General features: G+C 39.1%; 53 protein-coding genes and 1 pseudogene (2 of these 54 cut by a window edge). 16 read left to right on the forward strand and 38 right to left on the reverse strand.

The window, feature by feature from the left end; all coding sequences use genetic code 11:
• From B0183_RS12205 to metG, 3 genes and pseudogenes are all read right to left on the reverse strand, one after another.
• Window positions 1–210 (reverse strand): annotated as a pseudogene (locus tag B0183_RS12205) (transposase); its annotated part reaches 51 nt to the left of the window's first position; the annotation flags it as partial.
• A gap of 163 nt (window positions 211–373) precedes the next feature.
• Window positions 374–790, reverse strand: a complete 417-nt coding sequence (gene ndk / locus B0183_RS00730) for a nucleoside-diphosphate kinase (RefSeq protein WP_021112222.1) — start codon at window positions 788–790, stop codon at window positions 374–376.
• Window positions 791–845: 55 nt separating this feature from the next.
• Window positions 846–2,900 (reverse strand): methionine--tRNA ligase, encoded by a 2,055-nt coding sequence (gene metG, locus B0183_RS00735; protein ID WP_044009063.1) that lies wholly within the window; start codon window positions 2,898–2,900, stop codon window positions 846–848.
• 338 nt (window positions 2,901–3,238) lie between these two features.
• Here metG and B0183_RS12080 point away from each other — a divergent pair, with 338 nt between their 5' ends.
• Both B0183_RS12080 and B0183_RS00740 read left to right on the forward strand, forming a co-directional pair.
• The gene (locus B0183_RS12080; protein ID WP_131826754.1) at window positions 3,239–3,460 is read left to right on the forward strand and encodes a hypothetical protein; all 222 of its coding nucleotides are present in this window, start codon (window positions 3,239–3,241) and stop codon (window positions 3,458–3,460) included.
• Window positions 3,414–7,172, forward strand: coding sequence for an autotransporter domain-containing protein (locus B0183_RS00740; RefSeq protein ID WP_078208181.1), 3,759 nt, complete (start codon window positions 3,414–3,416; stop codon window positions 7,170–7,172). Before B0183_RS12080 ends, B0183_RS00740 begins: the two co-directional genes overlap by 47 nt.
• Window positions 7,173–7,463: 291 nt before the next feature.
• Here B0183_RS00740 and B0183_RS00745 read toward each other — a convergent pair whose 3' ends face one another.
• From B0183_RS00745 to ilvG, 4 genes are all read right to left on the reverse strand, one after another.
• Window positions 7,464–7,784 carry a hypothetical protein gene (locus B0183_RS00745; protein ID WP_035494288.1) on the reverse strand — a complete coding sequence of 107 codons (321 nt, stop codon included), beginning with the start codon at window positions 7,782–7,784 and terminating at the stop codon, window positions 7,464–7,466.
• A gap of 83 nt (window positions 7,785–7,867) precedes the next feature.
• Complete coding sequence (locus B0183_RS12210; protein ID WP_157686066.1) at window positions 7,868–8,032, reverse strand: hypothetical protein; 165 nt, start codon at window positions 8,030–8,032, stop codon at window positions 7,868–7,870.
• Between the two features lie 19 nt (window positions 8,033–8,051).
• Window positions 8,052–8,270 (reverse strand): acetolactate synthase 2 small subunit, encoded by a 219-nt coding sequence (gene ilvM / locus B0183_RS00750; protein WP_035494289.1) that lies wholly within the window; start codon window positions 8,268–8,270, stop codon window positions 8,052–8,054.
• An 11-nt stretch (window positions 8,271–8,281) separates the two neighbouring features.
• Window positions 8,282–9,940, reverse strand: coding sequence for an acetolactate synthase 2 catalytic subunit (gene ilvG / locus B0183_RS00755; RefSeq protein WP_035494291.1), 1,659 nt, complete (start codon window positions 9,938–9,940; stop codon window positions 8,282–8,284).
• A gap of 389 nt (window positions 9,941–10,329) precedes the next feature.
• Between ilvG and B0183_RS00760 the strand changes: the two genes are divergently transcribed.
• The 4 genes from B0183_RS00760 to B0183_RS00775 all read left to right on the forward strand — a co-directional run bounded on the left by B0183_RS00760 (window position 10,330) and on the right by B0183_RS00775 (window position 14,521).
• Window positions 10,330–10,797, forward strand: a complete 468-nt coding sequence (locus tag B0183_RS00760) for an FxsA family protein (RefSeq protein WP_021115755.1) — start codon at window positions 10,330–10,332, stop codon at window positions 10,795–10,797.
• A gap of 142 nt (window positions 10,798–10,939) precedes the next feature.
• Entirely contained in the window at window positions 10,940–11,929 is a 990-nt protein-coding gene (locus B0183_RS00765; RefSeq protein WP_078208182.1) for an oxidoreductase, read from the forward strand.
• A 72-nt stretch (window positions 11,930–12,001) separates the two neighbouring features.
• Window positions 12,002–13,042, forward strand: a complete 1,041-nt coding sequence (locus B0183_RS00770) for an AI-2E family transporter (RefSeq protein WP_078208183.1) — start codon at window positions 12,002–12,004, stop codon at window positions 13,040–13,042.
• 165 nt (window positions 13,043–13,207) lie between these two features.
• Window positions 13,208–14,521 carry an NCS2 family permease gene (locus B0183_RS00775; RefSeq protein WP_021114265.1) on the forward strand — a complete coding sequence of 438 codons (1,314 nt, stop codon included), beginning with the start codon at window positions 13,208–13,210 and terminating at the stop codon, window positions 14,519–14,521.
• 193 nt (window positions 14,522–14,714) lie between these two features.
• On the opposite strand, the gene ycaO is transcribed toward B0183_RS00775, so the two are convergent.
• A complete protein-coding gene (gene ycaO / locus B0183_RS00780; protein WP_016528167.1) occupies window positions 14,715–16,460 on the reverse strand; it encodes a 30S ribosomal protein S12 methylthiotransferase accessory factor YcaO in 1,746 nt (581 codons plus the stop codon).
• Window positions 16,461–16,603: 143 nt separating this feature from the next.
• Window positions 16,604–17,161, reverse strand: a complete 558-nt coding sequence (frr, locus tag B0183_RS00785) for a ribosome recycling factor (RefSeq protein WP_005711232.1) — start codon at window positions 17,159–17,161, stop codon at window positions 16,604–16,606.
• 129 nt (window positions 17,162–17,290) lie between these two features.
• Here frr and lpcA point away from each other — a divergent pair, with 129 nt between their 5' ends.
• The gene (gene lpcA / locus B0183_RS00790; RefSeq protein ID WP_005711228.1) at window positions 17,291–17,869 is read left to right on the forward strand and encodes a D-sedoheptulose 7-phosphate isomerase; all 579 of its coding nucleotides are present in this window, start codon (window positions 17,291–17,293) and stop codon (window positions 17,867–17,869) included.
• A 61-nt stretch (window positions 17,870–17,930) separates the two neighbouring features.
• Here the strand turns inward: lpcA and pyrH are convergent, their stop codons facing one another.
• A complete protein-coding gene (gene pyrH, locus B0183_RS00795) occupies window positions 17,931–18,644 on the reverse strand; it encodes a UMP kinase (protein ID WP_021111573.1) in 714 nt (237 codons plus the stop codon).
• Window positions 18,645–18,784: 140 nt separating this feature from the next.
• Here pyrH and B0183_RS00800 point away from each other — a divergent pair, with 140 nt between their 5' ends.
• Complete coding sequence (locus B0183_RS00800) at window positions 18,785–20,329, forward strand: phosphoethanolamine transferase (protein WP_078208184.1); 1,545 nt, start codon at window positions 18,785–18,787, stop codon at window positions 20,327–20,329.
• A 186-nt stretch (window positions 20,330–20,515) separates the two neighbouring features.
• Window positions 20,516–21,589 carry a homoserine O-acetyltransferase MetX gene (gene metX, locus B0183_RS00805; protein ID WP_078208185.1) on the forward strand — a complete coding sequence of 358 codons (1,074 nt, stop codon included), beginning with the start codon at window positions 20,516–20,518 and terminating at the stop codon, window positions 21,587–21,589.
• A gap of 20 nt (window positions 21,590–21,609) precedes the next feature.
• Here metX and recO read toward each other — a convergent pair whose 3' ends face one another.
• From recO to mraZ, 22 genes are all read right to left on the reverse strand, one after another.
• Window positions 21,610–22,329, reverse strand: a complete 720-nt coding sequence (gene recO, locus B0183_RS00810; protein WP_021112235.1) for a DNA repair protein RecO — start codon at window positions 22,327–22,329, stop codon at window positions 21,610–21,612.
• Window positions 22,329–23,231: a GTPase Era gene (gene era, locus B0183_RS00815; protein WP_021112194.1), complete on the reverse strand. Its 903-nt coding sequence runs from the start codon at window positions 23,229–23,231 to the stop codon at window positions 22,329–22,331. The genes recO and era overlap by 1 nt, the downstream gene beginning before the upstream one ends.
• A gap of 59 nt (window positions 23,232–23,290) precedes the next feature.
• Window positions 23,291–23,962 (reverse strand): ribonuclease III, encoded by a 672-nt coding sequence (gene rnc, locus B0183_RS00820; protein WP_021112171.1) that lies wholly within the window; start codon window positions 23,960–23,962, stop codon window positions 23,291–23,293.
• Window positions 23,963–24,092: 130 nt separating this feature from the next.
• Entirely contained in the window at window positions 24,093–25,055 is a 963-nt protein-coding gene (gene lepB / locus B0183_RS00825; protein ID WP_021112182.1) for a signal peptidase I, read from the reverse strand.
• Window positions 25,056–25,126: 71 nt separating this feature from the next.
• Window positions 25,127–26,920 (reverse strand): translation elongation factor 4, encoded by a 1,794-nt coding sequence (gene lepA, locus B0183_RS00830; RefSeq protein WP_021114257.1) that lies wholly within the window; start codon window positions 26,918–26,920, stop codon window positions 25,127–25,129.
• A 278-nt stretch (window positions 26,921–27,198) separates the two neighbouring features.
• The gene (gene sstT, locus B0183_RS00840; RefSeq protein WP_021111565.1) at window positions 27,199–28,413 is read right to left on the reverse strand and encodes a serine/threonine transporter SstT; all 1,215 of its coding nucleotides are present in this window, start codon (window positions 28,411–28,413) and stop codon (window positions 27,199–27,201) included.
• A 190-nt stretch (window positions 28,414–28,603) separates the two neighbouring features.
• Window positions 28,604–29,524: a UDP-3-O-acyl-N-acetylglucosamine deacetylase gene (lpxC, locus tag B0183_RS00845; protein WP_021114255.1), complete on the reverse strand. Its 921-nt coding sequence runs from the start codon at window positions 29,522–29,524 to the stop codon at window positions 28,604–28,606.
• A gap of 25 nt (window positions 29,525–29,549) precedes the next feature.
• The gene (gene ftsZ, locus B0183_RS00850) at window positions 29,550–30,746 is read right to left on the reverse strand and encodes a cell division protein FtsZ (protein WP_021114254.1); all 1,197 of its coding nucleotides are present in this window, start codon (window positions 30,744–30,746) and stop codon (window positions 29,550–29,552) included.
• Between the two features lie 42 nt (window positions 30,747–30,788).
• Window positions 30,789–32,066, reverse strand: a complete 1,278-nt coding sequence (gene ftsA / locus B0183_RS00855; RefSeq protein ID WP_021114253.1) for a cell division protein FtsA — start codon at window positions 32,064–32,066, stop codon at window positions 30,789–30,791.
• A 22-nt stretch (window positions 32,067–32,088) separates the two neighbouring features.
• Window positions 32,089–32,868: a cell division protein FtsQ/DivIB gene (locus tag B0183_RS00860; RefSeq protein WP_021111561.1), complete on the reverse strand. Its 780-nt coding sequence runs from the start codon at window positions 32,866–32,868 to the stop codon at window positions 32,089–32,091.
• Window positions 32,868–33,779, reverse strand: coding sequence for a D-alanine--D-alanine ligase (locus B0183_RS00865; protein WP_021114252.1), 912 nt, complete (start codon window positions 33,777–33,779; stop codon window positions 32,868–32,870). Before B0183_RS00865 ends, B0183_RS00860 begins: the two co-directional genes overlap by 1 nt.
• 320 nt (window positions 33,780–34,099) lie before the next feature.
• Window positions 34,100–35,527 (reverse strand): UDP-N-acetylmuramate--L-alanine ligase, encoded by a 1,428-nt coding sequence (gene murC, locus B0183_RS00870; protein ID WP_021114251.1) that lies wholly within the window; start codon window positions 35,525–35,527, stop codon window positions 34,100–34,102.
• A 102-nt stretch (window positions 35,528–35,629) separates the two neighbouring features.
• Complete coding sequence (murG, locus tag B0183_RS00875; protein ID WP_043896604.1) at window positions 35,630–36,685, reverse strand: undecaprenyldiphospho-muramoylpentapeptide beta-N-acetylglucosaminyltransferase; 1,056 nt, start codon at window positions 36,683–36,685, stop codon at window positions 35,630–35,632.
• 14 nt (window positions 36,686–36,699) lie between these two features.
• Window positions 36,700–37,878 (reverse strand): putative lipid II flippase FtsW, encoded by a 1,179-nt coding sequence (gene ftsW / locus B0183_RS00880; RefSeq protein WP_021111556.1) that lies wholly within the window; start codon window positions 37,876–37,878, stop codon window positions 36,700–36,702.
• Window positions 37,878–39,179 (reverse strand): UDP-N-acetylmuramoyl-L-alanine--D-glutamate ligase, encoded by a 1,302-nt coding sequence (gene murD / locus B0183_RS00885; protein ID WP_071610122.1) that lies wholly within the window; start codon window positions 39,177–39,179, stop codon window positions 37,878–37,880. The genes ftsW and murD overlap by 1 nt, the downstream gene beginning before the upstream one ends.
• 122 nt (window positions 39,180–39,301) lie before the next feature.
• Window positions 39,302–40,384 (reverse strand): phospho-N-acetylmuramoyl-pentapeptide-transferase, encoded by a 1,083-nt coding sequence (gene mraY / locus B0183_RS00890; protein ID WP_021114248.1) that lies wholly within the window; start codon window positions 40,382–40,384, stop codon window positions 39,302–39,304.
• Window positions 40,385–40,394: 10 nt separating this feature from the next.
• Complete coding sequence (gene murF / locus B0183_RS00895) at window positions 40,395–41,789, reverse strand: UDP-N-acetylmuramoyl-tripeptide--D-alanyl-D-alanine ligase (RefSeq protein WP_021114247.1); 1,395 nt, start codon at window positions 41,787–41,789, stop codon at window positions 40,395–40,397.
• A gap of 94 nt (window positions 41,790–41,883) precedes the next feature.
• Window positions 41,884–43,374 (reverse strand): UDP-N-acetylmuramoyl-L-alanyl-D-glutamate--2,6-diaminopimelate ligase, encoded by a 1,491-nt coding sequence (murE, locus tag B0183_RS00900; protein WP_078208186.1) that lies wholly within the window; start codon window positions 43,372–43,374, stop codon window positions 41,884–41,886.
• A 9-nt stretch (window positions 43,375–43,383) separates the two neighbouring features.
• Window positions 43,384–45,435: a penicillin-binding transpeptidase domain-containing protein gene (locus B0183_RS00905; RefSeq protein WP_078208187.1), complete on the reverse strand. Its 2,052-nt coding sequence runs from the start codon at window positions 45,433–45,435 to the stop codon at window positions 43,384–43,386.
• 2 nt (window positions 45,436–45,437) lie between these two features.
• Window positions 45,438–45,752, reverse strand: coding sequence for a cell division protein FtsL (gene ftsL / locus B0183_RS00910; RefSeq protein WP_078208188.1), 315 nt, complete (start codon window positions 45,750–45,752; stop codon window positions 45,438–45,440).
• On the reverse strand, window positions 45,749–46,687 hold the full coding sequence (gene rsmH / locus B0183_RS00915) for a 16S rRNA (cytosine(1402)-N(4))-methyltransferase RsmH (RefSeq protein ID WP_021114244.1): 939 nt from the start codon (window positions 46,685–46,687) through the stop codon (window positions 45,749–45,751). Before rsmH ends, ftsL begins: the two co-directional genes overlap by 4 nt.
• A gap of 18 nt (window positions 46,688–46,705) precedes the next feature.
• Window positions 46,706–47,164, reverse strand: a complete 459-nt coding sequence (gene mraZ, locus B0183_RS00920) for a division/cell wall cluster transcriptional repressor MraZ (protein WP_005711321.1) — start codon at window positions 47,162–47,164, stop codon at window positions 46,706–46,708.
• A 321-nt stretch (window positions 47,165–47,485) separates the two neighbouring features.
• Here mraZ and B0183_RS12565 point away from each other — a divergent pair, with 321 nt between their 5' ends.
• The 3 genes from B0183_RS12565 (at window position 47,486) to dxs (ending at window position 50,629) form a co-directional block, all read left to right on the forward strand.
• The gene (locus B0183_RS12565) at window positions 47,486–47,599 is read left to right on the forward strand and encodes a surface lipoprotein assembly modifier (protein WP_223300066.1); all 114 of its coding nucleotides are present in this window, start codon (window positions 47,486–47,488) and stop codon (window positions 47,597–47,599) included.
• Between the two features lie 317 nt (window positions 47,600–47,916).
• Window positions 47,917–48,729 (forward strand): inositol-1-monophosphatase, encoded by an 813-nt coding sequence (gene suhB / locus B0183_RS00925; protein ID WP_005711323.1) that lies wholly within the window; start codon window positions 47,917–47,919, stop codon window positions 48,727–48,729.
• A gap of 52 nt (window positions 48,730–48,781) precedes the next feature.
• Window positions 48,782–50,629, forward strand: coding sequence for a 1-deoxy-D-xylulose-5-phosphate synthase (dxs, locus tag B0183_RS00930; protein ID WP_078208189.1), 1,848 nt, complete (start codon window positions 48,782–48,784; stop codon window positions 50,627–50,629).
• Between the two features lie 195 nt (window positions 50,630–50,824).
• Here the strand turns inward: dxs and mnmA are convergent, their stop codons facing one another.
• The 6 genes from mnmA to fadR form a co-directional block, all read right to left on the reverse strand.
• Window positions 50,825–51,976 (reverse strand): tRNA 2-thiouridine(34) synthase MnmA, encoded by a 1,152-nt coding sequence (mnmA, locus tag B0183_RS00935; RefSeq protein WP_021111547.1) that lies wholly within the window; start codon window positions 51,974–51,976, stop codon window positions 50,825–50,827.
• Window positions 51,976–52,296 (reverse strand): nucleotidyltransferase domain-containing protein, encoded by a 321-nt coding sequence (locus B0183_RS00940; protein ID WP_021114240.1) that lies wholly within the window; start codon window positions 52,294–52,296, stop codon window positions 51,976–51,978. Before B0183_RS00940 ends, mnmA begins: the two co-directional genes overlap by 1 nt.
• Complete coding sequence (locus B0183_RS00945) at window positions 52,275–52,697, reverse strand: nucleotidyltransferase substrate binding protein (RefSeq protein WP_005711331.1); 423 nt, start codon at window positions 52,695–52,697, stop codon at window positions 52,275–52,277. The genes B0183_RS00940 and B0183_RS00945 overlap by 22 nt, the downstream gene beginning before the upstream one ends.
• Before the next feature lie 24 nt (window positions 52,698–52,721).
• Window positions 52,722–52,976 carry a (Na+)-NQR maturation NqrM gene (nqrM, locus tag B0183_RS00950; protein ID WP_010785861.1) on the reverse strand — a complete coding sequence of 85 codons (255 nt, stop codon included), beginning with the start codon at window positions 52,974–52,976 and terminating at the stop codon, window positions 52,722–52,724.
• Window positions 52,977–52,987: 11 nt separating this feature from the next.
• A complete protein-coding gene (locus B0183_RS00955; RefSeq protein ID WP_010785862.1) occupies window positions 52,988–54,040 on the reverse strand; it encodes an FAD:protein FMN transferase in 1,053 nt (350 codons plus the stop codon).
• Between the two features lie 198 nt (window positions 54,041–54,238).
• Window positions 54,239–54,961, reverse strand: coding sequence for a fatty acid metabolism transcriptional regulator FadR (gene fadR, locus B0183_RS00960; protein ID WP_078208190.1), 723 nt, complete (start codon window positions 54,959–54,961; stop codon window positions 54,239–54,241).
• Window positions 54,962–55,123: 162 nt separating this feature from the next.
• Here fadR and nhaB point away from each other — a divergent pair, with 162 nt between their 5' ends.
• The 4 genes from nhaB to glgP all read left to right on the forward strand — a co-directional run.
• The gene (gene nhaB, locus B0183_RS00965) at window positions 55,124–56,668 is read left to right on the forward strand and encodes a sodium/proton antiporter NhaB (protein WP_021111543.1); all 1,545 of its coding nucleotides are present in this window, start codon (window positions 55,124–55,126) and stop codon (window positions 56,666–56,668) included.
• Window positions 56,669–56,684: 16 nt separating this feature from the next.
• Window positions 56,685–57,224: a disulfide bond formation protein DsbB gene (gene dsbB, locus B0183_RS00970; RefSeq protein WP_078208191.1), complete on the forward strand. Its 540-nt coding sequence runs from the start codon at window positions 56,685–56,687 to the stop codon at window positions 57,222–57,224.
• Window positions 57,225–57,231: 7 nt separating this feature from the next.
• Window positions 57,232–57,396, forward strand: coding sequence for a DUF5363 domain-containing protein (locus tag B0183_RS12215; RefSeq protein ID WP_016528190.1), 165 nt, complete (start codon window positions 57,232–57,234; stop codon window positions 57,394–57,396).
• A 159-nt stretch (window positions 57,397–57,555) separates the two neighbouring features.
• A protein-coding gene (glgP, locus tag B0183_RS00975) for a glycogen/starch/alpha-glucan family phosphorylase (protein WP_071610110.1) crosses the window boundary here: on the forward strand, window positions 57,556–57,671 show its start. The gene runs 2,284 nt beyond the window's last position; the window shows 116 of its 2,400 coding nt (coding positions 1–116); the start codon lies at window positions 57,556–57,558; the stop codon falls past the right edge of the window.

A 57,671-nucleotide genomic window follows, 5' to 3' on the forward strand; every position in this document is an offset into this window, starting at 1 on the left:
TGCTAACTTATCGTACCGAGTCTCAATGGCTCGATATTGTTTTAAAAAGGCAAATGCATTTTCAACTAAATGGCGATGACGATATAAATGTCACCCCATATCATCATTACCCACCGTTGAATTTCGTTTACGAGATATAACTAGAACAGCTTTTGCGGTCATCAGAATAAAACCAATAGGATCGCCACAATGATCCACAGCTAAATAAAGGAATAGTAGACAAAAGTGTTGATTTTAATTATTGGAGCTGTATTAGATTAGCTAGTATACCAACCAACATCAGCCCCTATAAATAAGGTTGTAAGAGCAAATTACATTTGCCCTAAATAATTGCAGAAGGATCAGGGCGAAGTCATTCGCGCCTACATTTTATTTACACAATCTCACTCGGCGTAAAGAAATACGCAATTTCACGTTTTGCTGATGTTTCAGAGTCTGAGCCGTGAACTGAGTTTTCACAGTAGCCTAAACCAAACATTTTACGAATAGTGCCTAGTTTGCGTTCTTCAGGTTTGGTTGCTCCCATCAACAAGCGGTAGTTTTCTACGGCATTTTCGCCTTCTAACACCGCAACAACGATAGGCTCAGAAATCATAAATGCTACGAGCGGATCAAAAAAATCTTTGCCTTGATGTTCTGCATAAAAACCTTCCGCTTGTTCTTTGGTTAAGTGAAGCATTTTTAACGCTTTGATCGCTAAGCCATTTTTTTCCATATAACTTAAAATTTCACCGATAAGATGACGTTTAGTCGCATCGGGTTTAATAATGGCGAGAGTTTGTTGGATCATTTGTTGTCCTTATTATTGAGTTAAGACAAGGTGAGAAATCCCACCCTGAGTAAATTTATTTCACCTGCATACCAGCTGTCACACCGCTATCGGCAGAGAGCAAGTAGAGATCTGCACCGCCTGTGCCAGCAGATAAAATCATTCCTTCCGACATACCAAACGACATTTTGCGTGGGGCAAGGTTGGCAATCATAATCACAAATCTGCCTTCAAGCTCTTCAGGTTGATTGTACGCGGCTTTGATACCAGAGAAGACTTGGCGAGTATGATCGCCTAAATCGAGTTCAAAACGTAATAATTTATCTGATTTCGGCACAGCTTCACATTTCAATACTTTTGCCACACGCAGATCGAGTTTAGCGAAGTCGTCAATGGTGATTTCTGAGGCAATTGGTTCAACTTTGGTTTCACAAGCGGTCATTTCTTTTCCTTTTTTTGCAGTTTCTGCTTTTACGCTTTCGGCGAAAAGTGCTTTGGTTTCTTCAATCACAGCGTCAATCTGTTTTTTCTCTAAGCGAGAGAATAGCGATTTAAACGGTGCAATGCTATGGGCAAATAGTGGTGAACCGATGTTGTCCCAACGCAGTTCCGTTTGTAAAAAGGCTTCGGCACGTTCTGCGAGTTTTGGTAATACTGGTTTGAGATAGCTCATTAATACACGGAATAGCTCTAAGCCCATTGAACAGACCGCTTGTAATTCGGCATCTTTGCCTTCTTCTTTGGCAATTACCCAAGGGGCTTTGTCGTCAATGTATTTATTGGCTTTATCCGTTAATGCCATAATTTCACGGATCGCTTTGTTGTATTCACGCGTTTCAAAATAAGTGGCGATATGCTCCGATTGTGCAACAAATTCATCAAAAAGCGCTTGATTTTCTAGTGTTGAAGCCAGTTTACCTTCAAAGCGTTTTGTGATGAAACCTGCGGTACGAGAAGCTAAATTAACTAACTTATTGACGATGTCGCTGTTTACTCGTTGTACAAAATCTTCTAAATTGAAATCAAGATCTTCAATGCGATCATTCAATTTCGCCGCATAGTAATAACGCAAACATTCAGGATCGATATGTTTTAAATAAGTGCTGGCTTGAATGAAAGTACCACGGGATTTTGACATTTTTTGTCCGTCCACCGTCACATAACCGTGAGCAAAAACGTTCGTTGGTTTGCGGTATTCGCTTCCTTCTAACATCGCAGGCCAGAATAGACTGTGGAAGTAAACAATGTCTTTACCGATAAAATGATATAACTCAGCATCACTCTCTTTTTTCCAGAAATCATCAAAGTTCAAGCCCGTGCGGTCGCAAAGATTTTTAAACGAAGCCATATAGCCGATAGGGGCATCAAGCCAAACATAGAAGAATTTGTTTTCGCTATCTGGAATTTCAAAGCCAAAGTAAGGTGCATCACGGCTGATGTCCCATTGCTGTAAACCGCTCTCAAACCACTCTTGCATTTTATTGGCAATTTCAGGTTGAAGCGAGCCAGAACGTGTCCACGCTTTCAGCATTTCTTCAAAGCTTGGTAGGTCAAAGAAAAAGTGTTCCGACTGTTTTACCACAGGGGTAGAGCCTGACACTACCGAACGTGGATTGATTAAATCCATCGGGCTATAAGTAGAAGCACAGACTTCACAGTTATCGCCGTACTGATCTTCCGCTTTACATTTCGGGCAAGTGCCTTTCACAAAGCGATCAGGCAAGAACATATTTTTTTCAGGATCGAACAACTGCGAGATCACCTTGCTTTTGATAAAACCATTCGCTTTTAATTTTTTATAGATGGCAGAAGTGTATTCACGGTTTTCTTCGCTGTGGGTGGAATGATAGTTATCGAAACTGATATTAAAGCCAGCAAAATCAGCAATGTGATCAGCTTTGGCTTTTTCGATTAACTGTTCAGGGGTAATGCCGAGTTTATCCGCATTCAACATAATCGGCGTGCCGTGAGCGTCATCAGCACAGACAAAGTGAATTTCGTTGCCACGCATACGCTGAAAACGCACCCAAATATCCGCTTGAATATGTTCAAGCATATGTCCTAAATGGATCGCTCCGTTAGCATAAGGCAAAGCACAAGTGACCAGTATTTTTCTTTTTGGATTTGACATTCTAAATCTCTCTAAAATATAGCAAAAAATCATTGGGATTGTAGCGGAAAAGGGGGGAATTGTGTAGTTAAGATTTGGGGAGATAGGGATTTTTCAACGCTATTTCTGGTGTTTCTCTTATTTCTAAAAGTTATAAATAACTAATAACACATTATCTTTTGAAAAATGAATTTTTCAGATAAAATAGTTCTGATAAGGACTGGTGCAAAGTAATCTTCACTATCCGTTAATGCTCACCTACATAAAAATTAATTACGATCTTCATAAAGAGTATTAAAGCGAGAAATTACTCCACCCAAGTTTCATAAAATAAATTTTTTAAATAAGGGATACAAATTATGAACATCAAAAAATCAATATTATCTACTATGCTTTTATCTTCTGCTGTGTTGCTCTCTTCTTGTAAGAAAGATGGCGCTGGCGGAAATTCTCCCCAACATAATAAAGAACAAAATCCAGTTAATTCGTCGATAGGTAGCCATTTTAGTGCTGAAAGTAGTGGAACTACAAATAATGGATTTAATAAACTCCCTGACAGACAGACAGACAGACAATCATAATGCACTTACGTCTCATTCTTCCAATACTAATCATCATTTAAATACATCTAACGATTCTGTTTTATCAAATACTTCGATAACTCCAAATCTGCCAGCTGCTCCAGATAATTCAATGCCTACAGATAGTTCAAATTCAGCGACTTCTGATAGTCAAAAACCATCTGATGAGCCTAAGGCCGACAGCCCAAGTTCTGCTGAGAGTTCAACAACTTCAAATGAACCAATCATTTCAGACAATCAAACAACTTCGAACGATCCAACAACTTCGGACAGTCCAAATTCTACAGATAAACCTAGTACGGAAAATACTAACAATGAACAAGCTACAGCAGAGACGACAGATAAGCAAGAAGTAGCAAAAGAGGATAGAAAAGAAGAAGTCGTAGAAGAGCCAAAAGTAGAACATCAAGAACAACCACAAACAGAAACTGAAAAACAACCGCCTAGAGAAGAGGAAAATCCACAAACAGAGGAAAATTCACAAGCAGAAGAAGATCCTCAAGCTGATGAATTGCCGAAAGTTGAAGAACAGCCTGAAGCCGAAGAAAAGGCTGAAGAGGAAAAAGAATCTCAAAGCTCTGAAATTCAAACTGCTCCAGAAACCCAAACTAACAGTAATGAAATACCAATAAATAATGAACCGACTAATAATGAAATATCGAGTAATAATGATCCAACAAATAATATTACTCATAATGATAATTCTTCTGGAGAAAATATAAATCAAGAAAATAATGAAACCGGCAAAGAAAACAGTTCAGAGGATTCGCCTTCTTTCAATCAAGATTTAACTACAATAATTCCAGAAAATAATAATTTATCTGCTGGAAATAGTGATGATAATAAAAATACTGATACGGAAAATAATGTATCTGGAAATAATTCGCTAGAAAATAATGATGTTACTTTAAATTTAAATAATAATTCAGAATCTACAACTCCAGAAAATAATCCTTCTACGCAATCTAATTCATCAATAAATCCTGTGGATAATCAGCCTTGGGTTAATCCTGAAGTTGAGAGATTAGATAAAAATAATTACCAGCAAACCGCCCAAGAAACAAAATTTACTAATAGAATTGGGATTGTTGATATGGATTTTAATACACGTGATGATCTTGGCAAAGCCTTTAAATTTGAGAATGGGCTAAGTCGTATAGTTTTAAATGCGGGTTTATATACGTCAGCAAACGGACATAAAAGCTCTCATGGTACGATGGTTGCTGGTGTTATCGATCAGAAAAATAAAAATGCTACGCTTTATGCTTATACTGCAAAATCCGCTTATATGGAAGCTGTAAGTGCATCTAATCAGCATTACAATGAAGCATACGATCATAAGGTTAGAATATTTAATAACTCTTACGGTAATAATCCACATAGAGATAGTGTAAAAGAAAAAGGATGGGAAAAGTTAGCAGGCTTAGACCTATATAAGCAATTGGCTGCAATGGCAGAAAAAGACAGTATTTTTGTATGGGCATCTGGCAATGATGGCAAAAAAAGAAATACAGGACAGAATGAATATGCAACCATAGAAGGACACGTTCCTTTAATTAGAGATGGAGCAAGAAAAGGCTGGATTGTTGTAACCTCGGTAAATCCACAAAATAATGGGCTTATGGATTATGCGAGCCAAATAGGAGATAAAGCAAAAAACTGGGGGATTGCTGCACATGGTGAATGGTATTTATTTGATAAACAAGTACGAACAGAAGGAACTTCTTTTGCTACACCTGTTGTTACTGCTGCCGCGGCTAATGTTTGGGAAAAATTTGATTGGATGGATCATCATTTAGTTACTCAAACCATATTATCTACCGCTAATAAATTAAATTCGTCAGATGTGACCGAAGAACCGAATGAACGTGTAGGTTGGGGCGTGTTAAATCAAGAAAGGGCATTAAACGGGCCAGCTAGATTTGATACAAAACTTTTAACCAATGATAATAAAACCTATGTTGTAGCAAAATTAGATTATAAACATCATACCAACCGCACTAAATACACTTGGTCCAATAATATTCAAGGTGATGCTGGCTTTAAAAAACAAGGTACTGGAACACTTTATTTTACTGGTTCAAATTCTTATAGTGGAAATACAGTTATCGAAAACGGAACTTTGGTAATTGGAAATGAATTAAAACAATCCACAGTAGAAATCCAGTCACAGGGAACATTATTAACGAAAAATTTAAATAACTCTCAAACAGAAGTTAAAATAGTAAAAAATGTAGATAATAAAGGTTCCTTGGAGGTTTATGGAAAGGGGTTAATTATTGAGGGTAATTATACTACTTCAAATAATGCCAGAACGGTTATTGATATAGATAAATCTAAATTAAAAGTAAATGGAACAGTTAATTTACAAGGTTCCTATATTGTAGCCGATGTTGAAAATATTAATGAAGTGGTTTCAAGAGATCCTCAAACAAAAACCATTATTGAGTCTCAAAATCCTATTCAAAATTATAATGGAGATTACAAAATATCGGATCGTGCTAACCCTTATATTGATTTAAAAGAAATTAAATTAAAAGAAGGGAATAATAAAGAAATTATTGCAACCTATAAACGAAATGATACAGAATTTGTATTAAAATCTGCCAATGAAAGTTCATTAAAGAATGTTTATACTGCGAGAAGTTTAGATCTTATTTTAGATAGTGCGAGTGATTCAGGAAACACAAATGGAAACCTCAGAAGTACGGCATTATCCTTTATTAATGCTAAACCACAAGCGGTAGCTTCTGCAGTAGATTCTTTAAGTGGTGAAATATATCCAGCGGTACATCAAGTAGCACTGAATAGTATTAAAACCTTGAATAGACAAATTGCTAAACAGCAATTCTCAAATATTCAAGATATTAAGCCTTATCATATTTATACTCAATTAGCTACACAAAGTTTAAAACTTTATCAGGATGATAATTTTGGATTTGCAGATTTAAAAAATAGTGCAGACTCACAATTAGTTGGTATAGATAAGCAATTTAATGCCTTTACATTTGGTATGGGATTGCAACGAGTTCATCAAAAATTATCTCCTTTATCTAGTAAAGATCAACAAGTTGGAAAAGTAGATTTAAAACAACACAGTTTCGCCTTATACGGAAAATATGATTGGAATAAATGGTATTATCTCAGCCAAATCAGTTTTACTGATATTAAAGGGAAATTAGATAGAACATTGTTATTGCCTAATGGCACACAGACAATTAAAGCTGATTTAAAATTACAAAATTATTCTTTTTATAATGAAACCGGATTAAATCTACAATATGAAAAATTAAGATTTAATCCATATGTTGCGTTACATATTAACCGTTTAAAACAGGATTCCATTAATGAAAAAGAAGATTTAGCATTAAGTATTGATAAATATCATAAAACCCATTATGGATATGAATTGGGCTTAAGATTAAATCAATCATTATCTGAAAAACTTAATATAAATCTAGACATCTCTTATCTTTATAATAAGAACAGTATGGATAATATAGTAAATGGAAAATATATTATTTCTGACACTGAAACTAAATTATATGGAATGAGATTACCAAGATATGAATTTAAAACTAGTTTAGGTATGGGCTATTATCTTACTGAAAACCTCAATATTTACGCTAACATAGCTTATTATAGATTGTGGAATAACCCAATGAAATCCTATTACAAAGAAGGAAATATTGGCGCGAAGTACTATTTCTAATAGTAATATGATAAACAATCACTTGAAAGCACATTCGTAACCCTGTGGAAATCCCACGGGGACTTTTTGCTTAATCATTGCTATATTCTTTATTTTCAGACTTTGGCAAAATGGGCAGTTTTTTGTTCATATTTCAAAAAGAGGGCTTAAAGCCTTGTACTATAAGGCTTTAAGCCACTTTTTAGCAACAAATTTGTCTATTACACATTTTTTGCCGAATCAAACCGCTTGTTGTAAGGGTTATTTATCGAATTTCCTCCTTTCCATCACGTTAATCCGTTATTTTATTTATCAATACAAGCGGTGAGTAATGTAAAGAGGAATGAAAACCACGCTTCCTATACCCCAAACAAGAACCATTCCAGTAGCTTCACTATCTAAAGTTATTTTTTCTGAATATGCTATAAATTGTGTTTGTAGTGGCTGTTCTAATTTGGCTTTGTTCAGAACTGCATCTTGATTTTCAATTTTGACCAACTTCCCATAAATGTCATAAAACTGTTCTGATGATTTCTTATTATGTAAAGAAGTGAGTTTTACCCTAGACTCAATATTAGGTGTTTTCATTTGATTTCTGATATAAATAATCTCTGCTTTAGTAACAGATTTCATTTTTTCTGATTGAATAAAACGAGAATAAATTCGGTGGTTTTCCGCTCTTGATAATCAGCATTCTCCTTGTTACTGCTTTCAAATTAATAACTATGCAAATCTCCGACAACATATAATTTATTATCAGCAATAAAAAATGCTCGGATTGTTTCTGTTTTGGTATTTTCATCTTGATACTCTGTTTTAGTACAAGCGGTCATAAAACATAAAATCAAACAGTAACAAAAAAAGCGTTTTAAGATTTGCATAGTTTTCTCCTCAGAATAACTATGAAATAGCCACCACATCTGGCAATTTCACTAACTGATTAAGTAGTAATTCCATCGCTCTTTCACTCTGAACGGTGACATTTAACGTAATTCCCGAACCATTATTTTCTGCATTGAGTGATAGCACTTCAAACCCACGGTGGCGGATCACTCTGAGTAAACGCTCAAGGGTTTCAGGGCGTTTATTAGCTTTGATAACGAATTGATATTGTTGCATTTTTCTTCTCCTTAAACCCCAATGTCTTCATCTAACATATCTGTATTGCACGCATTTGGTGGAACGAGTGGCCACACATTTTCTTCATCTGGGATACAAACGTGCAATAAATACGCTCCTTTGCTGTTGAGTAAGCGGTCTAATGCGGTTGAAACTTCCCCTGCTTTTTCAATGCGTTCTGCTGGAATGTCAAAGGCGTTAGCTAGCATCACAAAGTCTGGGTTGTCATCTAAAATGGTTTGACTGTGGCGACCATGGAAAAAGAGCGATTGCCATTGACGCACCATTCCTAAACGTTGGTTGTCGAGTAACAGAATTTTGACAGGTAAATTGCCACGTTTGATTGAGCCGAGTTCTTGAATATTCATCATAAAAGAGCCATCTCCCGTAATCACAATGGTTGGATCCGTTGGGCGAGCTTTGACCGCACCCGCCGCTGCTGGCAGACCAAATCCCATTGTGCCGAACCCAGCAGAAGTGATGTAGTTTTCAGGGGAATAATGCTGCATATGCTGTGCTGACCACATTTGGTGCTGGCCAACGTCAGTAGTAATAATCGCATTTTGCGGTTTGCGTTGTGAAAGGGTGTGTAACAACGCCCAAGGGTCGATTTCGCCTTCGCCTACATTTTCTTGATAGCTGAAGTCAAAATCCGCTTTCAGCTTACGCACATCAGCTCGCCAGCTTTCAATCTCTAACGGTTGGGTAAGTGCGGTCACTGCCTCGATTAAATCTCCTTGCAATGCTACATCTGCTTTGCGTAGCTTGTTGATTTCAGCTACATCAATATCAATATGAATCACTTTGGCGTGCGGTGCAAAGGTGTCAAGTTTACCTGTCACACGGTCGTCAAATCTAGCCCCACAAGCGATGAGTAAATCACTTTCTTGTACTGCATAGTTAGCCGCTTTCGTGCCGTGCATACCGATCATTCCCATATAGAGTGGGTGTTGTGGCGGAATGGTTCCTAAGCCTTTCAAGGTAGAAACAGACGGAATATTTGCAACATCTAGGAAAGATCTAACCGCTTGCACGCCATCTGCCATACCAACACCACCGCCAACATAAAGAATAGGGCGTTTTGCTTGAGCTAACAAGACTTTGGCTTGTACAAGTGCGGATGGATTTTGTGTTTTAGCCGCCACTTTTTTATAGACGACGGGGGAAAGTGATGTTGGAGCGAATTGCACATCTTTAGGAATATCGACAAGCACAGGACCAGGGCGACCACTTTGTGCAATTTGGAACGCTTTGGCGATAATTTCAGGTAGTTCATCAATGTTTTGCACGATGAAACTGTGTTTGGTACAAGCAAGGGATAAGCCTAATACATCTGCCTCTTGAAAAGCATCTGTACCGATAAAGGCTGAAGCCACTTGCCCTGTAATTGCTACGATAGGAATAGAATCCATTAAGGCATCGCCTAAGCCTGTAACTAGGTTGGTTGCCCCTGGGCCTGAAGTCGCAATACAAACGCCTGTCTTGCCTGTTGCCCGAGCATAACCGATAGCAGCCATTGCAGCACCTTGCTCGTTACGACAAAGTAGATGATCTAAACCTGAATCGTAAATCGCATCATAGACAGGCATAATTGCCCCGCCTGGATAGCCAAAAAGAGATGTCACACCGTGAGCTTTCAAACACTCAACGACTAAATTTGCTCCGTTCATAAATTACCTTTTTAATGTTGTGTCGCTACTTTAGTTAAGGCTTTTATGTAATAAAAAACCCTCACTAAAACTAGCGAGGGTTTGTGGATCTCATTATACAATTCTAATTGCGAGCCAACTTAACCCTCGCGGCGATAATAATCACAACGAGATTAATAATAAGGCTAACAAGAGAACGTAATGTCATTTTCATTTATCAATAAAAGCTTGAGTGGCCATATAAATAGCATATTTTTTGTATAAAACAAATAAATTTTTTATCTCTTTATGAAAAAAAGCAAACGATTAGCTTTAAATAGACTAAATTTACTTGCGTAGTGGGGGGCTAGGGTTGAAAATGCCCAAATTATCACTATTTAATCAGCCACTAACTTCTATAAGGAATTTCTATGCCATTACTTCTCTTTTTAGCTGGGCTATTTTTATACATCTACATTGAAATCTCTCTGTTAGTAAGCGTTGGCTCTGCTATCGGGGTTTTACCCCTGATTTTATTAATGATCACTATTTCAGCGGTCGGTTTATGGTTGGTGAAATTAAGAGGAATAATGACCATAGTACAGATCCGCCAAGAGATCGCACAAGGAAAGATCCCAGCACAAGCGGTGACGTCTTCGATCTTTTTTGCAATCGCAGGGGTATTGCTGATTATCCCAGGTTTTTTGAGCGATATTTTAGCGTTATTGCTTCTATTGCCGATAACTCGCCAATTGCTACAAGCAATGTTTATGAAACTGTTTGCAAGTCGTGTGAAATTTATGTCCTTTGGCTCAATGAACAGAACTTCCTCTCAAAATAATACAACGTTTGAAGCGGAATTTGAGCATAAGCAAGATGAAGATAAGTGGTTGAAATAATGATAAATTTCATAATGATACATATCAAAGATTCACGACATATAATGAGATTCAAAAATCAATATCTGAGGTCTATTTTTCCTTTCGCAATTGCGATAAAAAAGAGTAAAATTAGCCTTTATTTTGACAAGAGAGAAACAAAATGGCAAACATTCGTTTAGCAATTGCAGCAGATTTTTTATTAGCCGAGAAATTATTAGAAGCCTTAGAACAAAGTAGTTTAGATTTTGAACAAATTTCAGCCGTTGAATTGGAAAGTTTTGGCGAAGAACATTCTCTGCGTTTCGGTGCAAAAGCTGTTGAGCAAATCGCTGTTGAAGATGTCAATTGGTCGCAATTTAGTCACGTTCTCTTTGCAGGCAAAATGGCAAATGCTGAATTGCTGGCTCAAGCGGTACAAGCAGGTTGTGTGATTTTAGATCTCTACGGCATTTCTGCATTAATCGGCAATGTGCCTGTGATTGTGCCAAGTGTAAACAATGAAATGATCGCCAATGTGCGTGAGCGAAATATTGTTGCGTTAGCAAATCCACAAATCAGCCAATTAGCACTTGCCTTAAAACCGTTGTTGGACCAGCCTATTCAACATATTTTTGTTACATCACTATTGCCATCGGCCTATTTTGGTGATGAAAAAGTGCGTGAGTTAGCAGGGCAAACTGCTCAGTTGTTAAATGGTATTCCCCTTGATGATGAAAAACCACGCGTGGCGTTTGATGCTGTGCCTGCCAATGTGCAAGGTGATGAAAAACATCTGCCGTTCTCTCGTGCCTTTGAGTTACAACTTGCAAAAGTTCTGCCAAATCTAACCGCTAGTGTGACTTTCCATTCCGTGCAAGTGCCTGTTTTCTATGGTATTTCACAGATGATCAGGGTGCAATCTGAGTATGCTTTAGATGCAACCGCATTAAGTGAGCAGTGGCAACAACAAGCGTGGGTAAAATTTAACTCTGATAATGTAATTACCCCTGTTAAAAATGGTGAAGATGAAGAAACGAATCTCTTACAGATTAGCCAACTACTCAATAAAAATGAAAACGCACTACAATTCTGGACAGTGGCTGATGAACAGCGTTTTAGCTTAGCGTTCTTGGCGGTGGAGTTGTTGAAAGAAGTAATCACTAGCTATTAACATAGTCGGATCTAAAAATACAAACATTTGATATACCATCACTCAATCACATAGCAATATATTCTCGTAGATATGGAACAAAATTCTTCTTTAACTCAGATTCTGGTAGCTACTGCTGCTATTGTAATTATTTTGGCGGGTATTAAATTATCCGTTGAGATCGTTATTCCTTTCTTATTATCTCTTTTTATTGCAATTATTTGTTCTCCTATTATCAAATATCTAACCTCTCATAAAGTCCCTTTGTGGCTGGCAATCACTATACTCCTTATTCTATTTTTACTTGGATTCTTTTTTCTGGCAGGACTAATCAACAGTACAGTACAAGAATTTACAGCATCAATTCCACAATACAAAATTCTTCTATCTGAACGTATTGCTGCCGCAATGCTCCTTGTTGATAACTGGAATATCCCGGTTTCAATATCTCGTGAACAGATCCAAGAACAGCTAGACCCAAGCATTATTATGAACTTTGTTAGTCGCTTATTACTTAGCTTCTCAGGCGTCGTCACAAATATTTTTGTACTCTTATTAGTCGTTGTGTTCATGTTATTTGAGGCTCCAACCGCTAAACATAAACTTATCGTGGCTCTTAGAGGCAATAAAAATGTGGAATCGGAAGAAAGCCATATCAACCGAGTATTACAGGGAGTTATTAGCTATCTTGGCATAAAAACGATTGTAAGCCTGCTTACTGGGATATCTATTTGGGTGTTACTTGAAATAGCTGATGTACAATATGCTGTATTATGGGGCACATTAAGCTTCCTACTCAACTATATTCCAAACATAGGTTCAATCATTGCTGGTGTACCTATTGCTGTACAAGCATTTCTATTGAATGGCTTTTCTGTTGGATTGGGAGTATCCGTCGGTATCATTGCAATCAATATGGTAATTGGCAATATTCTAGAACCTAGAATGATGGGGAGAACCCTTGGTCTCTCAACTCTCGTTGTATTCTTGTCACTACTTTTCTGGGGATGGTTACTCGGTACAGTAGGAATGCTACTTTCTGTTCCATTGACAATGGCTCTCAAAATTGCATTAGAATCAAGCCCTAAAACGATCCATTATGCAGGCTTATTAGGAGATATTAATAAACGCTAATGCTCTTATTTTTGCGCTTTAAATACATTAAATAACCTATATGTTTCTTATAGCACTCAACCTAAATATTTTTAACATCTACGCAAACGATTGCTTTTTGGTTTATCTTTGTGTACAATCTTCGACCCTTTAATCATACTATATATTTATTGAGGTTTTTCCATTATGTCTCTTCTTTCTCGTTTTCAACTGGCAGAACGTGGTTCTAATGTTCGTCAAGAGGTTATTGCTGGTTTAACTACTTTCCTTGCAATGGTTTACTCCGTTATCGTTGTGCCAAATATGTTAAGTGCGGCTGGCTTTCCTGCTGATTCAGTATTTATTGCAACCTGTTTGGTTGCTGGTTTAGGTTCAATCCTCATTGGCTTATGGGCAAATGCTCCAATGGCGATTGGTTGTGCTATCTCATTAACAGCTTTTACTGCATTCAGTTTAGTGCTAGGTCAAGGCATTAGTATTCCTGTTGCATTAGGTGCAATCTTCCTTATGGGTGTTTTATTTACCATTGTTTCCATAACAGGTATCCGTGCGTGGATTTTGCGTAATCTGCCATCTAGTATTGCTCACGGCGCTGGAATTGGAATCGGCTTATTCCTTTTATTGATTGCAGCAAATGGCGTTGGTTTAGTTGTTAGCAACCAAGCGGGTTTACCTGTAAAAATGGGTGAGTTCACTTCTTTTCCTGTAATGATATCTTTAGTTGGTTTAGCTGCTATCATTGGTTTAGAGCGTTTACAAATTAAAGGTTCTATTCTTTGGGTTATCATTGCAATTACAATCATCGGTTTAATTTTCGATCCGAATGTGAAATTTGGCGGTGAAGTATTTAAATTACCTACCTTTGGTGAAAACTCTCAATTCTTAAATTTAGATATTGTCGGTGCATTGAATGCAGCTATTTTACCTGTGGTCTTTGCCTTAGTAATGACTGCTATTTTTGATGCAACAGGTACCATTCGTGCTGTAGCAGGTCAGGCAAATTTATTAGATAAAGATGGACAAATTATCAACGGTGATAAAGCACTTACTTCAGATTCATTAAGTAGCGTACTTTCAGGTTTATTTGGTACCGCGCCTGCAGCAGTATATATTGAATCAGCAGCAGGAACTGCTGTTGGTGGTAAAACAGGTTTGACTGCGGTCGTTGTTGGCGTGTTGTTCTTATTAATGCTTTTCTTCCAACCACTCGCATTTTTAGTTCCCGGTTATGCTACTGCCCCTGCATTAATGTACGTTGGTTTATTAATGTTGAGCAATGTATCTAAATTAGACTTTGATGACTTTATCGGTGCAATGTCAGGCTTAGTTTGTGCTGTGTTTATTGTTTTAACTGCAAATATCGTAACAGGTATTATGTTAGGTTTTGCAACCTTAGTGATTGGACGTACCATTTCAGGCGAATTTAACAAATTGAACGTTGGTACAGTAGCTATTGCTATTGCATTAGTTGCATTCTATGCCTTTGGTTTTGCAATTTAAGTCCTCAATAAAGATATTTTCCTCTTTTTAAGAAAAATATTTAACAGAAATAGCTCATTGTATGAAAGATAGGATACTAAATTTATCCCAACATCATCCTTAGATACTAGAATGAAATAGAAAGTCAAACGCCTATAAATAGAATCTATTCATAGGCGTTTTTATCACACTACATTTATCAATGTAATTTCTATTATTTTACTTTTTGTAGCTTATGGTATGCATCTAGTAATTTTTGATGAGCTGACATATTCCTCAAAGTTTCATCAGAACCAATTAAACCATGGAACGGATTTTCTCCCTGCATTATATTCCAAACAAAATCTACAGCATCTTTCCCATACATTCTGTTAAATATCATTCTATACTGCTCAGGTTCCCTATCCTCATCCAAAAATAATTCAATTACACTAATTAAACAACGATAGTAATTGTTTCTTTCTGCTGAAAATACGGAAGCATTCATATTAACTGTCCAAGTTGCCCAATCTAATGCCTCTTCAAGATTTCCTAAAGCCAAATGAAGCATAGATTTTAATTCACCAATACGTAAAGTTTGTAGTGCGCTTCCTTTTTCAGCTACCACTCCAATAAATTCACGTACCCGCGTCATATCATCAATACCTTGCTCATCCAGCACGTCCAATAGCTCTTGATAAATTTCTTTCTCATGATGGAAATAGGGTAAATCAAGCAACATTTCACGCCATTCCATTCCCATATTATTATTCGCATAGATCAAATCGTCAGGAGGATAAATATTAGACATTCCAGGAGCAATTATACGGCAAGCGTATACACCTAAATGTTCATAGTCCATAATATAAACCTCTTGCTTATACCGGCTGAAAATTTCCATCAAATTAGCAAATTCCTGCTCTGTTGTGCCTGAAAAATCCCAGTGAGTAAATTCATAATCTGGTTCTGATTTAAAAAGATCCCATGAAATCTGACCACTTGAATCAATAAAATGAGTTTCCAAATTCGCATAATCTGCCACATCATCATTATTAAATGATGGTGGAGAAAACACATCCAAATCTTTTAAACTACGCCCCTGCAAAAGCTCAGTTACTGTACGCTCAAATGCGACTTGGAAATTAGGATGAGCACCAAAAGAAGCAAAACACGTACCATTCCTAGGATTAAGTAAAACTACACAGATAACTGGAAATTCGCCACCTAATGAAGCATCATAGCAGAGAATCGGAAACCCTTCTTGCTCCAATTGCTCAATCGAACGTTTAATCGTCGGATAACCATCAATAATACACTGCGGAATTTCAGGCAAGCTGATTGCCTCAGTGATAATACGATTTTTGATAAAGCGTTCAAATACTTCCGATAGTCCCTGCACTCTGGCTTCATTCTTAGTGTTGCCAGCTGACATCCCGTTAGAAACAAATAAATTTCCAATAATGCTTTGTGGAATATATACAGTATGACCATCAGACTGACGAATATAAGGTAATGCAACTATTCCTCGTTCTGAATTGCTAGACTGTAGATCTACCAGAAATTCTGGTGTCAATTCTCCATTTGGATTAAAATAGTCATGTAGAAATGGATCCAATATTCCTTCAGGTAATTCCGTTTCATTTTCAATAGGAAACCATTTTTCATTTGGATAGTGAACAAATTCACCTTCAGCAATTTCCCTTCCTAAATAAAAATCAGCCCAAAAATAATTAGTCGATAAACGCTCAAAATACTCCCCCAATGCGGAAGCAAGAGCTGCTTTCTTACTTGCTCCTTTACCATTTGAAAAACATTGTGGACAATCAACATCACGAATATGTACTGACCATACATTTGGTACAGGATTAAGCCAAGAAGCCTCCTCAATATTAAATCCTAATTCTTTCAACTTAGTCTGGAATCTTTCGATGCTTTCTTCAAGGGCTGCATCTTTCCCCACAATAAAGGTTTTTTCTATCATTTTTTCTCTTAAAATGAAACGGTTTTACTCTATTTATATAGGATGTAGACATTGGAAACCAATAAAGAAATTCATAACCACATCTTAAATCTCTTCTACCAGTTAGAATAAATTGAGCGGAAAATTTCCGCCCAATTCATATGTTAAAAATCCATTAATTCTTTCTCTTTGTCTGCTAAAATCTCATCCACTTTTTTGATATAAATATCTGTAATCTTTTGGATATCATCTTGAGCTTTACGCTCATCATTCTCACTAATCTGTTTTTCTTTCTCTAAAGTTTTAATTTTATCATTTGCATCACGGCGAATATTTCTAATTGAAACTTTACCTTGTTCTCCCTCACCTTTTACAATTTTAATTAAATCTCGACGACGTTCTTCCGTTAATGGAGGAAGAGGAACACGAATAGTAGTTCCAGCCGAAGAAGGATTTAACCCTAAATCCGAAGTTAAAATCGCCTTTTCTACCGCACTAATCAACGAACGATCAAATACAGTGACTGCTAATGTACGAGCATCTTCTGCGACAACATTAGCTAATTGACGTAATGGTGTTGCGGACCCGTAATATTCCACTTGAATAGCATCTAATAAACTAGGCTGAGCTCTACCTGTACGGATTTTAGAAATATGTCCTTTTAAGGCCTCAAGGCTTTTTTCCATTCGTTCTTGAGTATCTTTCTTAATTTCATTAATCATAGTATTTTCCTTTGATTGAATAACATAAACCTATTGATTCTACCCAATTTCATTCTATTTTCCTAGTACTAAGTTTATAGGGTTTGTGGTAGACTTATTTGACTTAACTCATCACAAGAGGGAATCCTTATGTACCAACAACAAATTTTAATAGAATTACAAGAAGCGCAACAAGTATTAAATGACTTTATTAATGACCAACATAATCTTAAACTAATTCAAGAAGCAGCTTTACTGATTACTGATAGTTTTAAGAACGGGGGAAAAATACTTTCCTGTGGGAATGGTGGCTCACACTGTGATGCTATGCATTTTGCTGAAGAGTTAACTGGACGTTATCGTGAAAATAGGCCTGGATATCCAGCCATAGCAATCTCAGATCCAAGCCATTTAAGCTGCGTAAGCAATGACTTTGGATATGAATATGTCTTTTCTCGTTATGTTGAGGCAATCGGACAAAAAGGAGATATCTTGTTTTGCTTATCAACATCAGGAAATTCTAAAAATGTTATTAATGCAATCATAGCTGCAAAAGCCAAAGGAATGAAAATTATTGCAATGACAGGCAAGGATGGAGGAAAAATAGCAGAACTAGCTGATATTGAGATTCGTGTACCTCATTTTCGTTATGCTGATCGTATTCAAGAGATACATATTAAAGTAATCCATATTCTCATGATGTTAATTGAATTTGAAATGGCAAAGTAAAGAATAAAAAATCCAACTTAAATAAATAGTTAAGTTGGATTAATTCGTTGAATAGCGTTAATTAAGCAATCGTCGTACCTTCCGTTGTACCCGTCACAACTTGTTTCAACGCACCAGCTTTACCCATATTAAATACACGAATTGGCATATTATGGTCACGGGCAAGAGTGAATGCAGCTAAATCCATCACTTGCAATTCTTTTTCAATAACTTCAGCATAGCTTAAATGTTGATAAAGTTTTGCATCTGGATTTTTTGCAGGATCGCAATCATACACACCATCTACTTTAGTTGCTTTTAAGACAACATCAGCTTCAATTTCAATACCACGCAAGCAAGCTGCAGAGTCTGTAGTAAAGAACGGGCTACCTGTACCTGCTGAGAAAATCACGACACGTTTTTCGCGTAACATTTTGATAGCTTCCGACCAGTTGTAAGTATCACAAATACCGTTTAACTGGAATGCAGACATTAATTTTGCATTGACATCAGCACGGTGTAAGGCATCACGCATTGCTAAACCGTTCATTACTGTTGCAAGCATACCCATATGGTCTCCAACAACACGGTTCATACCTGCTTTAGCAAGTTTAGCACCACGGAATAAGTTACCACCCCCAAGAACTACGCCGACTTCTACGTCCATTGCAAGCAATTCTTTGATCTCTAATGCCATTCTATCTAAGATAGATGGGTCAATACCAAAGCCTTCTTCACCTTGTAATGCTTCACCACTTAACTTTAACAAAATACGTTTATAAATAGGATTGCTCATTTTGACCTCTGTGTAACGGTTGGGGAAAAAAATCGAAATATTATAGATTATCTTAATGACAGATCAAAGTAGGCAAGCGGATAGAATTTCCACTTTATTTTCGGTAAAATCGCTATCCCTTTATTTTCGTTTTGCTCATAATGAATATAACAAAGATACTCGCTACTCTCATTAGTTTTGGTTTAGCTTATTTAGTCAGTTACCTAATGCTACTTGGTTCGGGCTTTTTTCCTAATCCTGAAATCAGCAATGTGCTGTTGCTGGTTCTCGTTATTCTATTTGCGAATGCCTCTAAAAAGACGTTCTTTTATCTGCTTTTGCCGATTGTCACTTTATATGCCCTTTACACGCCTATTGGTTTGACCTTTGGTCCACCGTCGTATCAATATGTTGCTTCGGTTTTTGCTACAGATATACAAGAAAGCAAAGAGTTTTTCAGCCAAATCCCTCTCATTAACTTTGTTGCTTGTGCTGGCATTTTTATATCACTGTTAGGATTTCGTTTTATTAGTCAAAAATGGCAAATTCAATTCCACAAAAATAAAACCTTTCTTGCGTTAGGAGTTGCATTAGTTTTTATCTCTACTCCGCCCTTCAAATTTCTACAAGAAGGAAGTAGTGCGATCGGTAAAGTCAAAACAGAATTAGACCGCTTGAATAGTATGTCCATTCAGAGTGAATGGGGAACGTCACAACTCAATGCAGAAAGTCGTTATGATGATTACATTTTAGTGATCGGCGAAAGTGCTAGAAAGGATTATCACCACGCCTATGGCTACCCTGCTGAAAATACACCGTTTATGAGCAGTGCTAACGGCATTTTAATTGATGGGCTGACCGCAGGCGGAACCAACACCATTGCTTCATTAAAATTAATGCTCACCAAGCCTGATACACAAAAATGGGAAGGGGAATACAGTCTTGGTATGGTAGATTTGATTAAATCCGCAGGGATTAAAACCTACTGGCTGTCAAATCAAGGCTATCTAGGCATTTTTGATACGCCAGTTTCTTCTCTTGCTAACAAAAGTGATGAAAAATTATTCTTAAAATCAGGAGACTCTTTCCATCAAAATATCAGTGACTTTGATTTATTACCTAAATTTGAACACATTATTGAGCAAAAAACTCATAGCAAACGTTTTGTTGTGGTACATTTATATGGCTCACACCCCATCAGCTGTGATCGTTTAACTGATTACCCTAAAATGTTTGATGATGAAAAAATAGGCAAAAAGTATTTCAACGTAAACTGCTATGTATCGTCCATCAAAAAAACCGACGAAGTGTTAAAACGCTTATATGAAGCCCTTCACAAAAATGAGCAACAATCTAACCGCTCGTTTTCGATGGTCTATTTTGCCGATCACGGTTTAGCTCACCATATCACTGAAAATGACATTGCAATCCACAACAGCAGTGGCAAAAGTAAGCTACACTTTGATGTTCCGCTCTTTAAAATATCTAGTGATGATACCGATAGAAAAGTCTATAAAGCGATGAAATCTGGCTTAAACTTTACCGATGGTATTGCAAAATGGGTGGGAATTAGTAATCCTAAATTGAATACAGAAGTCGATTTATTCAGCCCTCATTCAGACAAGGAAGATTATGGGCTAAAAAAATTGATTGATGGTTTTGAAGGGAAAGTGGATCCTGCTGTGGTTATTCCTAAGGATGAGTAATTCTATATCCCAAAATGATTTTCCGACAGCATAAGTGCCCATAGTAATACAATAATCAATTTAGCCATTTAAAAATCTAGACGTTTAGATGTCTAAAATTTCTTGACGAAACGATTTCCTATTCGTAAACTTAAAACTATTCAAAAACAAGCGGTCGCTTTTTTACCGTTTTTTGCAAGGATTTTTATGGCACAGCAGATTACTCTTTTTGATGATATTCCCCTTGAGCTTGCTTTAGGCGGAACACTTTCGCCTATCAATGTCGCTTACCAAACCTATGGCACATTGAATGCGGAAAAAAGCAATGCTGTATTGTTGTGTCACGCTTTAACGGGTGACGCCGAACCCTATTATGCACCGCCTGCGGATAAAGGCTGGTGGCAAGATTTTATCGGTGCAGGATTAGCTTTTGATACCGATAAATACTTTTTTATCTGCTCGAATGTGCTTGGCGGTTGCAAAGGTACGACAGGCCCTTCGTCTATCAATCCAAATACGAATAAACCCTACGGCAGTCAATTTCCCGTTATCACCGTGCAAGATATTGTGAAGGTGCAAAAAGCCTTGATCGATAAACTCGGTATTACTCAGCTACAAGCGGTCGTGGGTGGCTCTTTTGGTGGAATGCAAGCGACACAGTGGGCGATTGATTATCCGGAACAAGTGAAAAATGTAGTCAATCTCTGTTCTTCGCTTACCTTGAGTGCAGAAGCAATCGGCTTCAATCACGTTATGCGACAAGCGGTAATAAACGATCCCCATTTTAACAACGGCGATTATTATGGCAGTACGCCCCCAGATAACGGCTTAAAAATTGCCCGAATGCTCGGTATGCTCACCTACCGCACCGATGTACAACTTGCCAAAGCCTTTGGGCGAGAAGTGAAACAGACGGGAACGATTTGGGGTGATCACTTCCAAGTAGAATCTTATTTAAGTTATCAAGGGCTCAAATTTCTAGATCGCTTTGACGCCAATAGTTACTTACGCCTGTTAAGAGCCTTAGATCTCTATGATCCTGCTTTAACCTATGTAAACGAGCAAGAAGCACTCAGTCGCATTAAAGCGAATTACACCCTTGTCGGCGTAACGAGCGATCAACTGTTTAAACAGATTGACCTACATAAAAGCAAACAGCGTTTAGAAAATGCAGGCATTACCGTCGATTTTTACGAATTTCATTCCGACTTTGGACACGATGCGTTTTTAGTTGACTACCCGTTTTTTGAAGAGATGATTAAGAAAGGAATCTCCAAGTAGGTCGGGCATAAATGCCCGACCTACCCTTTTAATCTATTGGGTAAAACAGACTGAAACAGCTCTCGGCTTTTCAGTGGTGCTGATCCCAAATAAGGCTTTAAAGCAATACGGGTGAAACGTTTTGCTGACTGTAAGGTTTCTTTCTCTGAAAAATTCATTTCTGCAAAAGCTAATAAATCTTTGCCGATAAAGGTATAGTTATTTTGTAGTAAAGAGGCAATAAAGCCTTCATTTTCTCTAAATTGATAGCTCATTTTGGGATCGACAGGCTTACCTGTTGCTGCACAATGGCAAAAATCCACCCCATAACCTAACGCTTTAAGTGTTTGAAATTCAAAGGTGCGTAAGATCGGTTCGATCTCGTTTGGCTGGCTTGCCAACTTTGTCATACAGTGTAGATAATGCTGAAATAATTCAGGGTAAGCGGTGTGATTTTCCAAAACTCTTGCAAGGACTTCATTGACATAAAAACCGCTATACAGTGCCAGCGTTTGCATCGGGAGGGTTAAAGATGCAGGTTCAGCTTTGGTAAGTGTTTTGAGATCGCCTTTACCCGTCCATTTCAGCAGTAAAGGGGTAAAGGGTTGGAGAACGGATTTCAATGGCGAAGGTGGTCGTCTTGCCCCTTTGGCAAGTAAGGTAATTCGCCCGTGATTTTCAGTGAAAAAATCAACGAGTAAACTGCTTTCGCTGTACTCTCTGCGATGTAATACAAAGCCACGTTGCCACTGTTCGATCATTATTCGTCAATATAACCCAAACTTCTTAACGCACGTTCATCGTCTGCCCAGCCAGCTTTGACTTTCACCCACAGTTCAAGGTGAACTTTATTATCAAATAGGCGTTCCATATCCGCACGAGCTTCAGTGCCGATCACTTTGATCTTCTGACCTTTGTTACCGATCACCATTTTTTTCTGCCCTTCACGTTCCACTAAAATCAAACCGTTGATTTCATAAGTGCCACGTTCGTTGGTTTTAAATTGCTCAATTTCAACCGTCACCGAATAAGGCAACTCTTCGCCCATAAAACGCATTAATTTTTCACGGATAATTTCTGACGCCATAAAACGTTGCGAACGGTCGGTGACATAATCTTCAGGATAGTGATGAATGCCTTCTTTGAGTGACTCTCGCACAAATTTCTCTAAAATATGTACGTTTTTGCCCCGTTGAGCTGAAATCGGAATGATCTCTTTAAACGGGAATTTCTGCGATAAAGCGGTCAGATGTGGCAATAATTCTTCTTTTTCCTTGATATTATCCACTTTGTTAATCGCTAAAATCACAGGGGCTTTGGTCGAACGCAATTTATTGAGTACCATCTCATCATCGTCGGTCCACTTCGTGCCTTCTACCACAAAAATTACCATATCGACATCGCCAATCGCACTGGCTGCCGCACGGTTCATCAAGCGGTTAATCGCTCGTTTTTCTTCAATGTGAAGCCCTGGAGTATCAACATAAATCTCTTGATACGCCCCTTCGGTTTTAATCCCTAAAATGCGGTGACGAGTTGTCTGAGCTTTGCGAGAAGTAATCGAAATTTTCTGTCCTAAAATTTTGTTTAATAGCGTTGATTTCCCTACGTTTGGGCGACCAACAATGGCAATAAAGCCACAATATGTTTTTTGATCTATCATTGTGTTCTCTTAAATAAATACAAATTAAAATGGTGGGTCAAGACACACCCTACATTAGGTTATCTTATTCCCAACACCTTTATCACCTGCAATGCCGCATCTTGCTCGGCTTTGCGACGGCTTGTGCCATTACCGATAAAGATTTCATCAACTTTTTCGACTTTACAACTGACTTTAAAGGTTTGGTTATGGGCTTCGCCTTTAATATCAATCACTTCGTAAGTTGGTAAAGGTAGCTTACGCCCTTGTAGATACTCTTGCAGACGAGTTTTCGGATCTTTTTGTGCTTCCCCTGGTTGCATCTCATTTAGAAGTTGCTGATACCAACAATGCACACGTTCCATCGCCCGATCAATCCCAGCATCTAAATATACTGCAGCAATAATCGCCTCCACACAATCGGATAAAATGGACTCTCGACGATAGCCACCACTTTTTAATTCTCCAGCCCCTAATTTCATATACTCGCCTAACTCAAACTGACGAGCGACAACCGCAAGGGTCTGTTCTTTCACCAATGCTGCACGCATACGGCTTAGTTCCCCTTCATCAGCTTTCGGGAATTTTTCATATAAGGCTTTACCAATGGCAAAATTTAAGATGGAATCGCCAAGAAACTCAAGGCGTTCATTATTTTTTGACGCAGCACTGCGATGAGTGAGGGCTTGGGTGAGGTAATCAAGGTTAGCAAATTGATAACCTAATTTTTTCTGTAATAGTTCTAATTGCATTTTAGTTTATCTTCATAGAATTCCCCCCTTTGAAAAAGGGGGGCTAGGGGGGATTTTGCTAACATTGAATAAAATTCACGCTTTAAAAATCCCCCTTAATCCCCCTTTTTCAAAGGGGGAAATGTTCTCTTTATTTAATCGCCGTAAACATTCTCTCAAAACGTAATCCGCTTGGAAATTCATTCGGTTTCTTATCAAGACTTAACCAAATCACACTTGCTTTACCGACCATATTCTTTTCAGGCACAAATCCCCAGAAACGGCTGTCTTCGCTGTTATCACGGTTATCTCCCATTACAAAATAATGCCCTTCTGGCACTACCCATTCCCCAGCAGGAATACCGTCTTGTTTGAAGAAATAAGGCTCATAGTTAAAGGCGTGTGGATTATTTAAAATCTGGTGAGTAACATCACCAATTTCGGTACGTTCAACTTGCATTTCACCGTGATAGAAAAACTCAGGATTTGGTGTACCGCCTTCGTATTTAAACACCACTTCTTTACCCGAATCGCCATGAACAACGGTTAAATTACGGGTATGAAAATCATATTTCACACGGTCGCCACCGACACCCACAACACGCTTAATATAATCAACGTGTGGCTGTTTTGGTGCTTTAAATACCACAATATCCCCACGTTCAGGTTTACCCATCGGAACAAGGGTATTTTGCCAAATCGGGTCTTTAATTCCGTAAGTAAACTTATTCACTAACAGAAAATCACCCACGCGTAATGTTGGCTCCATTGAACCGCTTGGAATTTGGAACGGCTCAAAAATAAATGAACGTAAAATAGTGACTAATGCTAACACCCCAAATAGTGAAGCAAAAAAATCACCCACTAAGGAACGAGGTTGAATTGCTGCTTTTTCTTCTGCGGTGAGCGGTTTGCCTAAACGCTTTTCTTCACGCTCAATCGCACGCAAGCGGCGAGGTTCGGCACTAAATTTGTAAAATGACCAAAAGCCACCACAAATAACAACTAAACCTACTAATATAATAGAAATCGTGTTTGGCAATTGCATTGAGTCCAACACTTTCCAAATACCGTACAATACTGCAATAAAACCAATGGTTAAAATATTGCTCATCTGTTTTTTCTTCTCCTTAATCTAATTGCTCCTGCTTGCGGGGGGAACTGCCGAAGGCTGAGGGGGGATTATTAGTCCTTCCCAACGTGCAAAATCGCTAAGAACGCTTCTTGTGGCACTTCCACGTTACCTAAAGATTTCATACGTTTTTTACCTTCTTTCTGCTTCTGCAACAGTTTTTTCTTACGGCTTACGTCACCACCGTAACATTTCGCCAATACGTTTTTACGCAACTGCTTCACCGTCGAACGAGCGATAATATGGTTACCAATCGCCGCTTGGATCGCAATATCAAACTGCTGACGTGGAATTAACTCTTTCATTTTTTCCACTAACTCACGACCACGATAAGGGGCATTGGCTTTGTGGACGATTAACGCTAACGCATCGACACGCTCGCCGTTGATCATAATATCTACACGCACCATATCTGCCGCTTGGAAACGTTTGAAACCATAATCCAACGACGCATAACCACGCGAAGTCGATTTTAAGCGGTCGAAGAAATCTAACACCACTTCACCCATCGGGATTTCATAAGTCAATGCGATTTGGTTACCGTGGTAAACCATATTCGTCTGTACACCACGCTTCTCCACACATAAGGTAATCACATTACCTAAAAACTCTTGTGGTACAAGCATATTACATTCTGCAATCGGCTCACGAATTTCCGCAATATTGTTAATCGCAGGCAACTTCGACGGGCTATCTACATAGACAATTTCGCCATTCGTTTGTTCCACTTCATAGACTACCGTCGGTGCTGTGGTAATGAGATCCAAATCATACTCACGTTCTAAACGCTCTTGAATGATCTCCATATGCAACAAGCCTAAGAAGCCACAGCGGAAGCCAAAGCCTAATGCCGTTGAGTTTTCTGGCTCATAGAAAAGCGACGCATCATTTAAGCTCAATTTTGCCAATGCATCACGAAACGCTTCATAATCATCTGAGCTAATCGGGAATAAACCTGCATAAACTTGCGGTTTTACTTTTTTAAAGCCGGGTAACACTTCGCTTGCAGGATTGTGATGATGGGTTAAAGTATCCCCAACAGGTGCGCCTAAAATATCTTTAATCGCACAGACTACCCAACCTACTTCGCCTGTTTTTAATTCCGTAGTATCAACTTGTTTTGGCGTGAAAATACCAAGACGATCCACTTGATAAGACTGTCCTGTACTCATCACTTTGATTTTATCGCCTTTTTTCAACACACCATTTTTGACACGCACAAGGGAAACCACGCCTAAATAGTTATCGAACCACGAGTCAATAATCAAGGCTTGCAACGGTGCATCAGGATCACCTTCAGGAGCTGGAATTTTCGCCACGATTTCTTCTAAAACGAGATCGATCCCCACGCCAGTTTTCGCCGAGCAACACACCGCTTCCATCGCATCAATCCCGACAATATCTTCGATCTCTTCTGCAACACGCTCAGGATCAGCCGCAGGCAAGTCGATTTTATTTAAAATCGGCACTACTTCCAAATCCATCTCAATTGCCGTGTAACAGTTAGCAAGAGTTTGTGCTTCCACCCCTTGCCCAGCATCAACAACCAACAACGCCCCTTCACAGGCGGCTAGGGAACGAGAAACTTCATAAGAGAAATCGACGTGTCCTGGCGTATCGATAAAGTTTAACTGATAGGTTTGACCATCTTTTGCTTGATAATTTAAGGTAACACTTTGTGCTTTAATGGTAATACCGCGCTCACGCTCAAGATCCATAGAGTCTAACACTTGAGCTTCCATTTCACGATCTGACAAACCGCCGCAAGTTTGGATCAAGCGGTCAGATAAAGTCGATTTACCGTGGTCAATATGAGCAATAATAGAAAAGTTACGAATGTTCTGCATTTTCATAAGGGCAGTAAATGTCCTATTGTATTGTTATTGATAAAAGAAAAATAATCGGCGGATTGTACCTGAAAATTACAGGAAAGGGAAAAGGAAAGGAGAATATTAGAATGAAAATTTATAAAATAGAGAAAAATCTAGACCTAGTAAACGACTATAGCCTTCAATATAAGACTATAGTCAATTTTATAGCAGCTATTTTTCTGCTTATCTAAAATACTTGACTGATGTAGTTAAGTCTTTTACTAGTGTTTAACTATTAAAAGTATACAAGAATTCTAGTTATTCTTCTCATCAGACATACTTGCCGCTGCGGTAAATAGTACGTCAGTTGATGAGTTAAGTGCTGTTTCTGCTGAATCTTGGATAACACCGATAATGAAGCCAACGCCGATAACTTGTGCTGCAACATCGTTTGGAATGTTGAATAAGCTACACGCAAGTGGGATTAATAATAATGAACCACCCGCTACGCCTGATGCACCACAAGCACATACTGAAGCAACAACACTTAATAATACTGCTGTTGAGAAATCTGGTACGATACCTTGAGTATAAGCCGCAGCTAATGTTAATACGGTGATGGTAATTGCTGCGCCAGCCATATTGATGTTAGCACCAAGTGGAATTGCGATAGAGTAAATTTCTTCTTTGATGCCTAAACGTTTTGCTAATCCCATATTTACAGGGATATTTGCCGCTGAGCTACGAGTAAAGAATGCTGTCACACCACTTTCGCGTAAACAGGTGATGGTGAGTGGGTATGGGTTGCGGCGGATTTTCCAGAACACTAGTAGCGGGTTAAGAATGAATGCCACAATCGCCATTGCACCTAATAATACTGCTAATAGACGAGCATAGCCGATAAAGGCATCAGCACCGTTAGTTGCCATTGTTTCTGCCACTAAGCCGAATACCCCGATTGGTGCAAATGCAATAACCACTTTTACCACGAAAGATACCGCATCAGAGAAGTCATTTAATAAAACTTTGGTGCTTGGTGCAGCGTGACGTAATGCGATACCTAAGCCGATAGACCACGCAAGAATACCGATGAAATTACCGTTAGTAATTGCACCAAGTGGGTTATCTACTAGGTTGAAAATAACGGTTTTCAATACTTCACCAATGCCTTGCGGTGGTGCAAGTCCATCTGGGCTTGTGACCAATTCAAGGGTCGTTGGGAATAAATAGCTTAAAGTAACCGCTGTTACTGCTGCAACAAAGGTACCTAAGCCATACATCACCAAAATAGATTTTAAGCGGCTATCGCTGCCAACTTCTTTGTTAGCAATTGAAGCCATTACAAGAACAAAAACTAAAATCGGTGCAATTGCACGTAGTGATTTTACAAAGAATTGTCCGAGAACCCCAACGCTTTTGGCTGCATCTGGGCTAACTAATGCTAAGCAGATACCTAGCACTAAACCTACGGCAATGCGTAATACTAAATTACCGCCAAGGATTTTTGAAGATAAAGATTGGTTACTCATAAAATTTCCTGTAAGACAAATAAAAAAAGACTTCATTTACCAAGGTAAATGAAGTCTGCGAGATTAGCCGAAAATGTAGAATAAGGGAATAGCAAGCGGCAATTTTTCTGCAAAAATTTTTAAAAATTAGAATTTTAAGAAAAAACACCTTAAAAATTTAATAAAAATCTCCGAGAAATGATAATAACTATTAAATAAACACCTGTTCTGTCACTTGATAACCTTGCGGAACCTCTGCTTTATCATCAAAGGTTACAAATTCCCAAGCATTTTCATTCGCTAGTACAGCTCGTAATAATTTATTATTTAAGCCGTGACCTGATTTATAGGCTTTGAAATCACCTAAAATATTGTAGCCACACATAAATAAATCACCGACAGCATCTAACATTTTATGACGAACTAGTTCATCTTTAAAACGTAGCCCTTCCTCATTCAAAATGCGGTATTCATCTAAAACAATCGCATTATCTAAACTACCGCCTAATGCAAGACCCATGGATTGAAGATATTCAACATCTTTCATAAAGGTAAAGGTTCTAGCACGGCTTAATTGTTGAATAAAATGTTGTGCTGAAAATTCCATTTTGTAGTTACGCACTTCTTTGGTAATCATTGGGTGTGTAAAGTCAATGGTAAAGTCTAATTTCAAACCGTGACTATAAGGTTTAAATTCAGCCCACTTATCCCCTTCTTCTACTCGTACACTTTCTTTAATACGAATAAATTTTTTCGGCGCGTCTTGTTCTTCAATACCTGCATCCAATAAGAGATAGATAAAAGGACTTGAGCTACCGTCCATAATTGGAATTTCGGCTGCATCAACTTCTACAATTAGGTTATCTAAACCTAACGCAGACATTGCTGCGTTTAAGTGTTCTACTGTTGAAATACGCACACCTTCATCATTGATCATACAAGTACAAAGTTGTGTATCACGGATAGATTCAGCACTTGCCAGGAAATAAACGACAGGCTTAAGATCTGTTCTTGCGTAAATAATCCCTGTATTTGCAGGTGCTGGACGCAACGTTAAGGTTACTTTCTTGCCACTGTGCAAGCCAATACCTGTTACTTTTGCTGCTTGTTTAAGGGTTCTTTGTTTAATCATATCGTTTCCTTATTTCCCGAAATGGTTATTGACCATTTCTCATAAACCCAGGGATTGAGCTTGGGGAAAACATTTGAGCTGTATCTACTTGTTGTGGTTTCTGAACTTGCTGCTGTTGAGTATATTGTGTTTGTTGAGAATAACCACCCATATTATTCATAAAATCAGGTTGAGTTCTTTGAAATCCTGTATTTATATTCTGTTGAGGTTGTTGGAATTGCGGTACCGCCTGAATTGATGGAATTTTTGGCATTTCATCTGGCTGACCAATACCTGTTGCAACTAAAGTTACACGAATCTTACCTTCCATTTCTGGATAGAAAGCAGAACCAAAAATAATAGCTGCATCAGGATCTGCAAAGCTAGTAACATATTCCATAATGGTATTGACCTCTGCAAGTTCAATATCATAGCCAGAAGAAATATTCACAAGAATGCCTTTAGCACCTGATAAATCAACATCTTCCAATAACGGGCTTGCTACAGCTTCTTTTGCTGCATTTTCTGCACGGTTTTCACCCTCTGCAATGCCTGTTCCCATCATTGCTCTACCCATTTCCGACATCACTTTTTTCACGTCTGCAAAGTCAACGTTCACAAGACCTTCGGAAGTAATCATATCCGTAATACCTAATACCGCATTGCGTAAGACGTCATTTGCAACGCCAAAGGCTTCATTAAATTTTACACTTTTAGGTAATACTTTTAGTAATTTATCATTTTGGATAATGATGAGTGAATCCACATGTTTTGCAAGTTCACGGATCCCTTGTTCCGCATAGTTAGAACGTTTTCTACCTTCAAAAGAGAAAGGTTTAGTAACAATACCAACTGTTAATGCTCCTTGGCTTTTAGCAATTTCAGCAATTACAGGAGCTGCACCAGTACCTGTGCCACCGCCCATACCAACAGCAATGAAGACCATATCAGCACCTGTAAGCATATTCGTTAATGCTTCTCTATCTTCTTCAGCTGCTTGATGACCAATGTTTGGATCTGCTCCAGCCCCTAAGCCTTTTGTTACACTTGCACCTATTTGAATCGTATTGCGAACGGCACTACTACGTAATACTTGTGCATCCGTATTAACCGAAAAGAATTCAACACTACCAACATCAGATTGGTTACTAACCATATGATTTAGTGCGTTACCACCACCGCCACCGACACCGATAACTTTGATAACCGCATCTTGCGTTGCTTCATAAATAGGTTCAAACATTTGTGATTCTCCCTCACGGCTTAATATTGTTATTAATGCCTATTAAAAACTTGATTTTATCCAATTATACGCTTTTTTAGCACTATGACCTAATGTATCAATAATGCCGCCCACCTTATGACTAATTTCTCCACTTTGGCTACTATCAACGTCATTATAATGACTATACTGTAGCAATCCTAATACGGTTGCATAAGACGGTTTGCTTACATAATCCGTTAATCCTGTAATATTCAATGGGTTACCAACCCGAACTTGTGATCCAAAGACAGATTTTGCACATTCTACAATATCTTCTATTTGAGAGCCACCACCTGTAAGCACAATTCCTGCAATTAATTCTTGTTTTATGCCTTTTTGATATAGTTCATTGCGTAATTGGGATAATTCCTGATTAATTACGCTCAGTAAATCGTGGTAACATTGAGATGTAACATTAGATAATTGGCTTTTTGTAAAAGTTCTTGGCATTCGTCCACCCAAACCTGCTACCTCAATTTTTTTCTCAGGGAAATGAGTTGGGGGTGCAATAGCACATCCATACTGTACTTTAATATTTTCTGCATCTTGGCGAGAGGTTGTGAAAACATGAGCAATATAGTCCGTTACATTATTCCCACCAAAAGGAATAACTTTACTAAAACGCAAAGCACCATCTGTATAAACAAGAACATCCATAGTGCCACCGCCAATATCAATTAAACAAACCCCAAGTTCTTTTTCATCTTCTGTTAACACAGAATAACTTGAAGCAAGCCCCGAAAAAACGATTTGATCAATTTTTAATTTACTTCTCTCCACTGCATTTTTTAAATTACGTAGCCAATCGTTATGGCAAGCAATTAAATGAGCTTGAGCCTGCAAACGCATACCAGATAAACCAAGGGGATTTTTAGTAGCAGGTAATCTATCTACTCTATATTCCTGAGGAATAATGTGTAATGTTTCCAGCTCATCGGGTAATTTAATAGAACGAGCAATATGAATAGCATTATCCAAATCTTCATTTCTTACACTACCAGACAACGGCACAGTTCCACTTTCATTAAAAGCTGTAATGTGAGATCCTGAAAGGGCAAGAGTAACACATACAATATCATATCCAGAAATCGATTCAGCTTCTTCAATCGCACGTTGAATAGCACTTGTTACAGCATCTAAATCAACAATGCCTCCTCCTTGAACGCCTTTAGATTGACTAATTCCGGAACCAATCACATTAATCACACCATCAGGCAATACTTCACCCACCACAGCAACTATTTTGTGTGTCCCAATTTCTAAACCAACTCTAATTCTAGATTCTGCTACTTTTGTCATATTATGTTTGCGGTATTATAAATTATTGATTACTAAATCCGACGGATGCTCCGTGTTCATAACGTAAATCGACATAGGATAAACGTTTTCCCTCAGGGATGTCAATTTCAGGAAAAATAGTCACAAAACGATCGATTTTTGATAGCCATTCCCCTCGCCCTAATTTTAGTTCAACGCCATTATCAAGTCGAATTGACCAAGCTCCTCGACTATCCATTGCAATGGAATGTAATCCTAAATTGCGTGATTTTAAATCTGCTTTTATTTTATCCCACGCTTCAAGCACAACCTTACTTTCTGCGTCTGGTCCGTATAAAATAGGTAAGCCAGTGTTATCAAACCGATCTTTCGGTAAACTAAAAACTTTTCCTTGAACAGACACATATTGATTATTATTCCATACTGCTGCTGGGCGATGTTCAAGTAACGTAATACTTAATTTATCGGGATAAACTTTTCTTACAGAAACATCACGAATCCAAGAAATTGTTAGAAACTTTTCTTTAATCTCTTGAATATCCTGTTCAAAATAGCCTTTTAACAAGGGGGCTTTAGCTAAAACTTCGCGAATATCATTATTCGTCGTAAATTGTGTTTTATGCGTTAATGCATAAGAACGAATTGGAGTTCTATCCAGTGATGCAAGCAAACTAGACCAATTGGTATAGATTGCATAAGCCATACCGAAACATAATAACACAACGATAGGCTTAACAAAAACAAACCAATTAATCGGATATTTCGGTTTACTTGCTTGTGTACGAATCACCGAAGTCGGCTTCTTACGCATTACTGCAACCATTACGCACTTAACTCCAATACACGTTCAACTAAACGCTCGAAACTATAACCTACAGTCGCCGCTGATTTTGGGAAAATACTATGACTGGTCATACCTGGGCAAGTATTCACTTCAACTAAACGGAAGTTTCCTTCGCCATCTTCCATTACATCAATTCGGCTCCAACCACGACAGCCCACTACATCATAAGCCTGCTTCACTAACTTAGCGACTTCCGCTTGGCGATCTGCATTTAACGCTGGAACAACATACTGGGTATTATCCGAAATATATTTTGCGTGGTAGTCATAAAACTCGCCGTCTGGAATAATTTGTACCGCGGGTAACACTTCACCATCAAGTACTGGTACAGAGTATTCCGCCCCTGCTAAATTTTCTTCCACCAACACAATTGAATCATATTTTAATGCTTCTTCGATTGCAGGTAATAACTGTTCTGCAGTTTTCACTTTACTTACGCCAACGCTTGAGCCTTCACTCGCAGGTTTCACAAATAATGGTAAACCTAATTTTGCAATAATTTCATCGGAATTGACCGCTTGCCCACGGCGTACCACTTCCATTGCCGCTGTTGGTAAGCCCACTGCATTCCACAATAGCTTGGTGCGGAACTTATCTAAGGTAATCGCAGAAGCCATCACGCCACAGCCTGTATAGGGAATACCTAGTTGCTCTAACGCCCCTTGAAGCACGCCATTTTCACCGATACCACCGTGAAGAATATTAAACACACGCTGAATGCCTTTTTCTTTTAATTTTTCAATCGGAAATTCTTTTGTATCAATCGCTTCAACGTTATAGCCTAAACTCTGTAAGGCTTCAAAGACCGATTTACCTGAATTGAGAGAAACTTCACGTTCTGCTGAAACGCCACCAAATAACACCGCAATTTTTTCGTTTTTTAAGCTCATTATTTTTACCTTATTTATGTTTTACAAGCGGTCATTTATTGCAAAAATTTTACATTATTATGGGGAATTGTAGGGACACACTGCGTGTGTCCGCAAAATAAACCATATCCCATTTTAACAACGGACACACACAGTGTGTCCCTACAGTTAATTTATTGAAATTATTGCAAATTTTCGGATTTACCGTAGAGGCGAATTACATTCACCCTGATGTTACTATGATTATTTGGGGCAAATGTGATTTGCCCCTACACATTATTTTGTACAATTACACAATAGCGAAAATTTCTCGAAATCTTACCGCTTGTTTTAAATCTTCTTTATGCCTTCCAACTTTCCGCTAAATCACGCGAAAGCTTGCTCACGTTGCCCGCACCTTGTGCCAAAATTAAATCACCATCTTGAATAATTTGATCTAACACTTCGCCAAGTTGTGAAGTATCTGACACTAAAATCGGATCCACTTTGCCAAGATTACGGATTGAACGACAGAGATCTTTACTCTCCGCGCCCACAATCGGTGCTTCGCCTGCCGCATACACATTGAGCATAATCAACGCATCAACCTGCGACAACACTTGTACGAAGTCATCAAATAAATCACGGGTACGAGAATAACGGTGCGGTTGGAAAACCATCACTACACGTTTATTTTCCCAACCTTGACGAGCGGCTTTAATCGTCACATCCACTTCCGTTGGGTGATGACCGTAGTCATCAACTAACATTACCTTACCATTTGGACGAATAAATGAGCCAAGTTGGTCAAAACGGCGACCTGCACCTTGGAAATCCGCAAGAGCAGCTAAAATCGCTTCATTCGCAATGCCTTCTTCTTTCGCAACCGCTAATGCAGCCGTTGCATTCAGTGCATTGTGTCTACCCGGTACGTTTAATAAGACCTCAATACGCTCACCTGTTGGACAAACCACCGTGTAATGCCCTTGGAAACCGGTTTGTTGATAATCTTCAATACGGTAATCGGTTTTTTCGCTAAAACCATAGCTAATCACTTGGCGACCGACTTTCGGGGCAATTTCCATCACCGTTTCATCATCGGCACACATCACTGCTAAACCGTAGAATGGTAAGTTGCGTAAGAAACGTACATAGGTTTCTTTCATTTTCTCGAAATCGCCACCGTAAGTATCCATATGATCTGGTTCAATGTTGGTCACAACGGAAACCATCGGCTGTAAATGTAAAAATGACGCATCACTTTCATCGGCTTCTGCAATTAAGTAACGGCTTGCCCCTAAATGAGCATTTTTACCCGCTGATTTTACTAAACCACCATTTACAAAAGTAGGATCTAACCCTGCTTCCGTATAAATCATTGAAATCATTGCGGTTGTGGTAGTTTTACCGTGAGTCCCTGCAATCGCAATACCGTGACGGAAACGCATAATTTCCGCTAACATCTGCGCTCGTTGAATCACTGGAATACGCGCTTCTTTTGCTGCCGCTACTTCGGGATTGCTTTCATTAATTGCGCTGGAAGCGACAACAACACTTGCCCCTTCAATATTTTCTGCTTGATGCCCGATAAAAACTTTTGCTCCTGCTTTTGCTAAGCGTTGCGTGACTGCACCGTCCGCAATATCCGAGCCTGAAATTTGGTAACCTTCATTTAATAACACTTCAGCAATCCCAGACATACCTGCGCCACCGATCCCAATAAAGTGGATTTGATTCACACGGCGCATTTCAGGGACTAATTTTTTTACTTTATCTTGGAAATTTTTCATTATTACATTTTTCCTTCGTATTCGTAGGGACACACTGCGTGTGTCCGTGGATAATTTTTAGAGTGGACACACTCAGTGTGTCCCTACAAGGCTCATTTCTGATTACAAACTATTTTCCACAATCATTTCTGCCACTCGTTTTGTGGCTAATGGTGTGGCTTTCGCTCTTGCTTTTACTGCCATTTCCGTCAGTTTTTGACGGTCGGCAATTAACGGCTCTAATGCTTTTAATAAACTTTCAGGGGTAAAATCCTGCTGTTCAATAATCATTGCTGCACCTGCTTGTGCAAGGTACTCTGCATTTAAAAATTGTTGGCGATCTTTATGTTGAAACGGCACAAAAATCGCAGGTAATCCTGCTGCAGCAATTTCACATACAGTTAAAGCACCAGAACGGCAAATCACCAAATCCGCCCATTCATAAGCAGCTTTCATATCATCAATAAATTCGCTCGCCGTGCCATTGCCTGTGGCTTGATAAACTTCTTCCACGCCGGCTAATTTGCCTTTGCCGACTTGATGGCTAATAAATACGTTTTGTCCTAAAACCTTCGCTACTTCTGGCACAGTTTTATTGATCACCAATGCCCCCTGACTACCGCCCATCACTAAAATATTGATTGGATAGCCTTTTTCGGCAAAACGTTGTTCAGGCGGTGCAATTTCAAATAGATCTTGGCGAACGGGATTTCCCACCACTTCCGCATTTGGAAAAGCTGTTGGAAAGGCTTGTAAAGTACGGCAAGCAATTTTAGAAAGCCATACATTTGTTAAACCTGCCACCGCATTTTGTTCGTGCAAAATCACAGGCACACCACATAATTTTGCCGCAATACCGCCTGGTCCAGACACATAACCGCCCATTCCAAGTACTGCATCAGGCTTATACGCTTTAATAATTTTTTTCGCTTGAAGCACTGCTCTTAAGATCGCAAAAGGGGCAGTAAGTAACGCTTTAATCCCCTTGCCCTTTAATCCTGAAATTTGAATAAACTCAATCGGAATACCGTGCTTTGGCACAAGATCCGCTTCCATTCGATCTTTTGTTCCTAACCAGCGGATCTCCCAACCTTGTTGTTGTAATTCTCTTGCTACAGCAATCGCAGGAAAAACGTGCCCACCAGTTCCGCCAGCCATAACCAATAATTTTTTTGCCATATTATTTTCCAACACTAATCATCACTTAAATGTGCGTGCCCAATTCGATCTAAGCGGTTTTCGTAATCAATCCGAATTAATACCGCAATTGCAATCGCCATAATCACTAAACTTGAACCACCATAGCTCACCAATGGGAAAGTTAAGCCTTTGGTCGGCAGTAACCCCGAAGCAACACCAAGGTTTACAAAGCCTTGAATAAAAATCCAAATGGCAATACCAAAAGCAAAGAAACCTTTAAATCGTTCTTCTAGTATTAACGCTTCACGACTGACTTTTAAAGCTCTGAAAGTTAAGGTGAGTAATAATAGCACAACGATAACAATTCCAACTAATCCAAATTCTTCTGCAATGACTGCCATCACAAAATCGGTATGTGCCTCAGGTAAATATTCTAATTTTTGCACAGAATTACCCAATCCTCGCCCCCAAATCTCGCCTTGCCCAAACGCCATTTGTGAGTTAGATAGTTGGAAGCCATCACCATAAGCATCAGCAAAAGGATCCATAAAAGAGGTTATACGTTTTAAACGATATTCTGATGTTAAAACCAATAGAGCAAAGACTACAACGCCTGCGATACCAAGAAAAATAAACTGTAAAACTTTCGCCCCCATAATAAAAAGCATTGCAAATGTCAGCACAAAAAGCACCGCTATACTTCCCAAATCAGGTTGAGCCAGCAACAAGCAGCTAAATAAAATCAGGATTACCATAGGGCGAATGAAACTAATGCTTTTTTGTCGCATTTCATCAAATTTTCTTACATAGAAGCTCGCAAAATAACAAATCACCGCAAATTTTGCTAATTCTGCAGGCTGGAAATTAATAGGACCGATAGGGATCCAGCGTGTTGCCCCATTTACTGTTTTTCCAACAAACAATGTAATTGCAAGCAAAAGTAGGGCTGAAATAAATAACCAACCATTATACTTTTCCCAATGTTTACTTGGAATTTGAACAAAGAAAGTACAAGCACAAATAGATGCGATAACATAAAAACCATCTCGCACCGCAAAATAGAAGGGGTCTTCGTGTAGCCGACTACTCACAGGAATAGAGGCTGAAGTCACCATAACAAATCCAATGATCAGCAATGCGAGAAATAACCACACCAATGTTCGATCATAGAGTGCATTAACAGGCGTTAATCTTGTCCACTTATCCCACTCAATCCGAATTTTTTCTAGCATTAGATAACCCCTTGAGCCAACGCCACAAACTGTCTGCCACGCTCTTCAAAATTTTTAAACTGATCTAAACTGGCACAGGCTGGTGAAAGTAGCACCATATCGCCTGATTTTAATAGTAAACGAACTTGTGCGACAGCTTGTGTCATTGTTTCCACTAAAACGCTATTTTGAGTTAAAGCGGCAAGTTCCGCCCCATCTTTTCCAAAGCAGTAACAGACTGTATTTGGCTGATTAATAAAAGGTTTTAACTCAGAAAAATCAGCATCTTTCCCATCGCCACCCAACAACAGATAAAGCGTTCCTTCGACTTGTAAACCATTTAATGCAGCCACAGTACTGCCGACATTCGTGGCTTTTGAGTCGTTAATCCAGCGTACGCCATCATTCGTCGGTACTAGCTGGAAACGGTGATCTAATCCTGAATAGCTTTGTAAGGCTTTCACAATCCCTGAACGAGCAACACCAGCCGCTTCCGCCAATGCCATTGAAGCCAAGGCATTCATCACATTGTGACGACCCGTGATTTTCAGCTCATTAATCGCAATAACTGCTTCATCGCCAGAATAGAGTTCACCATTACAAGCGGTATATTCTGCATCTTTTTCTGCAAATTTTTTCAAAGATCTGATCGCTTGCTCTGGGAAAGTTTGTGGATCTTCGCCATTTACAATAATATTTTCCGCATTTTGATAGATACGCAATTTTGCTGCACGATATTCTTCAACGGAGTTATTGTAACGATCCATATGATCTTCACTGATATTTAAAATGGTTGCTGCTTTCGCTTTTAAGGAATAAGTCGTTTCCAACTGGAAGCTTGATAATTCCAATACATAAAGTTCGTAATCGCTTTTCAATAAGCTCAAGGCAGGCACGCCGATGTTACCGCCCATACCGACTTTGATACCTGCTTGTTTTGCCATTTCCGTTGTCAAAGTCGTTACCGTACTTTTACCATTTGCCCCTGTAATCGCAATAATCGGTGCTTTTGCTTCACGGCAGAACAACTCAATATCGCCAACCACTTCTACACCAGCTTGAATAGCTTGCTGAATTTCTGGCGTTGCTAAGGCAAGTCCTGGGCTAATCACAATTAAATCAGAACTTAATAACCACTCAAGGTTTAAACTGCCTGTATGCAGTGGAATATCCCTCGATAATTTATCTACCCCAGCAGGATTTGCACGGGTATCAATCACTCGCACTTGAGCCTGTTTGTCCGCAAAAAATTCGACACAAGATAAGCCTGTTGTGCCTAAGCCGATAATCGTGATGGTTTTGCCTTGATATTGATTTTGCATTTTGTTGTTCTCTAGAAACGGTATTTTCAGATGTAGGGACACACTGCGTGTGTCCGCTTTATTTTCATTATTCCTCGATTGGTAAAACTGTAACGGACACACGCAGTGTGTCCCTACATTAATTAACGTAATTTCAACGTCACCAATCCAATTAACACCAACATTAAGGTGATAATCCAAAAACGCACGATAACACGTGGTTCCGGCCAGCCTTTAAGTTCAAAGTGGTGGTGGATCGGTGCCATACGGAAAATACGTTTTTGGCGAAGTTTGTACGATCCAACTTGTAAAATCACCGATAAGGCTTCAACCACAAAGACACCGCCCATCACCACTAGTAATAATTCTTGGCGAACTAATACGGCAATCACCCCCAATGCACCGCCAAGTGACAATGAACCGACATCCCCCATAAAGACTTGTGCTGGGTAAGTGTTAAACCATAAGAAACCTAAACCTGCCCCTGCAATTGCCGTACATAAAATCACTAATTCACTGCTATATTTGATATAAGGAATGTGCAGATATTGTGCAAAATTATAGTTCCCCGTTGCCCACGCAATTAATGCAAATGCCCCTGCGACCATAATGATCGGCACAATTGCCAAGCCATCTAAGCCGTCGGTTAAATTCACTGCATTACTGGTTCCGACAATCACAAAATAGGTGAGAACAATATAGAATAAGCCAAGCTGTGGCATCACATCTTTAAAGAAAGGAACAACTAACTGGGTAGCAGCGGTATCTTTACCAATCGCATACATACCAAAAGCAGATACTAAGGCAATCACCGATAGCCAAAAATATTTCCAACGAGCAATCAAGCCATCGGTATTTTTACGGGCTATTTTCCAATAATCATCTACAAAACCGACAACCCCATAACCAAATAGGATAAATAGCACAAACCAGACATAGGGGTTACGCAGATCCGCCCATAACAACGTACTCACACCGATAGCTAATAAAATCATAATACCGCCCATCGTTGGTGTACCCCGTTTTTTGTAGTGGCTTTCAGGACCATCGTGGCGAACTTCCTGTCCGAATTTGAGAATTTGTAAACGGCGAATGACCGTTGGTCCAATCCATAAGCCGATAATTAATGCTGTCAATAACGCCATAATAGAACGGAAAGTAATGTACGACACCACGTTAAACGCGGTGTTGTATTGCACCAGATATTCAGCAAGCCACACTAACATAAGCTAATCCTTAAAAAGAAACATCAAAAGAACGACATAAGGAAGCAATTACTTCTTCCATTTTTTGGCTACGAGAGCCTTTTGCTAATAATACAAGCGGTTGATCTTGTTCGATTTTTTGCAAAATGTTCGGGAGCAAAAACGCCGCCATTGCTGTTTTATCATTAAAGTGGTGAGCTGAATTACCACTAATCACCTCACTCTCTTTGCCGAAGCTGACCACTAAATCGAGCTTCGCCTGTTTAACGAAATCAGCGACTTCTTGGTGACAAGCTGGGCTGTCTTTGCCAAGTTCCGCCATATCACCCACCACAAAAATGCGGAAAGCCGGATACTGTTTTAACACTGATACCGCAGATTTCATTGAGTCCACATTGGCATTGTAACTGTCATCAATAAACAGTACATTCTCTTTAATTTCAATCGGATACAAACGCCCTTTAACCGCTGAACGCTGTTCCAATCCAGCTTTAACCGCAGTTAAATCCGCCTCGACTGCCATTGCGAGTGCTGTTGCCGCTAACGCATTACTCACATTATGTTCGCCTAGATAAGGCAAGTTGATCTCAATTTCGCCTTGTGGCGTATGTAAGGTAAAGCGTGAACCATTGAGGTGTAACTCAACATTTTCCGCCCAAAAATCTGCATAGCTGTCTTTATCTTCGCCGGTGTAGCAGAACGACTGTAACTCGTGATCGCCAATCTCTTTCTGCCATTCTGGATAGTAATGAGCTAAATTCACAATCGCCTTACCACCAGCTTTCAAGCCACGATAAATTTCACCTTTAGCTTGAGCCACACCTGCCAACGAGCCAAATCCTTCAAGATGAGCAGATGCCACGTTATTCACTAAACAGGCATCAGGTTGTGCAATTTCGGTGGTATAAGCAATTTCGCCGATGTGGTTCGCCCCCAGTTCAACCACGGCAAATTTATGCTCAGGGGTTAAACGTAATAAGGTCAATGGTACACCTAAGTCATTGTTTAAATTACCAAAGGTATAAAGCACCTGATCTTCACAAGCGGTCACTTTTTGCAAAATTTTTGCAGTCATCTCTTTGACGGTGGTTTTGCCTGAAGAGCCCGTAATTGCCACAGTTTTTGGGTTAATTTCCGCTTTCAGCCATTTTGCTAACTGCCCTAATGCCAAGCGAGTATCTTCCACAATAATTTGCGGTACATTCACCGCCAATTCACGCTCAACAACTAACGCCACACAGCCTTGTTCTATCGCTTTTTCTACATAATCGTGAGCATCAAATTTTTCGCCTTTTAAGGTAAAAAATAAGCCTTTTTCAACCGTTTGACGGGTGTCTGTACTGATGTTTTCAACAACAACCTCGCCACTACCGAGTAGTTTACCCTTTAGGGTTTGAGCGAGTTGTTGGGTGGTTTGTTTTATCATTTATTATCTTCTTTATTGTAGGGACACACTGCGTGTGTCCGTTAAAAAATAGCTCCACGAAAGATGGCGGACACATGCAGTGTGTCCCTACGTTCTACCCCAAAAACTTCCTCGCCCACTCTTGATCCGAAAAATGATATTTCTTCGTGCCGATAATTTGGTAATCTTCGTGTCCTTTACCTGCAATTAAAATCACATCTTTTGGTTCGGCTTGGGCAATCGCTTGTTCAATCGCATATTGACGGATATGCATAGACTGCACCGCTTTTGGCTTGCGGAAACCTTTCATAACATCATTAAAAATCACATCAGGATCTTCGGTGCGTGGGTTGTCATCAGTCACAATCACTCTGTCCGCCAACTGTTCGGCAATACGAGCCATTAGCGGACGCTTACCTGTATCACGGTCGCCACCGCAACCAAACACACACCATAGTTCGCCTTCACAATGCAAACGAGCGGCATCTAAGGCTTTTTCTAAGGCATCAGGGGTATGGGCATAATCAACAATCACCATCGGGCTTTCTTCCGCATTTTCTTTGCTGATTAAACACTCCATACGTCCGCATACACCGTTTAACAGCGGTGCGGTTTCGACTAATTTTTGCAAATCGTAGCCCAACGCCAATAAACCAGCGAAAGCGGTTAATAAGTTGCTGACATTAAACGCTCCGATTAAACGGCTTTTAATTTCTCCATTACCCCAGCTACTTTCAAATTCAATAGTTGCACCTTGTAGGGTAAATTGCACCGCTTTCGCTTTAATCCAACGGGCTTGTTGTGGTTGAAACTGGCTATCGGTGCTGACAGCGACGGCCTCAGGCAATTTTGCTAACCATTCACGCCCAATTTCATCATCAGCGTTGATTACTTGTTGTTTTGAAGAAAGCTCGCCAAATAAGCGGAACTTCGCTTGGGCATACTCTTCCATTGTGTTGTGATAATCAAGGTGATCACGGCTTAAGTTAGTGAAAATCGCCAAGTCAAAGTCTAGCGCTTCGGCACGATATTGAGCCAAACCGTGAGAAGAGACTTCCATTGCACAGAAATCCGCCCCTAATTCGACAAAGTTCACCAGATTGTGTTGAATTTCAACGGCAGAACCTGTTGTATTTACCGCTTCTTGCACTTGCCCATATAGTCCGTTGCCAATAGTACCCATCACCGCAGATTTACCGCCAAGCAAGTTTCGCCATTGTGAAAAAAGCTGTGCCGTAGTGGTTTTGCCGTTAGTGCCTGTAATACCCACAAGGGTTAATTTTTCTGACGGATTGCCATAGAACGCTCCAGCAATTGCCGAAAGTTGTTTCGGTAAATTTGGTACTTCCAGTACACAAGCGGTCGAATTTGCAAATTTTTCTGCAAATCTCACCGCTTGAACGTCATCGTCCGCTTCAGATAAAACTAAAGAAGCACCTTGTTCAATCGCTTTTTCAATAAATTGACGACCATCGACTTGATGTCCTTTTAAGGCAACAAATAGATCACCTTTTTCAACCTGACGGCTGTCCAAGGTCATTTTGTTTAATGCTTTTAATTCGCCCCAATGGTTAAGTTCAGGGAAAAAGGAAAGTAAAGGGTTCATTATTGCCTCTTAGTTTATCGAATTTGTTTTCATCTCTCTCACTGCACTTTTTGTATCTTCAGTAAGATTATCTGGTTTAATGTTTCTTGTTTTTAAAGTATGTCCCATAATGCTTGAAAACAGTGGGGCAGATACCGCACCGCCGTAATAATTGCCAGCTTTAGGCTCATTAATCAGAACCACTAAAGCAAATTTTGGATCGCTGGCTGGGGCGATACCTGCGGTATAGGCGATATATTTTTCGACATATTTGCCTTTTTCTAATTTGCGAGCAGTACCCGTTTTAATTGCGACACGGTATCCATCAACAGCAGCTCTTGCACCACCTTCACCTTTAGCTGCAACACCTTCCATCATCTGAACAACATCTTTGGTGATTTTTTCTGGCAGCACACGCTCACCAATCACTGGTGGATCCACTTTTGTAATCGAAAGCGGACGATAAATCCCAAAACTGCCTAATGTTGCATAAGCTCGGGCTAATTGTAATGGAGTGACATTTAAACCATAACCATACGCCACTGACGCACGCTCAATATCCGCCCAACGTTTGCGATCACCGTTTGTACCACGTTGTTCACCAAGCCCTAAGCCTGTATCTTTACCAAAACCGACCTTGCTATAAGTTTCGACTAATGCGGTTGATGGCATTCTTAACGCTAAACGGCTTACACCTATGTTACTTGATTTTTGTAAAATCCCAGTCAGTGTTAAACTATCTCGTGGTGCAACGTCCCTGATCGTATGTCCGTTTACTACAAATGGGTGAGTATCAATCACTTCGCCTAAATAAGTGGCTTTATGTTGTAATGCGGTAAGCACAACCAAAGGTTTTACCGTTGAACCAGGTTCAAAGGTATCTGTAATGGCTCTGTTGCGTGATAACTCCGCTTTAAAATCCTCTCGATTATTTGGATTAAACGACGGTGCATTTGCCATTGCTAACACTTCGCCTGTTTGAACATCAACTAAAACAGCAGTTCCCGATTCCGCTTTGTTTTCGATTACCGCTTTTTTAATTTCACGATAAACCATTGATTGAAGTTCTTCATCAATGCTCAACATTACATCTTGCGGATCATATTTTTTCTCATCGCGAATATGTTCAATCACATTACCACGAGCATCTTTACGGATAACCTGTTTACCGTTTTTACCAACCAACAAGCTATCAAAGCTACGTTCTATTCCTTCCGAGCCTTGTTTATCATCAACATCGGTAAAGCCGATTAATTGGGAAATTTCTTCTGCAAGAGGATAAAAACGGCGAGTTTCTGCTTTTAATACAAGCCCATCAATTTTTAATGCTCGAGCATAATCTCCTATCACATCTGATTCGTGACGAGAAATATATAAAAAACGTTGATTTGCTGAAGCATAAAGTTTATCCATCATTACGCTGTATTTCATATCTAATGCTTTGGCTAACTCTTGCATTTTTTGGCGTTCAAGCTGAGCATACTCATTTTCCAAATGTAAAAACATAGAATTTGGATTATTGCGTATGCGTTGAATTAATACGTTGTAATCTAATGCAGTTGCACGAGCGAGTAATGTCCAATAATCCTCATTTTTATTGTTTAAAATCGCTCTAGGATCATATTTATTTTCTTTATTCTGTGGTTTTTCTTTAATAAAACGATTCACACTAGCTTCAATTTTACTGGCTGAAGCCTCCATTTCCATAGCCAAAACTCGCCATAACGATTTATTACGACGAAGTTTAGTATCAAAATATTCTTTAGGATCAATCGTAATTGAATACATCGGCACACTAATTGAAAGCACTCGCCCATTTCTATCTAAAATTTTCCCCCTTGTAAAAGGAAGCTCTTTTGTCCGTAAAGAGCGATCATTTGCTTCTTTGATTAAACGTTCTGAATCAGTGACTTGTAAGAAAAAACTTTGACCGATCAAGGCACAGACCATTACACCGATAAACAGATAAACAAATCCAAATCGGGCAGGCAAAAAACTAGGCTGGGGTGAAATATCTACCTCTTTTAATTCATCTCCCATCGTATTTTTATTTTTAGGGTTATATTTCACTGATTTTTTCATTTTTATTCCACTAAAATGATTTCTTGTTCTTTTTTAATTGGTTGTAATCCAAATTTTTCAGCAACAGCTTCGACTAAAAACTTCTGACTTTTTGAATTTTCTTCTAATTGCAAATGAACATACTGATTTTCAAGCTTCTGTTTTACTTGCAATAATTTTCCCTGCTCTGCTGTTAATAAACGTGTTTGGTGCGTAATCCAAATCGTTGCAACAGCACTAATCACCACCCCAACAAGTAGCAATAACGCCACTTTATTATGGCTAGTTAAATCGTCTAAAATCACTTGACGTAAAGGATAGCGTTCACTCGACATTATCTTTTCTCCGCAACTCTTAACACCGCACTGCGTGAGCGTGGATTGGCTTCAATCTCCGCTTCACTTGGCATAATCGCTTTGCCGACGGTTTTTAAAGGAATATTCTTATTTAACTCACTTTCTAAAATCGGCAGACCTTTCGGCACCGTCTCGCCTTTGCTCTGCTTACGCATAAACTGCTTCACCATTCTGTCTTCTAGAGAATGGAAGCTGATAATAGACAAACGCCCTTCAGGTGCGAGTACAGTTAGGGCTGAATTTAATGCCTTTTCTAATTCATCTAACTCACTATTAATGTAAATACGGATTGCCTGAAAAGAGCGAGTTGCTGGGTGTTTATGCTTATCTTTAAACGGCACGGCATCTGCAATAATTTGTGCCAGTTGCAAAGTACGCGAAATTTTTTCACTTGCAGATTTATTGTAAGAAACGACCGCTTGTGCAATGCGTTTGGCAAAACGCTCTTCGCCAAACTCTTTTAACACCCAAGCGAGATCATCAACAGACACCTGTGCTAACCACTCCATTGCAGATAAGCCTTTGGTGGTATCCATTCGCATATCTAATGGTCCATCACGCATAAAACTAAAACCACGTTCTGCTTCGTCAAGTTGTGGGGAAGATACGCCAAGATCGAGCAAGATACCGTCAATTTTGCCGACTAAATTAAGTTCGTCACAAATATCAGGAATGGATGAAAAAGCACTGTGAACAATTTGAAAACGGGGATCAGTGATCGTGTTCGCTTCTGCAATCGCACGCGGATCACGATCAATCGCAATCAATCTACCCTGTTCACCCAATTTGCTTAAAATAAGACGTGAATGCCCACCACGCCCAAAAGTACCATCGACATAGATACCGTTGGGTTTAATGGCTAAACCATCAACTGCTTCGTGTAATAACACCGTAATATGTTTGGGTGAGTCACTCATTTTGATTATCCGTTATTGTTATAAAGAAAGGTTCTTTAATGCCTCACAATGAAGCATTTCTTCTGAGCTACCAATTGCAAGATCTTCGCTAATCTGTTTCTGCCATTGTTGATCTTGCCAAATTTCAAATTTATTTAACTGCCCAACCAACATAATCTGCTGTTCTAATTGAGCGTGCTGACGCAAAGTCGGGCTAAGTAAAATCCGTCCAGCAGAATCCATTTCACATTCTGTCGCAAAACCTTGCATAACCCGTTGAATACGACGCTGTGCAGGATCGAAGTTAGACAGAGCGAGCAATTTTTGCTCGACAATTTCCCATTCGTGCAACGGATACAGTAATAAACAAGGCTGGCGAATATCTACGGTACAAACAAATGACCCGTGGTAACTCTCCAAAAGCTCGGCACGATAACGGGTCGGAATAGCGATCCGCCCTTTGCTATCAATGCTGATTGAAGTTGCTCCACGAAACATTTTTTTGCTCACTTAACCTTAGAGATTCGGAAATTTGGAAAAAATTCCACAAAACACCACTTTTTCCCACTTTAATTGGAGAATTTTATAGTTTTCGTAGATTAGGGGCAAGAAATTTGTCAGAAAAATACGAATATATTTAATTATAAATAGAATTCATTACCCGCAGCAAAAACAACAAACTTCTTTACATTGCCTCAAAATCAAGCAAACGAAAACATTTGTAATTGTTGTAAAACACAGTACATTTACTTGTAAACGTTTTTACAATAGGAGAGCTTTTTAAGCTTATTTACATGAAAAACAGAGTTCGGTGGAATCATCAATTTAGACAAAGTTCGTTCTGACAAAGTATATAGCTTAAATTTAACGCTATGGAAGCGCAATTGGTATTGGTTAGGAGTAACACCTAGGGCTACAATTTACCTATCGTAAGCAAAATAGTAATTTGCCAACGCTCTATTCCTGTACGGATAAAAACGTCAATATCTTAGTTGAAAGCCAGTTTTAAATTGTAGGGATAGGGACTATCCCCTTCTATCTCTATTTCCTTGCCTTTGACCAATCTAACGAGGAAACAAGCGAAAATCCCCTCTTACATAACTTTTCTTAAAATTAGCTGTTGTGCAGCTGCTACACAACACCAGATAAAATCTTATTTAAAACAAATTGATCTCGTCGCCCTATTCCTTTATTCCCTAACTTTCTCTATAATCCTAATCCTCTTACGTTCTTTAAAATCTGGTGTAATTATGAACCCAATGTTAAATATCGCTATTCGTGCAGCACGAAAAGCAGGCAATATTATTGCTAAAGGCTATGAGCAAGCGCCTCAAGACACTCAAGTTGCTCAAAAAGGCGCAAATGACTATGTTACCGAAATTGATAAAGCAGCAGAAGCAGCCATTATTGAAGTGATCCGTAAATCGTATCCTGATCATGCTATTGTTGGCGAAGAATCAGGCGTTTTAGCTGGCACAAATAACGATGTACAATGGGTGATTGATCCATTAGATGGCACAACAAACTTTGTTAAACGCTTGCCACATTTTGCGGTGTCGATTGCTATTCGTGTGAATGGTCGTACTGAGGTGGGTGTTGTATATGATCCTATTCGTAACGAATTATTTACCGCTGTGCGTGGCGAAGGTACAAAATTAAATGAATTCCGCCTTCGCATTAGTAATGAACGTCGTGATTTACAAGGCACAGTGTTAGCAACAGGTTTCCCGTTTAAAGTCGCAAAACATCGTACTGCTCACTTAAATATGATTGAAGCCTTGATGAACAATGGCGTAGCAGATTTCCGCCGTACTGGTTCTGCAGCATTAGATTTAGCTTATGTGGCTGCTGGTCGTGTTGATGGTTACTTTGAAATCGGATTAAAACCGTGGGATTGTGCTGCAGGCGATTTAATTGCCCGTGAATCAGGTGCGTTAGTGACCAACTTTGTTGGTGGTACAGATTACTTAAAATCAGGTAATGTAGTGGCAGGTAGCGGTCGTGTTGTAAAAGAAATTTTAAACAGTATTCAACCGACCTTAACTGAAGAACTCAAAGCCTAATAATAGATTTTTTTGATGGGCAGTTGCCCACCCAACGATTAAAGATAAGCTTATGCAAAAGACCTATCCATTGCTCAGTCAAATCAACTCACCTGATGATTTGCGTTTATTACCAAAAGATAAACTTCAACCTCTTTGTGATGAACTGCGTGCCTATTTGTTAGAGTCCGTCAGTCAAACAAGCGGTCACTTAGCCTCTGGATTAGGCGTGGTCGAATTGACCGTTGCCTTGCATTATGTTTATCAGACCCCATTCGATCAACTTATCTGGGACGTAGGACACCAAGCCTATCCACATAAAATTTTAACGGGTCGCCGTGACCAAATGCATACTATTCGTCAAAAAGACGGCTTACACCCATTCCCTTGGCGTGAAGAAAGTCCTTTTGATGTATTGAGCGTTGGACACTCTTCTACCTCCATTAGTGCTGGTTTAGGCATTGCCGTTGCCGCAGAAAAAGAGAACGCAGGGCGTAAAACGGTCTGTGTGATTGGTGATGGTGCAATCACTGCAGGTATGGCATTTGAAGCGATTAACCACGCAGGTTCAATTCATACCGATATGTTGGTTATCTTAAATGACAACGAAATGTCCATCTCAGAAAATGTGGGAGCATTAAATAATCACTTAGCTCGCCTTTTCACTGGTTCGCTTTATGGTACTTTACGTGAAGGGGGCAAAAAACTGCTCTCAGGCATTCCGTCGATCAAAGAGTTTGTGCGAAAAACAGAAGAACACGTTAAGGGCTTTGTTTCGCCTGTTGGCACAATGTTTGAAACCCTTGGCTTTAACTATATCGGCCCGATTGACGGACACGATATTGAAGAACTGATTTCTACCCTGAAAAATATGCGAAATATGTCAGGGCCACAGTTCTTACATATTAAAACCAAAAAAGGCAAAGGTTATACTCCAGCGGAACAAGACCCTATCGGTTTCCACGGTGTGCCGAAATTTGACCATACAAGCGGTAAGTTACCACAAACCAAATCCGTACCGACCTATTCCAACATTTTTGGCGACTGGCTTTGCGAAATGGCAGAGCGTGATCCGAAGATTATCGGCATTACCCCTGCAATGCGTGAAGGATCGGGAATGGTTGAGTTTTCTAAACGCTTTCCACAACAATACTTTGATGTGGCGATTGCCGAACAGCACGCCGTGACCTTTGGGGCAGGGCTTGCGATTGCAGGTTACAAGCCTGTAGTGGCGATTTACTCTAGCTTCCTACAACGTGCTTATGACCAACTTATTCACGATGTGGCTATTCAAAACTTGCCTGTCATTTTTGCAATTGACCGTGCTGGTATTGTGGGAGCAGACGGGCAGACCCATCAAGGCGCATTTGATTTAAGTTTTATGCGTTGTGTCCCAAATATGACGATAATGTGTCCAAGTGATGAAAATGAAATGCGTCAAATGCTTTACACTGCTTACACAATGAACAGCCCTGTTGCCGTGCGTTATCCGCGTGGCAATGCACAAGGCGTTGAGCTTCAACCGATGCAAACCCTTGAAATCGGCAAAGGCAAAGTGTTAAAAAAGGGGGAAAAGGTCGCTATTCTCAATTTCGGGGCATTATTAAACGAGGCCAAACAAGTGGCAGAAACCCACAATTACACGCTGGTTGATATGCGTTTTGCAAAACCGCTAGATGAAGCCTTGATTGCTGAGCTTGCCGACCGCCACGAATTATTAGTCACCCTTGAAGAAAATGCCCTTCAAGGTGGGGCTGGTAGTGCAGTAAACGAATACTTGCAACATATCGGCAAAATCAAACCGCTATTAATGTTGGGCATTCCTGATTTCTTTATCCCACAAGCTACGCAAGCCGAATCCTATGCGGATTTAGGGTTAGATGCGAAAGGGATTGAGCAGAAGATTCTATCTATGAAATGAGTTAATTTCCAAATCTCATTAAAAAGCTAAGATACTAAACCTAAGTTGCCCATTCTTAGGCATGGCAGACAAATGGGCACAGTAGACAAACTAGTTACTAATGTTTATTTTTTCTAAATATTAGCAGCAAATTTGTCTATTATCCCCATTCTTATGCCATAAATCTATCTTCCACAATATCACTATTAGGAGATATTACTTCAGCTGCTCTTCAATAATCCCACCGCCCAAACAGACTTCGCCTTGATAAAATACGGCGGACTGTCCTGGGGTAACGGCGATTTGAGGTTCATCAAAAATCACTCGAATGGTTTCGTCATCAAGCGGTTGGATTTCACATAAAATATCCGCTTGGCGGTAGCGTGTTTTTACTGTGCAACGTAGTTTTTCACGGATCGGTTGGCGATCTACCCAGTGAAGTTGGCTTGCAATCAGGCCGCTTGAAAGCAACGCAGAATTATCCTGACCTTGAGCGACAATTAGCACATTATTCACCAGATCTTTTTCCACTACATACCACGCATTTTCACTCGCCCCTTTGACACCACCAATACCTAAACCTTTGCGTTGTCCTAAGGTGTGGTACATTAAGCCATCGTGACGACCAATCACTTGCCCATCGACGGTTTTAATATCCCCAGCTTGTGCAGGTAAATAACGAGCAAGGAAATCTTTGAATTTACGTTCGCCGATAAAACAGATCCCCGTCGAATCTTTTTTCTTTGCTGTCGCTAAACCTAGGTCTTCTGCAATAGCTCGGACAATCGGTTTTTCAATATCACCAACAGGGAAAAGACTTTGTGCAACTTGTTGCTCGCTCAGAGTGTAGAGGAAATAACTTTGATCTTTGTTGCTATCAAGTCCACGCAATAATTTTGGCTGTTGATCAAGCGGTGGACGACGGACATAATGCCCTGTGGCAATAAAATCCGCCCCTAAATCCTCTGCAGCATATTCTAAAAAGGCTTTGAATTTGATCTCTTTGTTACACAAAATATCAGGGTTTGGTGTGCGTCCTGCTTTATATTCGGCAAGGAAATGCTCAAACACATTATCCCAGTACTCTGCGGCAAAATTGATTTTATGCAGTTTAATACCCAGCTTATCGCAAACGGCTTGTGCATCGGCTAAATCTGCCGCTGCTGTGCAGTAATCGGTGTCATCGTCTTCTTCCCAGTTCTTCATAAACAAGCCTTCCACTTGGTAGCCTTGTTGTTGAAGAATAAAGGCTGAAACCGAAGAATCTACGCCTCCCGACATTCCGCAGATCACTTTTTTCTTTGCATTTTCCGCTAATTGTTCATCGGTAAGTGCAGGAAAATGTTGTTGGTAAGTTTTTGATTTCATTATTGTTGTTCTGTCCGTTGATAAAATTGCTGTCCCACTCTGTCGATATGCTGAATAAAATTTTCGTGAGCCAGTTCGTGATAAATTGAAAGATCAAACAGATAAGGTAGGCTAGAGTCTTCTAAATCTAGCCTGATTTTACCCAATATGCTCTGATTAAGATTTGGTCCTTTAAAAGTTAAGTCAACATCAGAACCTATCCGATAATTACCCTTTGCTCGAGAACCATAAATAATCGCCTGCTCAATTTCGGGGTATTTCTTGAGAATATCAGTAATTACCCTAATAGATTGTTCATTTAATCCAAACTTTTCTGCCATAATTCCATCATTCTCTTTTCTAATGCAAGGAAAAGGGGAAGATAAATGTGAACAATTTTTTCAAATTCTTTCAACAAAATTTGAGCATCATAAGTATGAACTGTCATATTACGGCTATTCAACATTTCCATCCAATGATGCCCCTCAAAAATAAGCTCATATTGAAAGGCTATTCGAGTTACGTTTCTAGGTCCATTTGCATCTAAAAGACCTTGATATTTCAAATAGTCTTGCATTACTTTCCAAGCAAGTTCGTGAGCGATTTCAAAACTTTGAATAATCCCTTTTTTGATAATATCAAGATCAGTATCTGCATACTTTTCTACATCATCTTTTAGATAAGCAACAGCATGTTGATAATTTTCAAAACGCTGTTTCCAGCGAATATCTTGTTGCTCCATTTTTCCTTCCTATTGATGAAAAAATTATTTTACTTCGTAAAACTGAGCCTCTTTCTTGGCAAATTTTTCTTCATATTCGGCTTTAGCAGCTTCATCGCCTGCTTCTAATTTTGCTTTTAAATTATCACAAGGCTCATCGCAGTCACAGACTTTTTTCATTCCTAATGCAGAAATACCGCCACAACTACCTTTAATTGTTTTACCTTTGATAATAAAGCCGATTGACATCATAAATACAATGGCTACAAAGAAAGCAAAGGTTAGTAAAATTGTTTCCATTTTTTATCCTATTATTTTTGATTAATTAATTTTTCAAAGGCACTCGACATTTTAGTTTCATATCCGTCGCCTTTCTTGATAATTAAGAAAATTGCTAAATTTTCACGTTCTGCCACTTCCAGTGCTTTTTCTGCTCCTAACACATATAAGCCTGTTGAAAGTCCATCTGCAGTCATTGTGGTTGGTGCAAATACAGTAATTGAGGCTAAGTTATGGCTAATCGGACGTAATGCTTTTGGATCGATAATGTGAGATAGGCGATTACCCTGTTCATCTTCAAAATAGTTGCGGTAATTACCCGAAGTCGCCATACCTAAATTATGCAATGGCACAACAATTTGACTTGATGTTCCTTGAGCAAATTCAGGTTTTTCAACTGCAATACGCCACGGTTGCCCTTTTAAATTTAGCCCTTTTCCGCGTAATTCACCGCCGATCTCAACAAGGTAATGTTGTACCCCTAATTGCTCAAGGTAATCCGCTAATTTATCTACGCCAAATCCTTTGGCAATTGCTGAAAGATCGAGATAAAGCTCTGGTACTTTTTTTGTTAATGTGGCTTTTGTGGCGTTATCATCTAAGACTAATTTTTCAATACCAACCCAAGTGGCACGTTCTGCAATTTGTTCTTCCGTTGGTGCTTTATTTAGGCGTTTATCTGGTCCAAATCCCCATAAATTAACCAAAGGCCCAACGGTCACATCTAACGCACCTTCTGTCACTTTATTTAGACGTACCGCTTCTTTGACCACTTTGGCAAAATCAGAGGCAATTTCAAACGGTTTATCTGCCTCTTTCATTTGATTAAATTGGCTAATTTGAGAGTCTTTTTGATAGGTGGACATCTCGTTATTTACCATTTTTAACAACGTATCCATTTGACGTTGAACCTCTTCTGGTTTAGGTAAATTTGTTAAGCTACCATCATCAATATATTTGATATGGTAGGTTGTTCCCATTGTTTTACCTTCAAAGGCAATTTGTTGGGGTTCTTTATTACAAGCAGAAAGCATTACAGCGAAAAATGCCGAAATTGCCCACATTAGTAACGTTTTGATTTTCATACATCCTCCCAAAACGAATAATTAAATTAATAATGGAAAATAGATAAGGGTGATTTCCTTATCTATTTTCCATTATTGGATTGTGTTAATACCCTACATAGAATTATAGCATAATCTATTAGGTTCAGTATGTGGAAAATGCTCCATTTGTAAAACACAATAGATTTTTTATGATATAAAATTTACTATTTAGCAGTTTTATTCACCAAAATTTTTCGGTAAGTTTTTTAACATTTCAACCCAAATTTCGGTACTACGTTGACTGCTCATTGCTAAACATTCTACGGCTTTTTCGTAATCATTAGTTTCACAAGCGGTACGAAGTGCTTGGTAAAATGCAAAACTTAATTGGCGAGAACTAGGATTAGAGAAAAATAAAGATGCCGTTTTTAAATAGAGATCTTTAAAACTATTTAAAATCAACCCATAAACAGGCTTATTGGCAATAAAAGTAAATTCACGATATAGCTTATAGTCAAATTCAGCATAAGCTTGTGCCGTATTTTGAAGTAATTCAAGATCTTTTAAGAGTAATGAAGAAGCTAAATGATCAGCTTTAATTGCCTCAGGAATAAAGTATTCCCCCATTCTAGTACGCAATGAAACAACATTTGAAATAATCGTTGGTGTAATAGATTCATCTAAATGAATTAATGTACTAATGATATTTGGACCTGCTGTTTCCCAAATATTATTTACTCGAGTTGGCTTACCGTGTTGAATACTCAACCAACCATCACGCGCAAGACGCTGTAAAACTTCTCTTAACGTTGTACGCGTAACACCAATAATGTCTGCAAGCTCACGTTCTGCAGGTAAATCTGAACCAGCTGGAAAGCGGTTACTCCAAATACTTTTGATTAAATACTCTTCAGCAAGGGCTGCTGGGCTTTGGGCTCTTAAAATGTCTGATTGATTCATTGATTTATCTCAAAAAATGAAGAAATACTTCAAATAAATAGTAAAAAGTGTGATGTACTCATCAAAAATGATATTGCCTTCCATATAATGGCTCTTGGGGTATTATCGTTTAATCTAAACTAGATTACAATCCACAATCATTTTTACTTTTTAATTAAATCTATGAATAATCTTGACGCTTTTTATAAAAACTTTCTCGGTAACGCACCAGAATGGTATAAGGCTTGTATTATTGCCTTCTTAATTATCAATCCATTGCTCTATTTTTTCATTAGTCCATTTGTTGCTGGTTGGGCATTAGTGGCTGAATTTATTTTTACGTTAGCAATGGCATTAAAATGTTATCCTCTACAACCAGGTGGTCTACTTGCCATTGAAGCTGTCGCTATTGGAATGACGAGTGCTGAGCATATCAAAAAAGAAATTCTCGCCAACTTTGAAGTCGTTTTATTGTTGATCTTTATGGTGGCAGGTATTTACTTTATGAAACGCTTGTTACTTTATGCATTCACTAAGCTACTGATTTCCATCCATTCTAAAAAAATGCTTGCACTCACTTTCTGTTTAAGTGCGGCATTCTTATCTGCATTCCTCGATGCTTTAACGGTAATTGCGGTGATTATTAGTGTTGGAATGGGATTCTATAAAGTTTACCATAAGGTCGCATCAGGTGGGCTTTTGGACGATGATGAGTCCGATGATGCTTCAAATGATAAATTAATTACAAACAAACAAATTTTAGAACAATTTCGTGGTTTCTTGCGTAGCTTATTAATGCACGCTGGAGTAGGTAGTGCGTTAGGTGGCGTGATGACAATGGTCGGTGAACCGCAAAATTTAATTATTGCTGCTCAAGCTGATTGGGGATTTGGGGAATTTTTCTTACGGGTAGCTCCAATTAGTATCATTGTGCTTGTATCAGGTATTGCAACCTGTTATCTCGTAGAAAAATACAAACTTTTTGGTTATGGTGACCGCTTGCCGCGTAAAGTTTGGGTGGTATTAGCCCATTATAACTTGCGTAAAGAACAAGAGATGACAAAACGAGACCGAATGAAATTGGTTATTCAAGCCATAGCTGGTGTTTGGTTAGTCATTGCGTTGGCATTGCATTTAGCGGAAGTAGGATTAATCGGTCTCTCTGTTATTATTTTCTGTACAGCTTTCTGTGGTATCACTGATGAACACGCCTTAGGACGTTCTTTCCAAGAGTCGCTACCATTTACCGCATTGCTTGTGGCTTTCTTCTCTATCGTTGCCGTGATTGTAGATTTGAAACTCTTTGATCCAATTACTCAATTTGTTCTGTCCGCTGAACCAAGCTCACAATTGGTGCTGTTCTATACATTTAATGGATTGCTTTCAATGATTTCGGATAACGTTTTCGTTGGAACCGTTTACATTAACGAAGCAAAAGCGGCTTTCCAAGCTGGCATTATTAGTAGGGAACAATTTGACCTGATTGCTGTCGCAATTAACACAGGAACCAATTTACCATCAGTTGCTACTCCAAATGGACAAGCTGCATTTTTATTCTTATTGACTTCTGCTATTGCACCATTAATTCGTTTATCCTATGGACGAATGGTCTATATGGCATTACCATATACCGTAGTTTTATCAGGAGTAGGGTTCTTCGCATTAGAATTTTTACTGCCACAATTAACAAAATTAATGACGGAGTGGGGCTGGTTAATCACTCGTTAAGAATAAAGGAAACCGTATGCTAACTTATTTTAAAGAGCTATCAATAAGTCGTAGTGCTTGGCTACTTCTCACTGCAAGCTGTACAGCACTAGAAGCTGCTGCGCTCTATTTTCAACACGGAATGGGACTAAACCCTTGCGTGATGTGTATTTATGAACGATTAGCTCTATTGGCGATTTTAATTGCGGGGATTATCGGCTTTTTAGCCCCCCGCAAAACGCTCGTACGTTGGCTTGCATTATTGCTTGGTTTATTTGGCTCAATAAAAGGTTTAAGCCTTGCAATTAAGCATACGGATTATCAACTCAATCCTGCTCCGTGGAACCAGTGTTCACCTTTTGTAGATTTCCCTGAAACATTGCCATTGAACAAATGGCTCCCAGATCTCTTTGAAGCTACAGGTAAAGGCGATTGTGGAAAAGTGGTCTGGCAATTTTTAGATCTCTCTATGCCACAATGGTTGATTGTGGTTTTCTCTATTTATATTGTCGTTTTTGCTGTTATTATTATAAGTCAATTCAAGCAAACTTCTTCATACAGAACATTATTTCGTTAGGTGAAATATGAGTAGCGAATCTAAATCTTTTTTTCGTACATTATTAGAGAAATACAACGAGTTATGTAAAGATCTTGGCGTTGACCAAGGTGCTTGTCGAGGCTGTGTACCCGTTGTAAAATTTGATCCCGAACAAGATGATAAATCTGGAGAAAAAACAAAAGATGTTTAAATTATCTTAAATGGGATAGAGAAAAATCTATCCCATTTATCCTTTCTAAACATGTCATACTATGATGTCCCCCCCCATTCATTTCTAAAAGAATGATTTAACTCTCGCAATTTTATTCATAATCTCTATACTATTTGAAAATTTTTATTTGGAGTCTTCATGTCATCTACTCAACAATTCCAAACGCTGTTTGAACAGTCGTTGAAAAACTACTGTGAAGAGCGTTTTTTAAAACCTGAACAACTTTCTACACAACAATGGTATCAATTCATTGC

The organism is Glaesserella parasuis, from assembly GCF_002015085.1.
GTDB classification, from domain to species: domain Bacteria; phylum Pseudomonadota; class Gammaproteobacteria; order Enterobacterales; family Pasteurellaceae; genus Glaesserella; species Glaesserella parasuis.

What these genes read in the sequence shown, in the direction of transcription:
- mraZ (WP_005711321.1), bottom strand. Translation starts at nt 47,164, where the DNA reads ATGTTTCGTGGAGCAACTTCAATCAGCATTGATAGCAAAGGGCGGATC.
- B0183_RS00775 (WP_021114265.1), top strand. Translation starts at nt 13,208, where the DNA reads ATGTCTCTTCTTTCTCGTTTTCAACTGGCAGAACGTGGTTCTAATGTT.
- ilvG (WP_035494291.1), bottom strand. Translation starts at nt 9,940, where the DNA reads ATGAACGGAGCAAATTTAGTCGTTGAGTGTTTGAAAGCTCACGGTGTG.
- B0183_RS00745 (WP_035494288.1), bottom strand. Translation starts at nt 7,784, where the DNA reads ATGAAATCTGTTACTAAAGCAGAGATTATTTATATCAGAAATCAAATG.
- sstT (WP_021111565.1), bottom strand. Translation starts at nt 28,413, where the DNA reads ATGAGTAACCAATCTTTATCTTCAAAAATCCTTGGCGGTAATTTAGTA.
- lpcA (WP_005711228.1), top strand. Translation starts at nt 17,291, where the DNA reads ATGTACCAACAACAAATTTTAATAGAATTACAAGAAGCGCAACAAGTA.
- dsbB (WP_078208191.1), top strand. Translation starts at nt 56,685, where the DNA reads ATGCTAACTTATTTTAAAGAGCTATCAATAAGTCGTAGTGCTTGGCTA.
- B0183_RS00740 (WP_078208181.1), top strand. Translation starts at nt 3,414, where the DNA reads ATGGATTTAATAAACTCCCTGACAGACAGACAGACAGACAATCATAAT.
- B0183_RS12080 (WP_131826754.1), top strand. Translation starts at nt 3,239, where the DNA reads ATGAACATCAAAAAATCAATATTATCTACTATGCTTTTATCTTCTGCT.
- B0183_RS00770 (WP_078208183.1), top strand. Translation starts at nt 12,002, where the DNA reads ATGGAACAAAATTCTTCTTTAACTCAGATTCTGGTAGCTACTGCTGCT.
- lepB (WP_021112182.1), bottom strand. Translation starts at nt 25,055, where the DNA reads ATGAGCAATATTTTAACCATTGGTTTTATTGCAGTATTGTACGGTATT.
- mraY (WP_021114248.1), bottom strand. Translation starts at nt 40,384, where the DNA reads ATGTTAGTGTGGCTTGCTGAATATCTGGTGCAATACAACACCGCGTTT.
- murF (WP_021114247.1), bottom strand. Translation starts at nt 41,789, where the DNA reads ATGATAAAACAAACCACCCAACAACTCGCTCAAACCCTAAAGGGTAAA.
- B0183_RS00955 (WP_010785862.1), bottom strand. Translation starts at nt 54,040, where the DNA reads ATGAAAATCAAAACGTTACTAATGTGGGCAATTTCGGCATTTTTCGCT.
- metX (WP_078208185.1), top strand. Translation starts at nt 20,516, where the DNA reads ATGGCACAGCAGATTACTCTTTTTGATGATATTCCCCTTGAGCTTGCT.
- mnmA (WP_021111547.1), bottom strand. Translation starts at nt 51,976, where the DNA reads ATGAAATCAAAAACTTACCAACAACATTTTCCTGCACTTACCGATGAA.
- ftsW (WP_021111556.1), bottom strand. Translation starts at nt 37,878, where the DNA reads ATGCTAGAAAAAATTCGGATTGAGTGGGATAAGTGGACAAGATTAACG.
- fadR (WP_078208190.1), bottom strand. Translation starts at nt 54,961, where the DNA reads ATGAATCAATCAGACATTTTAAGAGCCCAAAGCCCAGCAGCCCTTGCT.
- ftsZ (WP_021114254.1), bottom strand. Translation starts at nt 30,746, where the DNA reads ATGTTTGAACCTATTTATGAAGCAACGCAAGATGCGGTTATCAAAGTT.
- ycaO (WP_016528167.1), bottom strand. Translation starts at nt 16,460, where the DNA reads ATGATAGAAAAAACCTTTATTGTGGGGAAAGATGCAGCCCTTGAAGAA.
- nhaB (WP_021111543.1), top strand. Translation starts at nt 55,124, where the DNA reads ATGAATAATCTTGACGCTTTTTATAAAAACTTTCTCGGTAACGCACCA.
- B0183_RS00765 (WP_078208182.1), top strand. Translation starts at nt 10,940, where the DNA reads ATGGCAAACATTCGTTTAGCAATTGCAGCAGATTTTTTATTAGCCGAG.
- recO (WP_021112235.1), bottom strand. Translation starts at nt 22,329, where the DNA reads ATGATCGAACAGTGGCAACGTGGCTTTGTATTACATCGCAGAGAGTAC.
- era (WP_021112194.1), bottom strand. Translation starts at nt 23,231, where the DNA reads ATGATAGATCAAAAAACATATTGTGGCTTTATTGCCATTGTTGGTCGC.
- frr (WP_005711232.1), bottom strand. Translation starts at nt 17,161, where the DNA reads ATGATTAATGAAATTAAGAAAGATACTCAAGAACGAATGGAAAAAAGC.
- rsmH (WP_021114244.1), bottom strand. Translation starts at nt 46,687, where the DNA reads ATGAGTGACTCACCCAAACATATTACGGTGTTATTACACGAAGCAGTT.
- B0183_RS00760 (WP_021115755.1), top strand. Translation starts at nt 10,330, where the DNA reads ATGCCATTACTTCTCTTTTTAGCTGGGCTATTTTTATACATCTACATT.
- murE (WP_078208186.1), bottom strand. Translation starts at nt 43,374, where the DNA reads ATGAACCCTTTACTTTCCTTTTTCCCTGAACTTAACCATTGGGGCGAA.
- lepA (WP_021114257.1), bottom strand. Translation starts at nt 26,920, where the DNA reads ATGCAGAACATTCGTAACTTTTCTATTATTGCTCATATTGACCACGGT.
- ftsA (WP_021114253.1), bottom strand. Translation starts at nt 32,066, where the DNA reads ATGACAAAAGTAGCAGAATCTAGAATTAGAGTTGGTTTAGAAATTGGG.
- dxs (WP_078208189.1), top strand. Translation starts at nt 48,782, where the DNA reads ATGCAAAAGACCTATCCATTGCTCAGTCAAATCAACTCACCTGATGAT.
- B0183_RS12215 (WP_016528190.1), top strand. Translation starts at nt 57,232, where the DNA reads ATGAGTAGCGAATCTAAATCTTTTTTTCGTACATTATTAGAGAAATAC.
- B0183_RS00865 (WP_021114252.1), bottom strand. Translation starts at nt 33,779, where the DNA reads ATGAGCTTAAAAAACGAAAAAATTGCGGTGTTATTTGGTGGCGTTTCA.
- pyrH (WP_021111573.1), bottom strand. Translation starts at nt 18,644, where the DNA reads ATGAGCAATCCTATTTATAAACGTATTTTGTTAAAGTTAAGTGGTGAA.
- lpxC (WP_021114255.1), bottom strand. Translation starts at nt 29,524, where the DNA reads ATGATTAAACAAAGAACCCTTAAACAAGCAGCAAAAGTAACAGGTATT.
- B0183_RS00945 (WP_005711331.1), bottom strand. Translation starts at nt 52,697, where the DNA reads ATGGAGCAACAAGATATTCGCTGGAAACAGCGTTTTGAAAATTATCAA.
- ilvM (WP_035494289.1), bottom strand. Translation starts at nt 8,270, where the DNA reads ATGCAACAATATCAATTCGTTATCAAAGCTAATAAACGCCCTGAAACC.
- rnc (WP_021112171.1), bottom strand. Translation starts at nt 23,962, where the DNA reads ATGCAATTAGAACTATTACAGAAAAAATTAGGTTATCAATTTGCTAAC.
- B0183_RS12210 (WP_157686066.1), bottom strand. Translation starts at nt 8,032, where the DNA reads ATGCAAATCTTAAAACGCTTTTTTTGTTACTGTTTGATTTTATGTTTT.
- B0183_RS00860 (WP_021111561.1), bottom strand. Translation starts at nt 32,868, where the DNA reads ATGGTTGCAGTAATGCGTAAGAAGCCGACTTCGGTGATTCGTACACAA.
- B0183_RS00905 (WP_078208187.1), bottom strand. Translation starts at nt 45,435, where the DNA reads ATGAAAAAATCAGTGAAATATAACCCTAAAAATAAAAATACGATGGGA.
- murC (WP_021114251.1), bottom strand. Translation starts at nt 35,527, where the DNA reads ATGAAAAATTTCCAAGATAAAGTAAAAAAATTAGTCCCTGAAATGCGC.
- nqrM (WP_010785861.1), bottom strand. Translation starts at nt 52,976, where the DNA reads ATGGAAACAATTTTACTAACCTTTGCTTTCTTTGTAGCCATTGTATTT.
- murG (WP_043896604.1), bottom strand. Translation starts at nt 36,685, where the DNA reads ATGGCAAAAAAATTATTGGTTATGGCTGGCGGAACTGGTGGGCACGTT.
- metG (WP_044009063.1), bottom strand. Translation starts at nt 2,900, where the DNA reads ATGTCAAATCCAAAAAGAAAAATACTGGTCACTTGTGCTTTGCCTTAT.
- suhB (WP_005711323.1), top strand. Translation starts at nt 47,917, where the DNA reads ATGAACCCAATGTTAAATATCGCTATTCGTGCAGCACGAAAAGCAGGC.
- ndk (WP_021112222.1), bottom strand. Translation starts at nt 790, where the DNA reads ATGATCCAACAAACTCTCGCCATTATTAAACCCGATGCGACTAAACGT.
- B0183_RS00940 (WP_021114240.1), bottom strand. Translation starts at nt 52,296, where the DNA reads ATGGCAGAAAAGTTTGGATTAAATGAACAATCTATTAGGGTAATTACT.
- murD (WP_071610122.1), bottom strand. Translation starts at nt 39,179, where the DNA reads ATGCAAAATCAATATCAAGGCAAAACCATCACGATTATCGGCTTAGGC.
- B0183_RS00800 (WP_078208184.1), top strand. Translation starts at nt 18,785, where the DNA reads ATGAATATAACAAAGATACTCGCTACTCTCATTAGTTTTGGTTTAGCT.